The following is a 57,671-nucleotide window of genomic DNA, read 5'->3' as shown; positions in this document are numbered from 1 at the left end:
ATTTGCCGTATTTACCGCAGACATAATCTTTTATTTCATTTGGGACCATCTTATAGCGTTCGTTGGCTAAGACATTAAAGACAGCCTGCGTTCCAACCATTTGGCTGAGAGGTGTTACAAGAGGGGGATAGCCAAGATCTTCCCGTACCCGCGGAACCTCTTTAAGAACTTCCTCATAAAGATGCTCAGATTTAGCTTGCTTGAGCTGAGAATAGAGGTTGGACAGCATACCCCCAGGAACTTGATAGATCAAGGTCTGAGGTTCCAATCCCATCATCTTTGGAGCCAGAACCCCTTCCTTGATATATTTTTCCTTAATAGGTTTAAAATAGTCACTGATAGCCACCAGAGCATCATCATCCAAGTCCACTTTAAATCCTAGCTCTTTTAAAACAGTACTGAGACTTTCAGTAGCCGGCTGGCTTGTCCCACCAGCCAGAGGAGAAATAGCTGTATCGATAATATCTGCTCCAGCCTCGACAGCTGCTAAATAAGTCATCTCAGAAGTCCCGCTAGTTGCATGTGTGTGAACTTCTATCGGAAGATCCGTTACTTCCTTCAATGCAGGAATTAAGGTTCTCGCAGCAGCTGGTGTCAAAATACCTGCCATGTCTTTGACACAAATAGAATCAGCTCCCAAAACCGCCATCTCTTGAGCCAGCTGCTTATAATAGTCGATAGTATGAACAGGACTTGTTGTGTAGCAAATCGTCAGCTGAGCGTGCTTGCCGTTTTTCTTGACAGCTTTCACACTGGCTTCTAAATTGCGTACATCATTCAGAGCATCAAAGATACGGAAAATATCCATGCCATTTTGTGCAGCAGATGTGATGAACTGTTCGACTATATCATCAGCATAGTGGCGATAACCAAGGAGATTTTGGCCACGCAGCAACATTTGCAGTTTCGTATTTTTTGCTCTTTTTTTAATTGCCCGCAATCGCTCCCACGGATCTTCATTGAGGTAACGAACACAAGAATCAAAGGTGGCTCCTCCCCAGCACTCCAAAGCATGGTAGCCTGCCTTATCGAGCTGCTCCATAATCGGCAGCATCTCATCAGTCCGTAAACGAGTAGCCATCAAACTTTGATGAGCATCGCGCAACACTGTTTCTGTAAACATGATATGTTTCACAAAGTTATCCTCCTTTACGATGAGTATAGCCCACAATATATTTTTGGTAGGGCTTACAATCTTGTCTTACTTGTTTTGGTAGGGCTTACAAACTATTATACAACTTCAAAATTCAAAAAAAAGCCGAAAGACACCAAAAAAACACAAAAAACACTTGAAAAACATCTCGAAAAACACCTTTCCCATGATTGCTAAACAGGTACAAAACAGAAATCAGATTTCCACATCGCTTTTCAGTATACAAAAAAAGTGAAAGCAAACTCAGTCAGCCTGAATTTTCTCCCACCCTAATACAAGATACAAAGGCCGTATTAAGAAGCTCCGATATTTCTGCGGATTTTTAATGTCAGCATGCCTTCATTATGTTCAAGAGTCGCTTGGTCAATAGCCCTTCCCAGCAAACTGTAATCATGATCAGTCCCATGACCTCCCAGCAAGGCATTATAGTACTCATCAATCTCCACTTCACGCTCTGTATTAAGATCTCTCAGCAGGTGCTTAAAATGATCGGGAATATCGGGAGAAGGAGCCGTAATACTCAGTTCAAATTTATCCTTATCAAGTTGAAAAGAGACATCGAATTGATAGTATTTATGCTCTAAAAAATAACCAATCAATTCTTTCATAATACGTGTCGCCTTGTTTTTTTCACTAATCATAACTACCAAGCCTTACCTTTACGTTTATTCTTCTGAACTTCTGCGACGAGGCAGGCTTTCCAATATCGGAACCAAAAAGGCTGCTACAAAACCGCTGGAAAAACCATTATTATAAAGGCACAGTCCCAAATGGAGATCAATAACACTCTGTGTCATATTAAACTGGAGAAACCCTGCTATCATCCCTACTATTATACCATAATAACCAGCAAGCGGAGCCAGTGAAGTACCAAATAAGAGAGATAAGGCAAAGCCAATCGTCCCGAAGGATTCATTAGCAAACCAAGCGGCCAGAATGACCCCAAAAGCCACAGGCAGAGTATTGCGCAGGTGTTTCCCAAAACCAGCAAAACCGATGATAGACATGAGACCGCCTGCAATAGGGCCATTCAGTTGGATCCTAAGAACCAGTAATAAACTCAGATAAACCATTCCTAAAAGACCCATGTTAAAAAAGGCAGTTTTACGGCCGTACTTAATGACAAAATCATCCGGCAGACGCCCGACACGGTGATTCAGTTTGATGAATTTCGTTTTAAAGTCCTGAAAATCCAGCTGAATCAGAGCTTGTCCAAGCATCAGCAGACAAACAGACAGCATATAGATTAAAATATAGTCATGTGCTTCTGTACTCAGCACTTGAGCTGTCGGAATATCAAATTGAAAATAGCGTAGACAGGCATAAACAAACATACCGATAACTCCGGATGTAAAACCAATGTTGTAAAGAGTGTAGCCTTGATGGAACTTCAAAAACGCTTCGGCAAGAGGGGGAGTAACCAGCCCCAAAACTAAACCCAGGGCAATACCGCCTAACACTGAAATGAATGACAGGCCATGCGAAAACATGACATAAGAGACAGCAGGAGCCATACAAGTTGTAAATAAACTGATGGAGGTGTAAAGCTTAAAAGATTGATGTGACAGCTTGGCGTATAAGATAACTCCTAAAAGAATAGGCAGGATATTCAATAGATGTGTCCCAAAAAAGGAATGCCCTACAAAAATGCCTATCGCTGCCATCTGAAAACCAGTCAGATGGGTCAATTGGTTGCGAATGTTTAAATAATAAGCAATGGCAAGGTGCAAAGCAGCATTAACAAAGGTTGCAGCTATACCTGCCACAGCAAAAAAATCATGGATTAAATAGGTCTGCTGGAGTAATAAATGAGCATAATCCTCCCACCAAGTTGTCTTGGCAGGAGACAGCAGACCAAAAATAAAAGTTCCTATAGCCAATAAAAGAAGATTATCTTTTTCCCAATTCAGTTGCCGCAGCTGGCTTATCCGCATCTTTTCAGTCCTCCTTTACCAAACTTCCCTAATACTAAAGTAACCTAACTGATGATAAACAGCAAGGTTTTTTAGTGTGTTTTTTAAGCGCTTACATATCAGATCTGTCTGTTTCCTGTCCTCCGGCACTGATTTCACTGTATATGCCAGCGTTTGATCTTTTTTAGAGAGCTGGTTTAAATAAGATGAAAATGCAGATAGAGCAGCCCTTAAAATTAACTTCAGCTGTTCGATTTCGGCACCTTATCTTTTTTAAAATCAATTCGGACTGCCTGCTGAACTGTCTTTCTGTCTGAAATCTGTCCGCTTACCTAGTCAAAACAGCACCAACACTACATTTCGTGTTCAACAAAAATATCAAACACAATATATTGTGTTTTTTCGAGAAAAAGTTCTTGCTTTTTTTATTTATTTTGTATATCCTAGATACATATGACTTTTCCAGAAACGGAAAATTTTTAGGAGGAATTACTTATGTCACAAATCACGCTGTTTTCAAAAAACAACTGCATGCAGTGCAAAATGACCAAAAAATTCTTGGAGCAGCATCAGGCGGATTTTACAGAAATTAATATCGATGAACATCCGGAAAAGATCGACTATGTTAAAAGCCTCGGCTTCACTGCCGCTCCTGTAATTGAAGCAGGTGACCACGTTTTTTCAGGCTTTCAGCCTAATAAATTAAAAGAAATTATTTAATTTTAAGGCTTCATCTCAAAAAATAAATGGAATGAAGCCTTATTATATGTAAAAAGCAATATTATAAAAGGAATTTTAGATAAAATGAGTCTCAAAAATCTTGGCGATGTTTCCTATTTTCGTCTTAATAATGAAATTAACCGTCCTGTCAACGGACAAATTCCGCTTCATCGGGACAGAGAAGCCTTAAATGCTTTTTTTGCGGAGAATGTTGAACCTAATACAATGAGATTTGACAGCATTACCGACAAAGTCAATTACTTAATAGATAATGATTACATTGAGTCTGACTTTATTCATAACTATTCACCAGCTTTTATTGAAAAATTAGCAGCAGACATTCAGGCTCAGGGATTTCAGTTTAAGTCTTTTATGGCTGCTTATAAATTCTATCAGCAATATGCTTTGAAAACCGATGATGGTGATTTTTATCTCGAAAGTATGGAAGATCGGGTCATGTTTAATGCCCTCTATTTTGCTGATGGCAACGAGGAGCTGGCGCATGATTTGGCCATCGAAATGATTAATCAGCGCTATCAGCCGGCAACGCCTTCATTTTTGAACGCCGGCCGAAGCAGACGGGGTGAGCTGGTCTCCTGTTTTTTAATTCAGGTAACAGATGATATGAACGCTATTGGCCGATCCATCAATTCTGCTCTGCAGTTATCACGGATTGGCGGCGGAGTAGGCATTTCTTTGTCCAACCTTCGTGAAGCCGGAGCACCGATTAAGGGATTTGCAGGCGCAGCTTCCGGTGTTGTACCTGTTATGAAGCTGTTTGAAGACAGCTTCTCCTACTCGAACCAGCTCGGTCAGCGTCAGGGGGCCGGAGTGGTCTATCTCAATGTCTTTCATCCGGATATTATCGCCTTTCTTTCAACCAAGAAAGAAAATGCTGACGAAAAAGTTCGTGTAAAGACCTTATCCCTTGGAGTAGTTGTTCCCGATAAATTTTACGAGCTGGCGCGTCAAAATGAAGACATGTACCTGTTCAGCCCTTACAGTGTTGAAAGGGAATACGGTGTGCCTTTTAATTACATTGACATCACTGAAAAGTATGATGAACTGGTTGCCAATCCAAATATCACTAAGACCAAAATCAAGGCTCGGGATCTTGAAACTGAGATTTCTAAACTGCAGCAGGAATCCGGCTACCCTTATATTATTAATGTTGATACAGCCAACAGGAGCAACCCGATTGACGGAAAAATTGTAATGAGCAACCTCTGTTCGGAAATCCTGCAGGTTCAAAAACCTAGCCTGCTCAACGATGCTCAGGAGTTTGTTGAAATGGGAACCGATATTTCCTGCAACCTCGGTTCGACCAATGTTGTCAATATGATGGCTTCGCCTGATTTCGGCCGCTCAATCAAAGTTATGACACGGGCTTTAACCTTTGTGACCGATGCATCGCACATAGAAGCGGTACCGACAGTGAAACATGGCAACAGCCAAGCGCATACCTTTGGTTTGGGCGCAATGGGGCTGCATTCTTTTCTGGCTCAGAATCATATAGCCTACGGCAGTCCAGAATCGCTTGAATTTACCGATATTTATTTTATGCTGCTTAATTACTGGACACTGGTTGAATCCAACAATATTGCCCGTGAGCGTCAGAAGACATTTGTTGGTTTTGAACAATCTAAATATGCTGACGGAACTTATTTTGACAAGTATATAACCGGCCAGTATGTGCCAAAATCCAGACGTGTGCAAGAGCTGTTTGCCGGCCACTTTATTCCGCAGGCTGAGGATTGGCAGGCTCTCAAAGAACAAGTAATGCAGGTCGGTCTCTATCATCAAAACCGGCTTGCTGTGGCACCGAACGGATCGATTTCTTATATTAATGATGTATCAGCCTCTATCCATCCGATTACGCAGCGTATCGAAGAACGTCAGGAAAAGAAAATCGGCAAAATTTACTACCCTGCTGCCGGACTGTCAACTGATACGATTCCTTACTACACTTCTGCCTACGATATGGATATGCGGAAAGTCATTGATGTTTATGCTGCCGCAACAGAACATGTGGATCAAGGTCTGTCTTTGACCCTGTTTATGCGCAGTGACATTCCTAAAGGGCTCTATGAATGGAAAACTGAAAGCAAACAAACGACCCGCGATTTGTCCATTTTGCGCAACTATGCTTTCAATAAAGGGATTAAATCCATTTATTATGTCCGTACCTATACAGACGATGGAGAAGAGGTTGGCTCTAACCAATGTGAATCCTGTGTCATTTAATTGGCTGCATAGGGGTTCTTGGTCTGTGCATTAGCTGTTTACTATACGATGGAAAGGAAGAGACACTGTCTTTTGAAACAGTGTCCAAAAAGATAAAACCGGGACTGCAAAAGGGATTGACCCGGCTTTAGGTGATTTAATGATGACTACTTATTACGAAGCGATTAACTGGAATGAAATTGAAGACATTATTGATAAGTCAACTTGGGAAAAACTGACTGAACAATTTTGGCTCGATACACGTATTCCTTTATCAAACGACCTTGATGACTGGCGGAAACTCTCCAGCGAAGAAAAAGATTTGGTCGGTAAAGTTTTTGGCGGCTTAACCCTGCTGGACACCATGCAGTCCGAATCCGGAGTCGAAGCTATCCGCGGGGATGTTCGTACACCGCATGAAGAGGCCGTCCTTAACAATATTCAGTTTATGGAATCGGTCCACGCCAAATCTTATTCATCCATTTTTTCTACTCTCAATACGAAAGCTGAGATTGAAGACATTTTTGAGTGGACAAACAGCAATGAATACTTGCAGAAAAAAGCCAAAATCATTAATGATATTTATAAGCACGGCAATGCTCTGCAAAAAAAGGTGGCTTCCACTTATCTTGAAACTTTTCTCTTTTATTCAGGCTTCTTTACGCCGCTCTACTACCTTGGCAACAATAAGCTCGCTAATGTGGCAGAGATTATTAAATTGATTATCCGCGATGAGTCTGTGCACGGGACTTATATCGGTTATAAATTTCAGCTGGGCTTTAATGAACTATCTGAGGAAGAGCAGAGTGACTTTCGCGACTGGATGTACGACCTCCTTTATCAGCTTTATGAAAATGAAGAACGCTATACGCATACTCTTTATGAAACAGTGGGCTGGACCGAGGAAGTCATGACCTTTCTGCGCTATAATGCTAATAAGGCTCTAATGAATTTGGGGCAGGATCCGCTGTTTCCGGACACAGCCAACGACGTGAACCCGATCGTAATGAATGGTATTTCTACAGGAACATCCAATCATGATTTCTTCAGCCAGGTAGGCAACGGCTATCTGCTTGGCAGTGTTGAAGCCATGAGAGACGATGATTATAATTACGGACTGTCATAAAAACTATTCTCATACAAAAGGCAGCTGGGGCGAAAGTCTCAGCTGCCTTTGTTAGAGTCGGGAATAAAAATGGCATGATATCTGTAAACAAAATACCTCCAGCCTAAAAGAAGGAAGAAGAGTGAAGAAAAATCGATGATTTTGAATGCACGGTTTTCCTTCACTCTTTTTTAGATTGAGAGCATCTGATACTGTTACATTAACAGCTCCTGTGAACCTTTAAAAACTCATGTCTGCCTACCTTTTAGACAGACATGAATAATCAATCCAGTTCAAAACTGTCCTGCTTGTTTCAGATATTCTTCTTGAAATACTGCCTGTAAAACAGCTACAGCCTGCTCTCCTTCCTCTTCTGTCAGAGTCAAAGGAGGCAGGAGCCGCAGAACATTGCTGCCGGCCGTTAAAACAATCAGGCCTCTGGCCCGTGCACCAGCAACTAGATCAGCCAAGTCTGCTTTAGTTTCAATACCGATCATATAGCCCAATCCTCGAATATCGGTCACAAGCGGCAAATCGGCCAGAGCTGCTTTGAGTTTCTGCTGAAGGATGTCAGCATTTAAGCGCACCGTTTGTAAAAAATTATCGCCCTGCAGAACATCAAGCACAGCCGAGCTGACAGCCATAGCCAGTTTGTTGCCGCCAAAGGTTGAACCATGGCTGCCATAAGAAAAGGCTGACCCCAAGTCAGACTTGCCAAGCATGGCACCAACGGGAAAACCATTGCCCAAACCCTTAGCCAAGGTAAAAATATCAGGTTCAATCCCATAGTGCTCAAAGGAAAAAAGCCGGCCTGTCCGTCCCATACCTGTCTGCACTTCATCAACGATTAATAAAATTTCCTGCTGCTGGCAAAAGGCTGCTAAATCACTGACAAAAGTCCTATCTGCTACATGAATACCTGATTCACCCTGCACCAATTCCAGCATAACAGCTGCCGTATCCTCCGTAACCAGCCGTTTGACACTGTCCAAATCATTCAAAACAGCATAAGAAAAATGCGGCACACCATCACCAAATCCTTTTTTTATGGTCTCCTGGCCGCTGGCAGAAAGGGAACCGAAGGTTCTCCCGTGAAAAGAATTTTTAAAACTAATGATTTCCTGCTTGCCGCTGCTTTTTCTGGCCAGCTTAATAGCTGCTTCATTGGCTTCCGCCCCGCTGTTGCAAAAGTAGGCCAAATAATCATAGCCACCAATCAGCTTATCTGCTACTTCTTCTTGCAGACTGTTGCGATAAAGATTAGGGCTGTGCCAGATTTCTTCAGCTTGCTTTTTCAGAGCAGACTTGACATAAGGGTGGAAACCTAGATTAGTCACTCCGATTCCGCTGGCAAAATCAAGATAAGACTTACCTTTTTGATCCCATAAATAATTTCCCTCAGCTTTGATAAATTCGACATCAGCTCTTTTATAATTTTGAAAAAGTTTTCCCATAACTACCCCTTTTGAATGAGTGTTCCACGATTTAAACGGTCTCCGATTAAAACTTGTTCAACACCTGCAAACACTGTTTCTGCTGCACTTTCAACCTTGGGAATCATACCGCCTGTTATGGTTCCGTCAGCAATTTTTTTCTGTATAGCGCTGAGCGGCAGGTGCTCAAGTACTGTCCCCTTCTCTAAAACCCCTGGGACATCTGTCATTAAAATTAATTTTTCGGCCGACAGAGCCTGAGCCACAGCTCTAGCCAGATAATCAGCATTGATATTCAAAACTTCTCCTTGATGACTGTAGCCTAAAGAAGGCAGGAGCGGCACTAACCCCCTTTCCAAAAATTCTAACAGGGGCGCTTTAGCCACAGCACTTACTTGTCCGACATAACCGTAAAGGTCTTTTTGTAAAAAATCTGCCTGAACAATTTCCTGTAAATCTGCATCAACCGTTAAGGCATTTATTCCAGCTTGATTTAGCTGCTGCGCCAAAGATTTTCCGACTTTCTTGGTCAAAGCCGTTTTAATCAGCGGCATATCAAGCTCTGCTGTCACTCGCAGACCATTGACTTTTTGAATCGGCCGCTGATGATCTTTCATCATCTGATCAATGGCAAAGCCACCGCCATGTACAATGAGAACAGCTTTTCCTGCATCTGTCCATGTCTTGATTTGATTCAGAAAATCTGCAGTCAAAGACCGGCTGGCTACTCCGCCGATTTTGATAACAATCACATCTTTCATAACTTTTCATTCCTTTTTATAAGGCAATTAGCTTTTCACAGTTGGCCAAAAATCTGGGGATAAGGAGGATTAAGTCCGGTAAAGCGCATTGATTTTAACATAATCATAGGATAAATCACAGCCCCATGCAGTTCCCTTAGAATCTCCGTTATGCAAGTCAACCTTAATGACTAGTTCGTCATCCTGCATAATATCCTGCATTTCCTCATCATCAAAAGCAACAGGATTTGAACTGAGCAGGACCGGTATCGGGCCTAAATAAATATCAACCTTGTCTACTGTGATATCTGCTCCGGCATAGCCTATTGCGGCTAAAATCCGTCCCCAATTCGGATCTTCACCAAAAACAGCTGTTTTAACCAGACTGGATCCGACAACACTCTTAGCCAGCATACGGGCCGTTTTGCTGTCCGGGGCATTGGCGACTTGAACTTCAATTAACTTAGTCGCTCCTTCTCCGTCTTTTGCAATTTTTTTGGCTAGGTCAGTCATGACAGCAGAAAGCATTTGCGAAAACTTCTCAAATTCTGCTGTCTCAGGCAGAATTTCCTGATTGCCGCTGCAGCCGTTGGCAAGAACAAGAACCATATCGTTAGTTGAGGTGTCACCGTCTATAGTAATCTGATTAAAAGTGGTTTCGACATTTTGCCGCAGAGCCAATTTCAGGGTCTGGCTGGAAATGTTAGCGTCGCAGGTGATAAAAGCAAGCATAGTGGCCATATTAGGGTGAATCATGCCCGATCCCTTAGCTACTCCGGCCATAGTGACCTCATCAGACCCAAACATTTCCTTGGCAGCTACCGTCTTTGTTACAGTGTCCGTTGTTAAAATTGCTTGGGCAAAATCGTCCGCATTTCCGTTAATGACGATTTTTTCCAGTCCCTTCTCCAGTTTATCCATAGGCAGCAAATCGCCGATGACACCGGTAGAAGCCACTCCAACCAAGTGCGGTTCAATCTTCAATTTTTCAGCAGCCCGCCTTTGCATACTGTAGGCGTCCGCTAATCCTTGGCTGCCTGTACAGGAATTGGCAACACCGGAATTTACGACAACCGCCTGCATTTGGCCATGCTCTTCAATTGCTGAACGCGTTACAATCAAAGGCGCAGCAACAACTTTATTGGTCGTATAAACACCGGCAACACTGGCTGGCCTTTCAGATACCAGCCAGCCAAAATCCAATTTTCTCTTTTTAAAGCCCGCATGCAGACCATCTGCTGAAAATCCCAGCGGACTGGCAATATTTCCTTGAAAAATTTTCATCTTTTCCCTTTTCCTTTTTTATAAATAGCTTGGTACAGCCAGCAGTCCTGTTTTTTCATCAAAACCGAACATCAAATTAAAATTTTGAACAGCTTGGCCTGCCGCCCCTTTAATCAAATTGTCGATAACAGATACGACTGTCAGCACATTAGTCAGCGGATTATAAGCAAAACCAATATCCGCAAAATTAGAGCCGATGACATTATGCAGCTCTGGCAATTCCTGCTGAATTCGAACAAAGAATTTATCCGCATAGCAGTCTTGATACAGCGCTGTAATAGCCTCATGCGTCAGAGGCTGCTTTAATTTCACATAACAGGTCGCCATAATTCCGCGATTGACCGGCAAGAGAGAGGTCGAGAACTGAATATGCTGCAGCTGACTGTCAAAGAGCTGCAATTCTTGCACGATTTCCGGAATATGCTGATGACGGTTCAGCTTATAAGTCACATAATTGTCATGGACATTGACAAAATGGCTGGAAGCCGAAAGAGCTTTCCCAGCGCCAGTCAAGCCGCTTTTAGCGTCTACAATAATCGAAGTCAGATCAATCGCCTGCGCTTTAAGCAGGGGAATGAGGGCTAATTCTGCTGCAGTTGCATAACAGCCGGGATTGGCAATAAATTTTTTTCCTTTTAAATCTGTATATTCACTCAAAGCATAGGTAAACCGAGCCAGTACACTGTCTGTTTGAGCGGTTTTCTGATACCATCTTTCATAAAGCGAAGCGGGCAAACGGTGATCGCCTGATAAATCGATAACCGGAAAATCAGCTGCAACAAAATCGCCAGCTAAATCTTTAGCAACACCGCTAGGCGTCGCCAGAAAAACAAGATCAGCTTTTTCCATAATAGATTGACTGTCAACAGCATCAATTTTTAAATCACAAATTCCTTTTAAATAGGGATAAATATCAGAAAGAGAACTGCCAATATCTTTGCTGGCATGAATAGAAACAATCTCTGCATTTTTATGATTATTCAAAAGTCTAACCAGTTCCAAACCGCTGTAACCTGTAACACCAACAATCGATACTTTCATGCTATGACTCCTTTTTAAGATATTATTCATTTTAACGTATAATTATACATAAGTCAAGGAAAATTTCTGCTCGCATAGAAAAAAGCAGCCTCAATAAAGGCTGCTTAGGATAAAAGATTTAAAAGAGCTGGGACAAAAATCCTACCTCGTTTCACTTTTTTAGACATATGAATTTTGACTGGTAGTTATTATTCCTTCCTAATCAACTGCGTGGGAGGCGGGACAACAAAATCGAAATTGTTATTTTATGACGATTTACCGATTTTTGTCCCACTCTCTTATTTCAGCAATTCAAGCGCAAGTTATCACATCTCTCATAAAAAAAGCAAAAAAATCGCTGCAGGGAGATTGTTTAAAATATGGACCAAAATTGAATCCTTGATATTGCCCCGGCGCTGATAAGCCAGATATAAAAGTACCCCGATTCCGGCATAGGTTAGAAATTCAATGAGATTGGTCGAGTGCGGCAAGGCAAAGACAACGGTCGTCACAAAGCCGGCCAGGAGTCTGCTATGTCCTTTAAATAAGAAATGTTCAGGAAAAGCCCGGTAGGCCAGCTCTTCAATAATTGGACCGATAATGCCGATTAAAAGCACATAAAGCAGGGTAAAGAAAAAGAAGCCTCCACTAAAAAAAGAAGTCATACTCTGCAGAGCTGCATCGTTAGCTGTTGTTTCCTGACCGGAATAGAGTTGATTGATAACAGTTCCTACAATAGCCACTGCCCGCATTCCCAGCCAGAACAATAAAGCGAAGCCCAGATCGATTCCTTTTATTTTCTGCTGTTTAACCGTATCGCTTTCGTGTTTTTTGTGAAAGGTCCATAAAACATAGATGACACAAACAACAAAGGCAAGATAAAGCAGCCCCAGCAGCCACTGCATCAGGGGAGAAAGCTCTTTTTGTCCTCTTAATAAGAAGAGCGGTATGACATTGCAGACTAATGACAGAAGAATCAGACCGAGAGCTTTTAAACTATTTAAAACTATTTTCATTATTTATCCTCATAAAGCATTTCATTTTTGATAAACCTATCATAGCATTTTTACAAAATAAAAACCAGATTATTTAAAAAGGAATCAAACCTTCTTCTAATGATAAAGTTCCGGCCGTCTATCCGCAAAAACAGGGATCTGACTGCGAAGTGCATCGCTCTGAGAAATATCAAGCCTAGCCCTATATATCCCAGAGCTATTATCCGAAGCCTGCAGAACCGTCTGCCCAAGCGGATCAATAACCAGGGAATGCCCAGAAAAATGATGCTGAGGATCTTCGCCGACACGGTTAACCCCAACCACAAAAGCCTGATTTTCCACTGCTCGCGCTCTCAGCAGTATTTCCCATTGCTGAATACGTTCTTTAGGCCACTGAGCGACAACAAACAGAATCTGGCTACCTCCAGCCATCATCGTACGAATCCATTCAGGAAAGCGCAAATCATAGCAGATAACAGCAGAAGCCTTGATACCATCAAGATTAAACTGGCTCGTCTGATTACCGGGCTGTAAATAGAGATCTTCAGCCATCGGGCCAAATAAATGAACTTTGGCATACTCCCCGATTACATCACCCTTACGGTCAAAAATATAAGTGCTATTATAAAAACCATCGGTCTTTTGAACCGCTACCGAACCGGCCACAATATTAACAGCATGCCACTTGGCAAATTCTCCTAAAACAGCCTGTGTCTGCTGGCCATCTTTATCAGCAATTTCATCTAAATCGGCCAGTGCATAGCCAGTGTTCCACATCTCCGGCAGCACTATAACATCGGTCTCTTCCTTCACTGCTTTCTCCAGCAAGTCTGAAACAGCAGCAAAATTTCGCTCAGGATCATTATAAAAGACAGGCATTTGTACTAAAGCAATCCGCATCTTTTCACCTCACAAACTCAGGCAATTGCAACACAGCCCGCAATAATTTACCTTTATTATATCCATTATAAAGCTTGACTGCAAGGCCAAGAAAAACTAATCGTTCATTTAGCGCCATCAGACTTTGCATGGTAGCAGCACTCAAAACAAGAAGGTTTTATGCCCAATCTGAAAGACTAAAAATTCTGACAGTAAGGAAAAATCAGAAACGCCGAAAATCGATGTTCTCTATACAGCACTTCGCTCCATTCATTCTTATTTTAATACCATTTAAAAAACACCTGAAAGCTAAATTGCAATAGCGTTTTAGGTGTTTTTTTGTCACATCTGCTGGAACGACGGTAAGCCTAACAACAAGGAAAAACTGCTTTACCAAAACTTTTTGATTCTGCAGCTGCCTGACACAGACCCGCATTTCTAATCTTTTAGCGGCAGATTGTCTGCGACCGCTCCCAGTAAAGCAGAAATGGCTGATGGGTCTGTTCCTCCTGCCATAGCCATTGTTGGCTTACCACCTCCTCGTCCGGAGACAATAGGTGCCAATTGCTTAATCAGTTGGCCAGCAGGGACAGTGTCCTTCTTGCTGGCAACAAGGACGCTGACTTTTTCACCGATAGGAGCAGCCAGAACAAGAACATCTGAGTAATCTTTTTGTTTCCAATTATCTGCAAAAGTACGCAAAGCAGCGGCATCAGATGCTTGAACTTGAGCGGCAACATAAGTGATTCCTTTTGCTTCCTTAACATCTGTAAAGATTGATTCTGCCTGGACTGCAGCTGCTTTTTCCTTAAGTTCTGTATTTTCCTTTTGCAGCTGACGAAGTTCTTCTAACAGACCTGTTACTCTGTGCGGAACATCTTTAAGCTGCTGGGACTTAATATTGAAAGCCACTGTCTTAAGAATATCTTCAGTCTCACGGTAAGCTTCAAAGGCCTGCGGACCGGTAGCAGCTAAAATACGTCGGGTACCAGAGCCAATGCCTTCTTCTTTAAGAATCTTAAATAGACCAATTTCCGCCGTATTTTTAAGATGGGTACCGCCGCAAAGTTCGACAGAATAATCTCCAATTGTAACCACACGCACCTGCCGGCCATATTTTTCACCAAAGAGAGCCAAAGCTCCCATTGATTTAGCCGTATCAATGTCGGTTTCAATCGTTTTTACAGCAAGAGCCTTCCAAATTTGCTGATTCACTTCTTCTTCTATCTGACGAAGCTGACTTGGACTGACAGCTTCGAAGTGGGTGAAGTCAAAACGCAGAAAATCGGTTTCGTTGAGAGAGCCTGCCTGTCTTGCATGATCGCCTAAAACATTATGCAGAGCGGCATGCAGCAAATGGGTTGCTGTATGATTAGCCATGACACGATAGCGTCTGTCATGATCGATCGCGAGTGTATAGGTCTGACCAATCGAAAGTTCAGACAAAATCTGTGCTGTATGGAGAGGCTGACCGTTAGGGGCTTTTTGAACATCTGTAATACGAGCTACAAGGTCCCCATCTTTATTTTTAATCACACCATGATCGGCTACCTGACCGCCCATTTCTGCATAGAAAGGCGTTCGGTCAAAAACCAGAAAGGCCTGACCGTCTGCTGCAGTTTCCGCCCGTTCATTATGGACAATCAGAACTGACAAGTTGGCGCTTAATTCTTCTTTGTCATAGTCAAAAACAGATGATTCAACAATAGCGGATAATGTTTCATTCTGCATCCCCATCGACCCACCTTTAACTGCACCGGCACGCGCCCGTTCCTGCTGCTCTTTCATCGCTGTCTGAAAACCATGGTGATCAATCTTAAACCCTTGATCTTCGGCCAGTTCTTCTGTCAGTTCAACTGGAAAGCCATAGGTGTCATACAGTTTAAAGATTGCCTGACCGTCCAGACTATCCTTGCCTTGCTGTTTCAGCTGGCTCAGAACTTGTTCTAAGTGAACTGTACCTGCATCAATGGTTCTGGCAAATGTCTCTTCTTCACGCTTAATAATCTTTTCAATAAAAGCGTCTTTCTCAAGAACTTCGGGATAATATGAGGTCATAATCCGTCCGACAATGGAAACCAGCCGATAGAGGAAGGGCTCTTTAATCCCAAGCCGGCGTCCGTGCATAACGGCCCTGCGCAGCAAACGCCGCAGGACATAACCTCGGCCTTCATTTCCCGGCAAAGCACCGTCAGCAATCGCAAAGGTCAGAGACCGGATATGGTCGGCAATGACTTTAAAACTCATATTATCGCCATCTGGATCATAAACCTTGCCGGAAATCTTTTCCACTTCCCGGATTAAAGGAAGAAAAAGGTCCGTTTCAAAATTAGTTTTAGCCCCTTGGAGAATCGCTACCATACGCTCCAAACCCATACCAGTATCAATATTCTTGTTAGGGAGTTCCTTGTAGGCCGAACGCGGCAAGTCCGGATCCGCATTATATTGAGATAAAACAATATTCCAGATTTCAATATAACGATCATTTTCGATATCTTCTGCCAAGAGGCGGATACCCATATTGTCCGGATCAAAATCTTCCCCTCTGTCAAAAAAGATTTCTGTATCAGGGCCGGAAGGACCAGCTCCGATTTCCCAGAAATTTCCCTCAAGAGGAATCAAGTGGCTGGGATCAACTCCGCAGGACAGCCAGCAATTGTAGGATTCCTTATCATCCGGATAATAAGTCATATAAAGCTTATCCTTAGGTAAATCAAACCACTGAGGGCTGGTCAGCAGCTCGAATCCCCATTTGATTGCTTGATCGCGGAAATAATCACCGATTGAAAAATTCCCCAGCATCTCAAACATGGTGTGATGCCGTGCTGTCTTGCCGACGTTTTCAATATCATTGGTTCGAATCGCTTTTTGAGCGTTGGCAATACGAGGATTTTCCGGAACAACCGAACCATCAAAATATTTTTTTAGGGTTGCAACCCCTGAGTTAATCCACAGTAAAGTTGGATCATCCACTGGAATCAAATTAGCTGATGGTTCGATAGCATGCGCTTTTGATTGCCAAAAATCCAGCCACATTTGCCGCACTTGGGCACTTGTCATTTCTTTCATCAATATCCCTTTCTTTTACTAATGAGACTTTACAGCAGCCTGATCGGCCTTAATACAGTCAATAGCAATGACTAAAGACATTACTAAGTCTCTCACGCTGTCATCAAAGATCTCTATATGGTAAGCTGAAGGCACTGTCAGCCATTCTTGAGCTATTTGCGCCAACAGCGACTCCCCTTGATAAAGCCGAAAATTTTTATTCCAAAAATCACCTTCAACTGACAGCTCAAGGTTATCCACACGATAGCGCGGTCTAAGCCAGGTCAGCTCCTTGACAATCTGAAACTGACTGCCGTCAGCCAGTTCAATATCAAACCTAGGCAAAAAGGTCAGCAGCCTTTTGCTTATTTGACTGACGAAACGGCCTGAAGGCTCTTCCCTGATTGTATAGCTTTTGGGAACTTCCATAAAACTGCCTGTCACAATATAGCGGGAATTTCCTGAATCATCTTTAATAACAAACTGACCGCCTAAGGTCCAAAATTTTTGCTTTATATGAAAAATCTGTTCCATACTGCTGCTTTCAAAAAAACAAGTCCATTTCACGAAGGGCGAAAACCGCGGTACCACCTTCATTCAATGAACTTGTCATTCTCTTTGTTTTTTTAATTGTCTGTATTGAGCAGCAAGATAGACTTGTTTACGGCAGTTCTCACCTCCACTGCCTCTCTGAAGTAAACCTATAAGCGCTATCCATTCTCAATTACATTTTATTATACTTATTTTTACAACCGCAGTCAAGCTGTCTATTCCGATTCGGCTTCAGTGGTTGTCTCTGCCGCAGTTGTCGAATCAGCTGTAGTCGTTGCAGCATCAGAACTGCTTGTTGCATATTCTGAAAGAATATCGGCAAAAGCATCATCCTTGATTTTAACATTAGCTTTTTCAAGGGCAGCGGCAATCACCTGATTTTGGAAGCTTGTATCATTCTCATACTGCGCCATAATAATTTTTTTCAGTGATTTCTTATACGTTTTCCAATTAGAATCTTTCTCGGTCTTCTTGGTGGTCTTAACAATATAATAGTTAGTTGAATAAGTAGAGGCATCTACAACGGAAACAACATCTGAAATACCGCCTTCATCAAGTTCAAAAGCCGCATTCATAACCTCTGTAGGCAGATCTGTGCTTGCTGAATCGAATGTATATTCATATTTGCTGTCGTCAGCTGTCGTCTTTTCTTTAGCGATAGCTGCAAAATCAGCACCATCAGCCTTAACTTCAGAAAGAACAGAATTGGCTGTTTCTTCGTCAGTTAATTTAATGACTTGGGCAGTTGTTTCCGGATTATAATTTTCATAAGCTGATTTGTAATTTTCATCTGTCAGCTCTTTTTTAGCCGCCTGCTCCACTGCATACTCCACCAGCATTGTCGTGCGAATCTGCTGCTTGTAAGACTCTTCGGTCAAACCTGCTGCTGCTAGAGCGCTGGAGAATGAAGAACCATAACTGGCAGCCGTTTTATTGTAGCTTTCCGTCACTTTATCGTCTGATACTTTATCGCCGTACTGGTCCTCGAAAACTTTAGTCAAAACAAGAGACAGCATAGACTGTTTTGCTGAGCTCGTATTTTTGATCTCATTATAAAAATCAGCAACGGTGATTGTATCACCCTTCATTGTGATCAGGTCTGTGTCTTCATTCGTCGAAGAACAGGCAGCAAGAGTTGCAGCTGAAAGCAGTGTCACAAGACCTGTTAGAATTTTTCCACGTCTTTTCATCAATAGTAAACTCCTTTTTATATTTGGACTAATGGCTTTTCAATCTGGAAAAAAGTACGCATCAACTCATCTGATAAAGGCCGCACTCATCAGCATCAGTCACTAACCCAACCATTATAACATACTTTCCAAAATTTTACTTAATCTAAACCAGAAGGCAGGCAGATTTTTGCTGTATTTTTTCGAATAAGCAGCAGGCCGTCACTGAGGGGAAGCAGACTGGCCGTCAAATCCGGATGCCTGAGAACTGCTGCCAGCAAACGCTGCAGACCGCGGTGAATGGCCCGCTGTCCTCTAGCAATTTCTTCTATCGGTTTAAGGGTATCGCCCCCCTGAAAAATATCATCTATAATGACAGCCCCCCCCACTTCGAGCCGGTCAAAAACAGCAGGCAGCAGCTCAATATATTTTGATTTAGCAGAATCCATAAAGACAAAGTCAAAATCTTCCTCTAAAGCCGGCAGCACTTCAGCTGCATCTCCCTTGATAAGAGTAATCTGCTCTTTCTGATCATAAGCCGCAATATTTTTTTGAGCCAGCGCCAGCATTTCTTCATGGCGCTCAATGCTGATGATTTTGGCTTTGGGAGCATTGGCTGCCATCAGCAAAGCCGAATAACCAATTGCAGTCCCGATTTCAAGAATCTTTTGGGGCGCTGTCATCTGGAGAAAGAAACGAAAATAGGCAGCAACTTCCGGCTGGATAATCGGGATATTCTCCTGCCGGGCAAACTGCTCTAAATCAGCTAAGTAGCCCATATTAGGCTTTTGCTGAGTCCGTAAATAATCAACTATTTCTTCTTTGACAATAGGCCGCCGCATATTGGGGTTAGCCTTCTTACTATACAGTTTAACCATAATATCTTAATTATAACAAAAAGCACTTGGGTTTAAAATCAGCTGTTTCTAACTAACTTTTCCAATTCTTCCAAACGTTTTTCAAAGACAGCAAAGGCAGTGTTAAGATAAGCTTCATCGGTCATATCAAGTCCGGCTTTTCGGATAACATTGAGTGCATCATCCGAATTTCCAGCTTTTAGAAAAGTTAGGTAATTAGCCTTATCTTCCGGCTGCCCATGCATAATTTTATCAGCTAAGTAACTGGCTGCAGCAAAACCGGTCGCATATTGGTAAACATAATAATTATAATAAAAATGCGGAATCCGTGCCCACTCATAGCGAATCAGGCGATTATCTTCTTTGGCCAGACCATAGTATTTCTCATTCAGTTCAGCATAAAGGTTGCTAAGATAGTCGCTGGTTAGGACCTCACCGTTTTGATCGGCCTCATGAATCAGCTGTTCAAATTCAGCAAACTGAGTCTGGCGGAACACGGTCCCTTTAAAACCATCCAAGTAATGATTAAGAATGGCAAAACGCTCGCTGTCCGAAGTCGCTTCCTGCAGAAGGGCTTCGGTCAGTATATTTTCATTAGTTGTAGAAGCGATTTCTGCTAGAAAGATACTATAATCGCCGTAAACATATGGCTGATTTTCTCTGGTAAATGTTGAATGCATACTATGACCGGTTTCATGCACCAAAGTGAACAGATTATCTAAGGTGTCCTGCCAGTTAAGCAGCATAAAGGCATTGGTATCATAAGAACCGCCTGAGTAAGCACCGGAACGTTTCCCCTTATTTTCATAAACGTCAATCCACCCTTGGCTAAAAGCACGGCGGACGCGCTCCGAGTATTCTTTGCCAAAAACAGCAAGGACTTGTTCTGCTTTATCACGCGCAGCCGGATAGCTGAAAGACCGGTCTGTCTGTGACAGGGGTGTATAAAGATCATACATTTTCAGCTCATCAAGTCCAAGAATGGTCTGTCTCAGCTTCACATAGCGATGGAGCAGAGGCAGATGGTTATTGACAACCTTAACCAAAGTCTCATAAACACTTTCAGGGATAAAATCAGCAGACAGAGCTGCTTGGCGCGCATTGCTGTACCGACGAACCCGCGCCTGATAATTATGGCTCTTAACCGCTGTCTGCAGCGTTTTAGCATAGGTATGCTGATACTGCTCATAGACAGCGTACATGGCTTCATAAGCTTGTTTACGAACAGAGCGATCTTTTGACTCCATCAGACTGATAAAATTCCCATGAGTCAGCTGAATTTCCTGACCATCACTGTTGGTAACAAAAGGTAAAACGATGTCAGCATTATCAAGAATTTCAAAGGTCTCACCGGCAGCACCGAAAATTTCCTGAGCACCGGCCAGAAGTCCTTCTTCAGCCTGCGATAAAACATGAGGCTGCCGGCGGAAAAGATTGTCGAAAAAATGACTGTAGGCCGACAGAGCTGGCGTTTCAGCCATAAAAGCAGCAAAAGAATCCTGCGGCAAAGTCAGCAATTCCGGTTCATAAAAAGCAAAAGCCTCACTGAACTGTGCATAAAGCGCTGTCGCTTTAGCCTGAAACTCTTGATATTTCGCCACTGTCGTATCCTGATCATTTTTCATTGAAGCGTAAACATAGACCTTTTCCACACGTCGGGACAGAGCCAACTGCACTTCTGTAATTTCAAGAAGCTTTTGACCGGATTCCAGCAGATGGCCGGCATACTTACCAGCTGCCGCAATTTCAGCCGCCAGCTCCTCTACTTCTTTTTCCCAAGCACCGTCAGTCGGAAAAACAGTCGTTAAATCCCACTGATACTCTTTAGCCATATGACTTCGATTATCTGACATAAAAACTCCTTTTAACACCAAGATACAAAGGCCGTATAAAGCTCACAGCAAAAATAGGAAAACTGACGAAGAGTCACTAAAGACTCAAGGGAGGGCTGCGCTCACAGAGCAGCCACATTCGTACGTCAGCATACGCTTCCTACGGCTGCGTCTCTTTTTTGCAAAGAGCTTAGGCTGCGTTCAATTCACCAAGATACAAAGGCCGTTAAAAACGCAAAAGGAAAATAGGGGATGGCAAGTGACGCTTGCATCACGATGACAGCCATCTTTTTCCCGCAGCGTTTAGGCCGTGTTCAATTACACAAGATACAAAGGCCGTTAAAAACGCAAAAGGAAAATAGGGGATGGCAAGTGATGCTTGCATCACGATGACAGCCATCTTTTTCCCGCAGCGTTTAGGCCGCGTTCAATTACACAAGATACAAAGGCCGTTAAAAACGCAAAAAGAAAATAGGCGGTAAGTCCGAAATCTTTGATTTCGCAGACGCACCCCTGCCAGAACTGCTAGAAAAGTGCGGTCGACTGTTAAGGCGACAAAGCTTTCAATCGTTTACGGCTGGCGGTAAGTCCGAAATCTTTGATTTCGCAGACGCACCCCTGCCTGAACTGCTAGAAAGCTGTGGCTGGCAATCAGTAATACAGGACCTCAGCTTATAGGGGTTCCTTACTCCCCCATTACCAAATTCGGGCTGCTATACGGTAGCCCCGCAGCATTTAAACCCTATCCCGCTTATTAAGGTGGACTAATATCTCAGCTTTTTTCTTTTCAAATTTTAGAAACAGTTACTTGCACCTTGTCATTTACTGTTTTATTTTACCATAAAAATGACTCGGTCGGTTTAATCAAAAACTATTCGACAATAAAAATGCCATTCATAAATAGCCTGATTGTATGATATCTTTGATAGCTGACAGCTAAAAAGACTCTGACTTTTGTATGCAGAGTCTCCTTCTTAAATAATATTTCCAGTTTCTTTTGAAGGCAGTTCATTTCTAGTGAATTTTTGTTTTTTCACTGTCCACTGTAGGGGACTATATCAATTTAATCAGGGTTTAGATTTTTGATAATAGGCAGGCGGAAAGAGTTGTTGTTCTTTTTTAGCTCCTTGTTTGCGATAATAGGCAAAAAAAGCCTGCCGAAAGTCTGATAGGTCTTGATGTATCTGGCAAAATCGCTGGCTGCCCGCAAAAGGACGGACCTGCGGGTAAAAATCGTTCAGGTCTTTTGCCAATAAATTGGAACCCTGCAAATAAGCCTTCTCCTGCCTCTTCCTCCATCCAGAATGGCCAAAATAGAGCTGCTTTTGAATATAGAACAAAAGCTGGCTGTCCATTTTTACTTTATAAGAAACAAGCTGCTGAGCTTTGAAAGGGAGACGCAAAAAATCCAGAAGATGGTCTGTAAATGGACAGGTCTTTGTTAAATAATGCAGTTTGCCGTGTAAATCTTCGTAAATTAAGTACTTCAGGCGAAGTTCCTGCCTTTTTCGGTCTAATTCCCAGTAATGAAAACCCATATTTTGTGAAAAACATAGAAAATGTTTCTGCAGTTCAGTAATAGACTGTCCCAGCCACAAACGCCGGCCTGACAGCCACAAAACCTGATAACCTGCACCAAGGTAAGCCTGGGTCCGTTCTTTTAGGCGCTTAGATGATAAAGGACTGCACTGCACTTCTAAAGCCAGCCGATGGTTGACCATCAGATCAGCTATCAAATCTGAGTCCGGTAAAAACTGTTCTACACTGACTTTTTCTGTTCGAGAAAGACTCCTGTAAAGCTCTGCCTTTAAGCTCAGATGCTCTGCTGACTCATTTTCATGGTAAAAGCGGCAGATTTTACGGCTGATATGAGCAAAATAGGGTCGAATAATCTGACCTGAACGCAATTGCAGCGGAGCCTTGCAGGCCGGGCAAAAAAAGGCTTTGTCTTTAGTTGGAGAATCCCTTAATAAATTGACAGTTTTTCCCTTATCATCAATCGCAACTAACATGAACACCCTCCACCTTATTATTCGAAAAAATTTTATTTTTTAAAAAAGAGCTGTTTTGTGAACAGACCTTTTTGAGCAGCTTTATCAAAAAATCTCCCGAAAACTGCGGGAGATTTGGCTTTGATTAGTCACTATAATAAGGATGCGGCATCTTCATCTAGAATAACAACCGTATCACTATGTTTTTGTAAAACACTAGCTGGAAGCAACTCGCTTACAGGACCTTTTATCATCTGCGCTGCTGCTTCTGCTTTTTGCCGGCCGTAAGCCATCAGGACAATGGTTTCTGCGGCCATAATGGAGGCAATCCCCATAGAAAGGGCTTGCTTTGGAACGTCTGACGGCTTATCAAAAAAGCGGGCATTAGCCTGAATCGTTTCGTCAGTCAAATCCACCAAGTGAGTCTGCGAGTCAAAAGATGTCCCTGGTTCATTAAAACCGATATGGCCGTTTGAGCCCAGCCCCAAAATTTGAAAATCAATAGGGTACTGTTTAAGAAGCTGATTGTAGCGTCTTATTTCTGCATCACTGTCTGCGGCACTGCCGTCAGGCAAAAAATTGTCTTTGAAGGGTTTAAACTTAAATAAGACCTCATTCATAAAAAAGTGGTAAGATTGGGGATCATCAGCTGCCAGCCCCACATACTCGTCCAGATTAATACTTCTTATTTCTGAAAAATCAAGATCACTGGCAACTATTTTTTGATAGAAAGCCGAAGGTGTACTCCCGGTAGCTAAACCCAGTGTTTCGGCTCCGGCCGCCAGCTTTTCTTTCAAAAGATTAAAAGCCAGCTGAGCGCCTTCTTCCTGATTCTTTACCGTGAAAACTTTCATTATCCGTCCTCCTTTTGGTCTATACCGAAGTGCTATCTTCAGTATATGGTATAGACCGATTTTTGTCAAGAAAAAACAGAAAAGATCTTAATGTCCAATCATGTCCCCCAAGAATTGGCCGACATAATAAGCAAATAAGGCCGCAGCCAGACCAACAAACAATGTACGCAGGATTTCTTTGACCCTGCTCTCCTCAGTAATAGTCCCTTTAACTAGACCAAGCAGTATCAAAGCAACAGAGACTAAGAGGCAGGCCAGAGAAAAGGTGTGATTCTGAAAAATCAGCCATCGATCCAGTAATAAATAAGATAGCAAAGGAATCAGCCCGAAAAGATTAAAGGACAAAAAGGTGGCTAAGGCATTTTTTAGGGCACGGCTGCTATCAACACTTTTGTCAGTGGTTGAACTTAAATAATCCCCCACAGCCATTGAGAAACCATCTGCAAAAAGATTAGAAAATCCCAAAACGATAATCGCTGCCAAGCCTAAATTGCCCCCGACAGAGCCGGCTACAACCGCGAAGGTCGTAATGATGCCGTCCATACCGCCGTAGACAATCGATTTTGCATAATTTCTAACAAGCATAAAATCACCCTTTCATTCTAGTTTTATTATAACACTTATTTAGAATCATTACAAATAACCATTCTGTTATTCTGCTTTAAATTCATATGTCCTTATTTTCTTTCTTCGTGTTATAATAGAAAGGCTGACTATTATAAGACATAGGAGAAATGATGAAAACTGACAGCTTTGATTTTAATTTACCAGAAGAGCTGATTGCGCAGACGCCGCTGAAAAAACGGGATGCTTCCAAACTTCTGATAGTTGACCGTCAAACCCATAAAATGCTTGACAGTCAGTTTGACCATATTATAGATGAGCTAAATCCAGGAGATGCTCTTGTCATGAATGATACAAGAGTACTTCCGGCTCGTCTTCATGGTGAGAAAAAGGAAACACACGGCCATGTCGAACTCCTCCTGCTAAAAAATATTCAAGGAGATCAATGGGAAGTTTTAGCTAAACCAGCCAAACGGCTAAAAACAGGCAGTGAGATAAGTTTTGGGGACGGCCGGCTCACAGCCACGGTTGTCAAGGAACTGACAGCAGGCGGGCGTCTGGTAGAGTTCAGCTATAAAGGGATTTTTCTGGAAGTTTTGGAAAGCTTGGGAGAAATGCCGCTGCCTCCTTATATCCATGAAAAACTATCGGACCGTGAACGCTATCAAACCGTTTACGCTAAAGAAAACGGTTCGGCAGCCGCACCGACAGCTGGGCTGCATTTTACTCAGGAGCTCCTGCAGAAAATCAAAGATAAAGGAGTTAAGCTGGTTTATCTTACACTGCATGTGGGTTTGGGAACCTTCCGGCCTGTTGCGGCTGATGATATTAAGGACCACAAAATGCATTCTGAATTCTATACGCTCTCTGAAGAGGCTGCTCAGACCCTGCGGCAAGTCAAAGCTGAGGGCGGCCGTATTGTTGCTGTCGGAACCACCTCCATTCGTACCTTGGAGACAATTGGCCAGAAATATAAGGGGCAGATTCAAGCTGATTCAGGCTGGACGGATATCTTTATCAAGCCCGGCTATCAGTTTCAAATTGTCGATGCTTTCTCAACCAATTTTCATCTGCCTAAGTCAACCCTCATTATGCTGATCTCGGCCTTTGCCGGACAGGAATTTGTCCTAGAGGCTTACCAGCATGCCATTGAAGAAAATTACCGCTTCTTTAGCTTCGGGGATGCTATGTTTGTCAAATAATCTGCTGTGAATTGAAGACAGACCGCACCCTTCTAGTCGTCCTGGCAGGGGGGCGTCTGCGAAATCACAGATTTCGGACTTACCGCCTATTTGCTTTGCTCTTTTAAGGGGCTTTGTATCTTGATGAACTGAACACGCCCTAAACGCTGCGGGAAAAAGATGTCCTGACTTAGAATCTGGCGATTCGTCAGTCAGGCTCTATTTTCCTTTTGCGTTTTTAACGGGCTTTGTATCTTGATAAACTGTCTGACTCTATTTTCAATTAAAAAGAGGGCTCTTGCCCTCTTTTTAATTCGTAAAAATTACTGTAACTTCTAGGTCTTCATTACATTAATAGAGGAAAAGATATTCTTATAATAATCTCTTGCTGATTCCTCTATCATTTCTTTGTATTCTTTCAAATAAACTTGTTGACGTTTATTTGAAATCTCATTTGTCACTAACTCTCCTGTATCAATATTTTGAGTAGAAAAACTTAGCAGTTCACCATTACTGTCATATAACTCATAGGGATTTTCCCCATCCAGTTCGATTCCAATGACTTGCAATTTAGGAACCTTGACTGTATAACTGTTTTCACCTGTTTGCTTAATCGTAACATTATTTTTAATGCCAAACTTAGCTTTATAATGCACAATAATAAGGGCCGTTTTCTTTGAAAATGGGATGTCAATTCCAAAAAAACTGCTGACATTAGATTTTTTAATGACTTGGTGTATGCCCGCATTGAGAAAAACAACTTCATTGACTTTTTCCAGATAGTGGACCTGGCTGGCTGATTGAGTATTATTATCTGTTTGTTTAGCCGCAGAATTATAAGTTATCGAAAGGACAAGGACGACAAAACTAAGGCAAATGAGCAACCAAGCGTAGACTTTATAGCCTAATATCTTTTTTATAATCCCCATTTTTACATTTCCATTCCTTAATTTTTCCTTAAAACTATTATATATATTGTCAAGTCTGTAATAGCAAGCTTTATAAGATATTTTGTCAAGCTTCTTTTTTAGTTTTTAGCATTTAATTTATCATATCAAGTACATGATTTTATTATTTTAGACATATGCCAAACTGTTTCTATAAAAAAGTTTGAAGCAGCTGAATACTGTTGAAGATACAGGCTTTGGCTGGCCGATGAAATGACTATGCAGGACCTCTGTTTTACGCCAGTTATGCTTATTCTTTTGCAGCTTCAATCCTTGATTCACCCGAATTGATAACGCTTACATTTTATGTTATAATAAAGGTACTATCTCAGTGAGCAAAGGAGGGCTATATGAATCAGAAAGCTATTGAAAAAAGAGCGTTAATTGTTTCAGCATTTGGCAATGGTTTTATGGGGGCCGCTGGAGTGATTGTTTATGTCGTTACCGATTTGAACGCCCTCCTTTTAGATGCTGTTTTTTCAGTCATCACTTTTATTTCCTCTGTGATGGCTTTCTATATCTCCAAAAACAGCAAAAGGCGCACTGCTTCATTTCCAAACGGCATGTATTTTTTAGAACCGCTCTATGCGTTTATCAAATCCGTCGCGACACTGATGCTGCTGATTATTGCTCTTTTAGAATCTGCTGCAAATGCCTATGCTTATTTTATGGACCATATTGGCCATCCGATAAACTCCGGACCGGTCCTGCCTTACACTTCTTTGATGGTACTCATCAGCTTTTCCTTAGCAGCTTACAACCGCAGGCAAAATGAAAAAATCGGCAACATGAGTACTATCCTAGAGGCAGAGGCAAAAGGAAATTTTGCTGATGGTTTAATTTCTGCCGGAGTCGGCCTGGCTTTTTTCCTCTTATATTTTATTGATATTAAAGGGACTCTAGGTTTTCTTCACTACACAGGAGATTTCTTTGTCACTGCAGTTTTAGTAGCGGTTTCCATTAAGGAGCCTGTCCAGACGTTGATTACCTCTTTTAAGGAATTCGCCTATTCGACAACACAGGATCATTATGTGATTGAACGTGTCCATCACATCTTTGCCAAACATTTAGCCGATGAAAAAGAAAATCTTAATATTCTGATTTTCAAGCAAGGTATGAACATTAGTATCAAAGTCTATGTCTTGGCACTGGAAGAACCGGAGTTTATTGACCGCCTGCTGCAGAATAAGGATGATGTCAGTCAGGATTTGGAGAAAACTTTTGAGCACTTTAGTTTGGAATATTCCTTTTAGATTGAATATAAAAACGAACCTGCTGTTAGGCAGGTTCGTTTTTTTAGGAGATTTATGAAAAAGATGCAGCTGCTGTTTTTGCTCAAACAGCAGTGCACACAGCCAGACCAGCTGACTGTGAAAGTTTTAGGAGATAATGATAGTATACTGACAGAAGCTTAAAGGAAGCTTAAGGGAGGTCGATTTACTAAAAATAATTCACAGTCTCATCAGTTCTATCCAAAAAAATACTGAATAGGGCTTGTACTAAGAATTTCCGGCAGCTTTTGTATCTTGATAAACTGAACACGCCCTAAACGCTGCGGGAAAAAGATGTCCTGACTTAGAATCTGGCGATTCGTCAGTCAGGCCCCTATTTTCCTTTTGCGTTCTTAACGGGCTTTGTATCTTGTTGAACTGAACACGCCCTAAGAGCTGTGCAAAAAAGACAGCCCTCCCTTGAGTCTTTAATGACTCATCGGTCAGGCTCCTATTTTTGCTTTGCTCTTTAAACGGGCTTTGTATCTTAATGTTAGAAGTCTTTCCAGTCAAACTGTTTTATATTAAGGGCTGTTCTGCCAGAATCAAAAGTTGGTACCGGATTGCCTTCACTTATTTGAAATTCCTGTTCGATCAGTACATCATAGCCGCTATTATCAGCCCGCAGCTGATAAAGATAGGCAGTCCCTTCTCCGTTAAGAGAATGCCACTGAGCGTAAGCTACTGTTCCGTCATCATAAATAACCGCACTTTCGCGATGACCGCCGGCTGAGGGAACATAGGACTGAGCCAGATAAGCCGGAACTCCGTTTTGCAGATAGTAAATGGCTGCTAATGACACTGTCCCGCCGGAAGAATAACCGGTAATCAATTCATTAGTGCCATTATGATCAATGTCATAGAAAGCATAATGATCAGCAACAGTATCAGACTGATCTGCTGCTACTTTTTGCAGTGTTTCAGCATACAATTCTTCGTCAGATAAGCCCGCTTCTGCCTCAGTGCTCTCTGAAGAAGTGCTTGGGCTTGAACTTGACTGACTGCTAGCTGCTGTTTCTTCTGTCGCAGCTTGACTGAAACTTCCTTCAGGAGGAGCTGCTTTTTCCTGACAGGCCGTTAAGAGAAGACTTGCTGATAAAAGCAGCAAGACAGTGAAGGCAGGGGTTTTCATAGTCTATTCCTTTCATTTTAATGTAGACTGCTATTATATTTTTAAAAACGAGCTTGCTATAGTTTATAGTAATAAGGGCAGATATTTTCAAAATGGCCGTCTTTCATTCGAAAACCGCCCGGAATTGTTCCTAACTGAATAAAACCTAATTTTTCGTATAAACGGCGGGCAGAAATATTGCTTTCTACTACGGCATTAAATTGCAGAATCCGAAAACCTAAATCTTTGGCTGCAGTCAGACAGTGCTGGACCAGCACTTCTCCTACATGGCGCCCTCGAGCAGCAGAAGAAACAGCATAACTGGCATTACAAATATGACCACAGCGTCCAATATTGTTAGGATGTAAAATATATAATCCTACTATTTTTCCATCCATTTCTGCCACAGCCGTATAACTTTGACCAGCAAAGAACTCAGCTGCTACCGCTTTTGATAATACCTCTTCCTGTGGAAAGGCATTACCTTCTTCAACAATAGCATTCCATATCATTCTCACCGTCTCTAAATCGTCCTGCTCATATTTTCTAATTAACATACTTTGCCTCCGCAGCTGCTGTTCATCTTAGCTTTCTGAATGATTCGAAAAGATTCTGTTCTTTGAGACTGTTTAAGCTTCTACTGTTATGATTATTATAGCAAAAAATCCTTTAAATGAAGATGAGATTTCTCCATTTAATCATTTTTCGGACTGCTCTCAATAGATAAAATATTCAGACTTTTCCTATCTGTCAATTAACAGCAAAAGCAAAAAGCAGTACAGGCAACCGTGCTGTACTGCTTCTTGAATCAAAACGGAAACGCCTCTTTAGTCCAGACAGGCCGGCCTGTATAAGTTTTGACCTCTTCCTGTCTTGACAAAACTCGGCTGGCGCCATTGGCCATTGCCTGCATTTCAAACTCTCCCGGATAAGCATAAACAGGAGCTATCCAATGACAATAGTCAGTGATTTGATTCACTAAGTCTGCATTATTAACCAAACCGCCGCTCAACAATATAGCCTGAATATCGCCTTTTAGAATAGCGGCCATTTGACCGATTGTTTTAGCGATTTGATAAATCATGCTATCCCAAGCCAGCTGTTCGGCCTCAGCTCCTTTTTGCGCAGCCGCAAAAATGGCTTTGGCATCTGCACTTCCTAAAAGACTGACAAAACCGCCGTTCTTTGTACACAGTTTTCTGAGGTCAGAGGCTGAGACGCCATCATTGAGGAGCTCTGCTACTCCCGTTAAAGGCAGGCTGCCAGCACGTGTCGGTGCCATCGGTCCTTCGCCTCCGACAATATCTGTACCATCAATCATCTGACCTCTACGGTGAGCAGAAATCGAAATTCCCCCGCCAATATGACAAACGATATAATTAACCTTTTGATAGATTTCTTTTTGTTTCCTAGCGTGGTGCAAGGCTGTTTCCTTAAGATTCAAGGCATGAAGATGGCAGGTTCGGTAAACGCCTTTAACTCCTGTCATCCGGGCTAGATCCTGATATTCATCGGTATCAGGAGGGTTAACCACAAAAGCCGAACAAGAGGCCTTGCGGGCAAAATAGCGTGCCAACTGAGGGCCGAGATTGGCCGGATGCTCTACCCCATTAGCCCCATTTTTAGCGTCCCTGAACAACTGATCATTGACCTCGTAAACACCGCCTGCCAGCGGCATCAGACCTCCGCCTCGCCTACAACAGCATCCAAATCATTCAGTGTCAGCGAACTGTCTGCAAGACATTTTTCAATTAAAGTTTTGCGGTAATCTAATTGCTGTGAAAGCCTGTCAAATTGTGCTAATTCACTGCTGTCATGAGCAACATTTGCTGTAAAAACAGCTTCTTCACCCTTAAAATAAGCAATCTTTGTCGATGTTGAACCAGGGTTAATCGTTAAAATCTTATATTCAGCCATCTATCCTCCCTTCCAACAAGATACAAAGGCCGGTTAAAAATCCGTATGAAAATAGGGACTGACAAGTGATGCTTGCATCACGCTGGCAGGCATCTTTTTCACCAGGATTTAGGCCGTGTTCAATTCCAACAAGATACAAAGCCCGTTAAAAGAGCAAAGCAAAAATGACGGTAAGCCAGAAATCTTTGATTTCGTAGGCGCACCTCTGCCAGGACGACTAGAAGGGTGCGGTCGGCTGTCAAGACGACAAAGCCTTCAGACGTCTACGGCTAGCGGTAATTAGGTAACGATACAGATTCCAATCCCCTCACTCTCCCTTTTCTAGGTTCGGGCTGAAATCATCCACTGGATGATTTCACTGCACAGCTCTTAGGGCGTGTTCAATTCACAAGATACAAAGGCCGTGAAAAACGCAATAAGAAAATAGGCGGTAAGTCCGAAATCTCTGATTTCGCAGACGCACCTCTGCAAGACGACTAGAAAGCTGCTGTCAGCCACTAGGACGGCAAAGCTTTCAGACGGCTACGGCTTTTCTAATCAATTGCTATTACAAAGCATGGTTATACCATCTTTTTCACTAGGATTTTAGGCCGTGTTCAATTTATGAGCTCGCGTTAAAAAGACGACCGTGAACGATATCTGCAAGTACAAGGACGGGACAAACTCACAAAAGCGCCCGCACTCATAACCCATTGACAATTCTTTTGATTCTATCGCCTTTTTCTGGACACTCAAGCCTGTTCGACTTTTTAAAAGCCTAATTACCCGTCTGCCACTGCTATCATGATACCATAGAAAAAAAGAGCTTTTATTGTAAAACTAAACGATTATCCCTCTTAATCATCTCAAATCTTGTTAAAATACCACAAAAACCTTCAAATTCTTCAGCCCGTCACATAATGGCTCCTAGATAGACAGCTGACCTTTAGTAATGTAACGACAAACAGAATATTTCTAAAAAATGCGAAATCGCTTTTTGTGATGTCATCAACTGCAGTATCCTATTTTTCCTTTATACTAGCTTTAGGATTTCCTTAAGTCTTTCTGTGTAGACTGTATGGCTAGTAAGAAAGAAATGAGGTTACTTGATGAATAAGAACTATCTATTTAATCGCTCAGCCTTCTCACAGGCCAAGGGACATGGTATCAAGCGAAAAACAAAACAAGGATTGATAGCCGGTCTCACCCTTGCGGCGGCTTTTACTGTTCTAAGCCAAGGCCAGGAGGTAGCCGCAGAAGACTTAGCAAACTCAGGATTTCCGGCAGAAATGCTAACGAGTGATTACACCTCGTCGGACAGCTCAGATGAAGAGCCTTCCAATATTAATGCAGATGAAACTAACAGCAGTCTTTCAGATACAGACCAGCAGGAGAATTCAGAAGCTGCAGCAAATTCTAGCCAATCAACAATAAAAACCGACAGCACTGCTGCTGATGCAGACGCAGAAAAAACAGATGATTCAGTATCGGCTGCGACAGAAGAAACAGATAAAGGTCTGTCTGCAGATGGTGAAACAAGAAAGACAGATGAAATCGCAGACACTGACACAACTGAAGAAACAGTAGAAACAGCAGCTATTGTGATTTCAGAGGATGGAGCTGCAGCTGATTCTGATAATGTGACAATTGCAGCAAACACTATCACTATCACTCATGCAGGGACCTATACCATCAGTGGTACAGGAGACGGTTATACCATAACAATCGATTCAGCGGTTACTGAAGCCATAACCCTTCAATTAGACAATCTTGAACTGACCAATTCCAATATCTACTCAAACGGCGATCTCACTATTATTGTCTTATCTGACAGCTCTGTCTCTTCAGCATTGACCAATACGATCGAAGCAGCAGGCGCCCTGTACGTCACTTCCAAGGACAAGAGCAGCCTGACAGTAAGCAGCAGCGCCAAACATGCTGTCAAAGCAGCAAGTGTGACCATTGACGGTGCTGTACTCAGCCTAATCTCCACAGCCAAAGACGGTCTACATGCGACGACCGATGTTAAACTTATCAACTCGACAGTCCTTATCACTGCAGGTGATGATGGGATTCAGATTGAAGATGATACTGATGTCAATGCTGCAGACTTGACTGTTACTGATTCTGTATTGACCATTGAAGCAGCAGATAAGGGGATTACTGCTGGTGACACGGTCACTATCGAAGGGGATGCAGTTCTTTCCATTACATCAGGTGATGAAGGGATTGAAGGCCGCTATATCAATCTGACGGGCGGAACAATCACCATTAATGCCGGAGACGACGGTATTAATGCCACAGAATGGACAAGCAAAGACAGCGCCGATTTAAGCAATTTGACTAATTCTACTGCTGATATTGAACATGAAGTGGCTATCCGCATTGACGGTGCAATCCTTAGTATTACAGCCGGCGGCGATGCACTGGATTCTAATGGTAACCTCATCATATCCGGAGGCAGTGTTTATCTGACTCAGACATCTGTAGATAATTCGGCCCTTGACTATGATGGTACTGGTCTTATTTCCGGCGGAACAGTCTGGGCTATCGGCAGTAATGGTATGGCTCAGGCTTTTACAACAGGTTCCAATCAGGCCTATATAATGACTAATATTTCCGGCAGCCAAGGAGATACCATTACAATCACAGACAGCAATGGCAGCATTATTGCAGCCGCAACTGCCGAAACAGACTTTTCTAATATTGTTTTCTCTTCTGAAAATCTAACCGCAGGAGCAACTTATACTGTAACAACTTCAAGAGGAAGATCTGCCAGTGCAGCAGCCACAACTGAAAGCAGTGCAAATGGTTTCGGTATGGGGATGGGAGGTCCTGTGATGGGTGACGGTACGATGCCTGACAATCCGCCAAGTTTTGATGGAGTCAGAACAGCAGCTGATGGTTCTATCATCTTTCCTGACTTTTCTCAAATAGACAGAAGTGAAGATCCGACTGCAGCTCCTAGTGATGCAGTTTCTCCTCTCTTGCCCAGAGAAGAGGCTGATAGCTCTGAAAGAGACGGCAGTTCAGCAGGCGACTCTGCAATAGCTCCTCTTCCTTCTGAACTAGCAGCCTCTGATAGTGACACAGCTTCAGAAACAACTGCTCCTTCTGCCAGCGGCAGCCAGTCTCAGATAGAAGAGGAGGAGGATTCAGAGGGAAACACTGCTGAACAGACAGACAAAGCTGAAACCAAAAAGGATACAGAGACTGCAGCTAGCAGCCATGCTGACTTAAATTTAGAAACGAAGGCCAAGCAGAGAAAAGAACAAACAAAGGCTGAAGCAAACTTTTTAAAAGCGAAGCAGACTGAAACAGCTCCAGCACCTTATTCAAATGCAGGCAGCGTCTATAGGACTAACAGAGAAGATTTACAGCACAGTGGCAGATTCTTGGCATTTACAGCAGGAAACTATAGGGAAGCCTTATCAGCAAACTCAGTCCCCTATCCTGCTTTTGCTTATTCTGACCTCAGTTCAAACAGATATAGCCGGACAGACAAACAGCGCGGCTCTTTCCGCACTGCAGCACAAACACAGCCTGCTGTCAGTCAGAAGCTTGCTGTAAAGTTTAAAACTAAAACTTGGGATAAGTCCGGACAGTTTATATAAAAGATAAAAAAATAAAATCCCTCCTCACTGCATGTGAGAAGGGATTTATGCGATTATACCCTTTTTTACAGGAAGCGTTTGATACCTGACATCAGCCTATCAATAATATCAGCTACAGGCTCAATCTGGTGAATCATCGAAATGCCCAAACCAAAGGAAGCGAAGCCTTTGCTCAAATCACCAAAGAGCATACCATCACGCATTCCTTCATAAGCATGCTGGGCTTGGTAAATCTCCTCTTCAGATTTTCCGGCTTTACTGAGTTCAACCAAATGATTAGGAAGTTCACCGGGGAGTGAGCGGTAAAAAGCAGGAACCGTTCGATACATGAGCAAATCGCTGGCATTAGCTTTAAGTGCCATTTCCTTGATATTTTGTGCCAATACCGATTCTTCTGCCATCATAAGCGCTGTTCCGACAAACAGGCCTTCGGCGCCGAGCACAAAGGCTGCTTCAGCTGTCCGTTCATCCGCAATACCGCCGGCAGCCATAACCGGAACCCGTCCTTTAGCAGCATCAACAATCATGGGCACAATAGAAAAGGTCCCGATAACTTTTTCAGGTACAGTGCCTCCTTCATCAAAACCCGTTGCAACAATGATGTCTGCTCCTCCTTGAATAGCTTCCTCAGTGTTTTCAACTGTTGGTGTCAATGCGCGGAAAACAACTTTAATCCCTTTTTCATGAAAACGCTGAGTCCAATAAGAAGAGAAATTCCCTGCCATAACGGCAACACTGACCCCTTCTTCAACCATCAGATCTAGCATAGGCTGAGTAAAAAGGTCTGTATCAGGGTGGCCTGGTGAAATATCCATGCCCATCGGTTTATCAGTGATAGCCTTAGCTATTTTAATTTCACGGCGCATATTAGCCACTGTCTCTTCAACAGTATAAACAGCTTCTTTTTGTCCGGCATTGAAGCCAAAAACACCCAATCCTCCTGCCTTGCTGACTGCAGCAACATATTTTCCATCTGTCAGCCAATTTAAAGGGCCTTGAATAATAGGCTTTTCAATTCCTAAAATTTTAGTCACACGATTTTTCATTGTCCTACCTCTTTTCTTTTTATTAATATTATAGCGCTTTCACACTGAGAAGCAATGGATATTTCCAGTCTAATTGTCGCCTAACTAACAGTTATATGGTAGAATGTCCTATAAGAGGTAATGACGATGAATAAAAATGACTTACGTTATCAAAAGACCGAAGAAAACCTGCAGCTGGCTTACCTATCTCTGATGGGCGAAAAAGAATGCCGGACTATTACAGTCAAAGAGATTTGCCAGAGGGCAAAATGCAGCCGAAACACCTTTTATCTTCATTACACTACAAAGGATGGACTTTACCGTGAAATCATCACAAAGATTCTGGACAGTCTGGCAGCGGCATTTGAACCCCTAGCAGCCAATTTAAACCAGATCAGTCCATCTCATAACAAACTGTATACTGATGGGATTATTGACAGCATTATTAGACATAAAGAAGCCATAACTGTCCTTATTGCAAGGGACAACGGCCTCTTTCTCAAACTCTTTACTGATACCATTTTTGAGAAATGTCTGACAGGCACACAGCTTCTGGCTAAAGACAGCCTCAGTTCAGTTAATCACCTTTATATCTCTTATTTGGCCTCTGCTGTGACAGGTTTTATTTTCGAATGGCTGAAGCATCCCAATATTAGTGACAGTCAGGCAAAAAATTTGCTCTATGATATCCATAAAAAAACTATTGACAGCAGTCTTCGGATTTTACAGCAAAATAACAGTTAAAAAACTCCCGCTCCAAATATGGATGAGCGGGAGTTTTTTTAATTGCCAAGTACTGTTTGTTCTGTAGTGAGTGCCGGATTCATATTGACACGGTGCCACTCATTAATCACATAAGCCAAGGCCTCCAGCTGATAAAGGCCATAATTATTGACTTCCTCTGTCGTCTCATCTGAACCTCCTAAGCCGGCGGTATATATGGCAACAATATACGGTGTCTCTTCGTAGACAATAGCGTCAACATTAAGCGCTTCACGAACATAACCCGGCTTTTGTGCTACAACAACTCCGGATGGCATAAAGGTGCGATAATAATATTCAGGGAAGGACTGCTCCAGATAATAGAGAATATCGGCATATTTTTCCTGATGCTGCCACAAATAATCTAAAACCTGGATGTAGTAGTCAGTTGTCGTTTTATTACCTTCAGACTGGATAGTCTTTATATCAGCTTTAGATTCACCATAGCGGTTAAACATAGGATAAACTTTTTCCAGCCCCCCTAAGCGCTCAGCCAAAGCATAAGCGGGTGTATTTTCAGAATAGACCAGTGAGTATTCCTGCATGTCTGCAATTGTCATTGCACCGTCAAACTGGGCCACATAAGCATCGTGTTCTCCCAGATATTCATACTCTGTTCCGGTAATATCAAATCTTTCAGTCATGGAGAGCTCCCCTTCTGTCACGGCGTCCACAACCAGCATATTTAAGGGCAGTTTGTAGGTACTTCCGGCAGTCATGGGCTGGGTATCATTCATGGCATAAGTCTCGCCTGTCATCACATTCTTATAAGAAAAAGCAATCTGTGATGGTTCAATTCCCTGATCCGCCAGAAAGGCCTGCACCGTCTCAACTAGATTGCTATGAACATAATCATAGGTCAGACCATAAGCTTCCATAGTTGCTGCATCAGCATCGAAGGCAGCCTGCTTTTGCTCATCCGTTTTGACCGGTAGGTTCTCATTAGCCTGCGAAACAGAATCGGACCCTGATGAGGCTTGCGCACTGCTCGACTGGGACGGTTGTTTTTTCCGGCTGTGACTGATAGCCTGATTAGCCATAACCAAAAAAACAGCAGTAACTGCCAGCAGCAGCAAGCCACAGATGACAGTCCCCGTCATCATCTCTTTTTTTCTTTTATGCATTCTATTTCTCCTAACCCCTCTATTTTATAATAAAGATAAAAAAAAGCAAGACGATTTCAATCATTTTGGATTAATAGAACAAAAAAAGAACTTAACCCGGTTTCATTACAGAGTCAAGTTCTTTTATAAATCCTTTTTTGCCCAGTCCTGTTTGAAAACAGTCCAGTGCTCAGGTTTCTGCAGAGATTAGGAGTGCTGCTTGTTTCAGCTGATAAACCGGCAGCAGCTTACAAATCTTCTTTAGACAGATGTGGCTTGCTGATAAAGTTCAGCAACCTTAGGCCAGTTGATAACTTCAAAGAAAGCCTTAATATAATCTGGGCGAACATTGCGGTAGCTGAGGTAATAAGCATGTTCCCAGACATCAAGTCCCAAAATAGGAGACTTGCCTTGCATAATCGGGCTGTCTTGGTTAGCCGTTGAAATCACCTCAAGTTTGCCTCCAGCTCCAACAACAAGCCATGCCCAGCCGGAACCGAAACGTGTTGCAGCAGCAGTTGAGAAAGCTGCTTTAAATTCTTCAAATGACCCAAACGCTTCATCAATAGCTTGGGCAAGTTCAGCAGTCGGTTCAGACTTTTTGGGTGAAAGCAGCTCCCAAAAAAGAGCGTGGTTAAGATGGCCGCCGCCGTTATTAATGACAGCTTGACGGATATCAGCCGGAATTTGTTCAACATCTGCTAAGAGAACCTCCAAATTGTCTCCAATTTCAGGGTGTTTCTCCAAGGCAGCATTTACGTTAGCTACATATGTAGCATGGTGCTTATCATGGTGCAGTGTCATTGTTTCTGTATCAATATAAGGTTCAAGTGCGTCGTAAGCGTAGGGAAGATCTGGTAAAATAATTGCCATATCACGTTCCTCTTTTCTTTTTGATGATGCTATTGTATCGTAAAAAGTCAGGGCTTTCAAAAAATTTGATTATGAATTTTTTTCTGAGACTACAAAATCAATAAACTCAATCCGTCCTGCTAAACAGCACTTCCCCATTTGGCTTGCAGAAAACTCCTGCACTATAATAGACTCGGTCAATTTGCTGATAGTCTGTTTTTACTGCTGATTATTTTAAGCAGGGCAAGATCAAAGAGATAAGCTTTATCATAGACACCCTTTTTAATCATGTAATCCGTTTCTATCAAATCGGCTACTGCCTGTTTTAAAAAAGGAAGCGATAGCGTCCGCGAGTCCCGCAAAGCAAATTTAACCTGATAAGGATTAACCTTGCGTCCCAGATAATCTGATAAATCTGCCGTAATCTGCTGTTCATTTTTACCCTGGCCGGATAATATCTTGACCTGTGTAAACATCCGAAACTGCCCTATCATAACAGCAATCAGCTTAATGTCATCTTCCCCCTGCAAACGCAGATCTCCAAGCAATTCACGCGCCATGTCAATTTTACCACCCAAAATAAGCTGGGTCAGTTCAAAAATATTATCCTGCAGTGTTTTGGGAATCGCCTGAACAACATCAGATGCTGTGACCTGACCATCTTTTTTATAAGCTGTTAAAAATTGGAGATTTTTCACGATTTCACTAAAATCAAAATTGGATTTAAGCAGCAGATCGTCAAAAACCCCTTTTTCAAAAACCAGTCCTTCCTGATGGGCAATTTTTTGAAAATAAGTTCTGAGTTCCGCTTCTTTAATGGGACCGGCTTCAAAAACCTGAGCGTCTCGCTTCAGCAGCTTAACAATACGGCGTTTGCCGTCCAGCTTTCCTGGTGCCAAAATAAGCAGACGCGTGCTGGCAACAGGATTTTCCAAATAAGCTTCAAAGCGTTTAAGCGAAGCTTCATCCAGAAAAGTTTTTTTAGCGGTCGTCAGATCTAAAAAATTATCAAAAATAACTATCTTTTCATCTGAAAAAAAAGGCAGACTTTCCAAATCCATTTCCGCCTCTTGATAATCTGCTTCTGCCATATCGAAATACGAATAAGACAAATCAGAGATACTAAAAGCAATCCTTTCCATTAAAAGCTGCTTCATCTGACTGTACTGACCCCAGTCTTCACCAGATAAAACCGTAATCGGACGCAAACTTTCTTTCGTTAAGTGTTCTATTTTTTCAATTGCAAGCATTCTTTTTTCCTAATCCAAACTTCAAATAAAGCTAGACAGCAGTTAAACAGTGTAATGAAAGACCAAGCCTGTCCCGCCTTGATATGCATTACCTCAAAACCGTATTTTTAGAGAAAAAGCCTGCTGCCTGATAAAGTTCAACAGCGAAATCAGCCCGCTACATTAAACTTTATCAGCTACAACAGGCTGATTCACTGATTATTCCCCTTTTTCAGAGATGGCAGAATCAAAGCTTTCGGTCTCACTGTTTGGAGTAACAGCTGAATCCATAGCCGAGCTTACCGGTTCGGAGAGATGAGCAGCCGAGTCAGCTGAATCTGCAACTGTATGAGAAAGAGCAGACGGCGCTTCGTGAACTGCTGCAGAAGTTTCAGCAGTCTTCACAGCTCCATCAGGAGCCGCTGTAGGTGTTTGAGGGGCTGCTGCGTAACCTGCTGGTATACTGCCGGCTTGATCCTTGCTTGGGAAACAGAAAAATACGATAAGCGTAATCTGACAGCCAAGTGCAAAAAGCCAACCGATAAAAGGAATAGGGAGCAAGAGCTGTCCCAGATTGAAGAAAATGAAAGCCCAGTGGAAACCGGCATCACGCAGACGCCGAACTTGCAGTGCCAAAGTCGGGATAAAAATGGCAATATTCCATATAACACCAATGAGCATCAGAGGCAGTAAAGCACCGAGATTGCTTATGATAAGATAGCCAAGTTCTTCATCTGTCATTGTATAATAGCTGTCAGCATAAGAAGCCATTGTTGAAAAAATCTGACTCACAAAAATGACTGAAGCAATCAGCCCGAAAGGTAAGGCAATTAAAAAATTACAAAGAACAACCCACCAATAATCAGAACGGGTCGATTTACCAGTAAAATCTGCATACTGCAACCAGAATTTTTTATAAGCTTTAAACATAAAATATCTCCTGTCTATTTTATTTCTCCATCATACCACGTTTTTTCTAAAAAGACAAATTCAGCCGCAAAAAAGTATAGCATTCTGGCTCAGTACAGCAGCAGCTTTTCAAGAAATTTCTGAGGAAAAAACTCTAAAACGGGCTTTAGTATCTTTATTAACTGCACCATCAAAACTGCATCGGACTGCTGCAATTTCTTATCTTTTGACTGTTTAGCAGATCATTTTACGGTCTCTATCTGCCAGCTGTTCCAGCCCCGAAAACGGATGGCTCCCTGCAGGTCTGTTCGATAAACCTCAACAGCAGCAGCGCTCAGCCGATCCAATGTTTCCTGATGGGGATGCCGGTAGCGATTGTGAAAGCCGGCAGAGATTAAAGCATACTTAGGTTTAATAAAGTTTAAAAATTCTGAGCTGGTCGACCCCTTGCTCCCATGATGCCCTGCTTTTAATACATCAACAGGCAATTCCTTATAGATTTGCATCAGCTCTTGTTCACCTGTATTTTCTAAATCACCTGTAAATAGAAAGGTCTGATTTAGAAAACGCCCATACAGCACCAGAGAGTCGTTGTTGCCGCCATCGCCTTTTTTATAAGGATAAAGGACATATAAACGGCTCTGCATGATCGAAAGGCTGTCTCCTGCTTTAACGGTACGCACCTTAGCTCTCGTCGCCTTTAATCTTTGGACAAAATCGGTCTGTGTCAAACTGCCGGAACTGACTAAGATTTCTCCAATTTTAAAATATTTGGCAAGAACCTGTAAGTCTCCAACATGGTCAGTATCGGCATGCGTTAAGACCAGCTGGTCAATTTTACTGATTCCGCGGCTGCGCAGATACGGAATCAAAGTTCTTTCGGCATTACTTTTTCCTGTCCTTTCCTGCCAGCTTTCTTTACTGGTAAATACCGGCCGACCACCGACATCAATCAGGATTGTTTTCCCTTTCTGATCCCTCAAAAGAATACTGTCTCCCTGCCCAACATCAACCACTGTCAGCTCATTTCCCAAAGGAAATTTACTGCTAAAAAGCAAGAGGACAATCGATAAGCCCAGGACTATAGCTATCTTCTTTTGACGGAAAAAATCATAAAGCAGGCCCAGCAAAATCAGCAGTAAAATAAGGACTAATAAATGAGGTCGTCCCAAAACAAAGGGGTGGCGGAAAATATGACTAATCCAAGTGATAAATGTTTCCAGAAAAAGAAACAGGACATTAACAAAGGTCAGTTTAACAATAGGCGAAATTAGAAAAATGAAGACCAGCATAGGCAAAAGAAGAAACTCGAAAGCCAGGGAAAAGAAGGCTGTAAGCAGAACAGACAAGGGATGAAAAACAGAAAAAAAGTAGAGTAAAATGGGTAATATCCCAGCAGCAAGTGCTAAACTTTCCATTATTTTCTTTTTATAGCTGCTGAGATGAGAAAAATCTACCAAAGTTAATATAAAAGCATAGGCAAAAGACAGTATCCCAGCTCTTGTTAAGAGAAAATGCGGCATTAGCAGAAAAAAGGCAATCAGTGTTAATGCTAAATTGTCCATCTTTTTAAGTCCAAGCCTGGAGAAAACATTTTGGACTAAGCTGCGGACAACAGAAACAGAAAATCCTGTCAAAACAGCATACAGAAATGAAAAAGGAATCTGCAGATAATCAACATAATCACGCCTTATACCCAGTCGTAAAAAACAAAATCGGAAAAGCCGTATAAAAAAACTGACATGCATTCCTGATAAGGCAAACAGGTGGATAAGGCCAAGATTGGTGTATAAATCGGTCATCTCATCAAATGATTTATCCAAATAACCAAACAGAAGTCCTGTCATATAATGCCGCATCGGGGCAGGAAACTGACTTTGAATGAAGACAATGGCTTTGCGCCGCCATTCTCGAAAACAGGTGACAATATATTTTTTGAATGGCCGCCGGACTGTTTGAATTTTATTAAGATTAATCAGCCTGTAAATTCCCCGATTTTTTAGATAGCTGCGGTAATCGAAGCCATTAAAATTGCGTATGTTTTCTGCTTCTTCCGTATCGGCTTCTGCCTGCAGGATAACCGTCTCATCAAGGTGACTAAAAAAATCTTTTTCTGTTTTTGACCTGAGCCGGTAAAAAACTTGGTATTCTTCTTTAGAAGACCGCCCCTGAAAAGAAAGCAGGTCGCCATTAACTGCTATGCTGTCAGGGATGATTTCGATGTAACTGACAGATTCGGGAGCCGTCTGATATGCTCTTGACTGCTGTTTCTGCCAGACACAAAAATAAACAGCAAAAAAGACTAAAACCACTGCAGCAGTTAAAACTTTTTGCCAAGTGTACTGCTTAAGCAAACAAATCAAAGCAAGGGTCAGCAGAAACAGAACTAAAGGCTCTGCAGAAAACAGCCAAAAATAAAGTAAAAGCAGTAAAAAGGCTAAATGAATCGGCTTTACCAAATAAAAATTAATCAACAGTGACCTCTTCTTTGAGTTTTGCTAAAGTTTTCTCGCCAATACCGGAAATTTCAGCTAATTCCTCCACAGAGCTGAAACCGCCTTTACTATCGCGATAATCGATAATATCCTGAGCACGCTTTTCTCCAATGCCTGAGATTGTCTGAAGTTCGGCAAGCGTTGCTGTATTTAAATTAATTTTCTCATTGCTGTCATCTCCTGCACTGCTGTCTCCCAAATCGGCTGATGGCTGCACCGGAGCAATTACACTGATATTTTCCCCTTTCACAGCAACATAAATCACTGCTTCATCTTCTATTTTTTGTGCCAGATTGACTGAATTCCTGTCAGCTTCGGCAGTCAGACCGCCGGCAAGCTTGACAGCATCACTTACTCGGCTGCCAGCCGGCAAAGTATAAACGCCTTCTTTCTGAACAGCTCCTTTTATATCAACAGTAATTTCAGCTTTGCTGCTTTGTTTTTTTGAATCCTTATCAGACAGAGAAGGCTGGGCTTGCTCGCTGCTGCTGAAACTGGTTTGGTAGGCTGGGAATTCACCGCTGCCTGTTTGAGGCTGACGGGACAATCCATAAAAAATCAGTCCCAGCAGAACTATGAACAAGCAGAACAGAACTGATAGCCAAATCGCTTTATTTCCCTTAAACTTATCTAATATTTCTTCTATCATGCAGACCTCCTTTATATTACTATTCGAAAAAATAAAAAAGAAAATGATACGTTTTAGCCATTATAAAAGGCCTCAAACACGGTATTTTACCTGTTCGAAGCCTTAAAATAATCTTTATGAATACAGCTGCCAGTATTCTTCTATTTGCGATGCTTTTCAGGGTTCCAGACAAAGCTGGCAAGATAACTGAACAGCAAAGTCAGCAGAACCAGAATAAGAGCGAGAAGCCCTAAAGGAATACGGAAAATATAGGTCAGAGGGTTTAGCTTTTTTGTCCGGCCGCAGTCAGCATTCTCAGCATCTAGACTGGAAAAGCTGGTTTGAATACGCTCGGCAACCTCCTCAATACCAGTATCATTCATCCGTTTAATATCACTGATATCAATAGCCTGACCAAAATTAATATCAATCGGTTCTCCCCTAAGCAGGCCTTTAAAGGAGCGCGGACCGCCGTAGACAGCTGGTTGAATTTTGACTTTAGCCATTTTAGCAATCACTGCTACTCCTCCCTTGACATCGGTGGAGTGACGGCTCCCGCTGGGAAACATAATTAACGAACGGTCACTGTTTTTCAAAACTTTAACCGGATATTTAATCGCCTCCTGTCCCGGATTCTCACGGTCTATTGGAAAAGCTCCGCACATACGGATCCACCAGCCAAAAATCCGATTGGTAAAAAGCTCTTTCTTAGCCATAAAGATAAACTGTTTAGGCTTTGTTGCAAAAGCCAGATAAACAGGATCCCACCATGTGCGGTGAGGAGCAACTAGAATATAGTTTTCTTTTTGATCTAATATCCGCTCACGATGGTGATAACGAGCATTGCCATTAACCAACCAAAGCAAAAAAGCAACCAAACCACGTAAATAAGCGTAAAACACAACTCTCTCCTTTTATCAAGATACAAAGGGCGTTAAGAACGCAAAAGGAAAATAGGAGACTGACCGATGAATCCAGAAAGATTCGAGGTCAGGCTATCTTTTTCCCGCAGCGTTTAGCCCGTGTTCGATTCACAAGATACAAAGCCCGTTAAAAATCCGTATGAAAATGACGGTAAGTCCGAAATCTTCTATCTTCGCAGACGCACCCCTGCCAGAACGACTAGAAGGGGGGCGGTCGACTGTTAAGGCGACAAAGCTTTCAGACGTTTACGGCTGGCGGTAAGCCAGAAATCTCTGATTTCGTAGGCGCACCCCTGCCAGAACACTAGAAGGGGCGGCTAACATTTAAGCTTTCAAAAGTCGTCTCAAGGCTCTTCGGCAGGACGCTGGCCATCTAGCAGCACTTTTAAATCTTATAAATATTCCTTTTTATTGTACCATTTATTGGCTCGTTTAAGAAGACAGAAAAATGATTTTCCTGCCTATTTTTAAAATATCTCTGTTGCCCATCACAGACTGAGCTGCCAAAAGCAGCCTTGCCAAAAAGGGAGTCGTAGGAATGTGGAGACAGCTGTAAAGGTGCCGTTTCAGCAGTCAAAAGGGACAAGCCCAGTTTTCAGCTAAAAGAAATTTTGTTATAATAAAAACCATGACTAAGCCGATTTTAAAAAATAAAGAGCGGATTGATCAGCTTTTTTCCACTGATGTTAAAATTATTCAAAACAAAGATGTTTTCAGTTATTCCGTTGATTCTGTTTTACTCTCGCGTTTTCCCAAAATCCCCAGCAAAGGATTAGTTGTTGATTTGTGCTCAGGCAATGGGGCCGTTGGTCTTTTTGCTTCAACCCAAACCAAGGCAAAAATTGTTGAAATCGAACTGCAGGAACGTCTGGCAGATATGGGGCGGCGATCTATTGAACTCAACCAGCTGGAAGATCAAGTTACTATGGTCGAAGACAATCTCAGCAACCTATTAAACCATGTCCCGCGTTCAGGGGTTGACTTAATTCTCTGCAATCCGCCCTACTTTAAAACAAGCGAGCATTCCAAAAAAAATTTGTCTCCTCATTATTTATTGGCCAGACATGAAGTGGCTACCAACTTGGAAGACATTTGTGCGGTCAGTCAGCAGGCCTTAAAATCAAATGGCCGGCTAACTTTAGTGCACCGCCCTGAGCGTTTCATGGAAATTATCGACACCCTCAAAAAATATAAATTGGCTCCTAAACGCCTTCAGTTTGTCTATCCTAAACAAAATAAAGAGGCCAATATGCTCCTTGTCGAAGCCATTAAAGATGGCTCACTGGAAGGTCTGAAAATTCTGCCGCCTCTGATTGTTCATAAAGACAATGGTGAATATACCGATGAAGTGGCTGCAATTTATTTTGGCACAGATGCCCAGCCTCAGGCTTATATGTATGTCTTAGAGTGTGCGGACGGAAGTCTCTATACAGGCTATACTACTAATCTTAAAAAGCGGCTTAAAACCCACAATGCTGGCAAAGGAGCCAAATATACAAAAAGCCGCCTGCCGGTTAAACTCCTTTATTGGGAAACTTTTAATCATAAAAATGCTGCCATGAAAGCTGAAAAACGGTTTAAGCAAAAAAAGAGGACCGAAAAACTGGCTTATATCAAATCGCAGACTGACAAGAGCCACTAAAGAATAACAGTATGTGAAAGACACTAACCCCGCAGCACTGCCGCTCCTTTTGAAAAGAATAAGAATTCACAAATAGGTTGTCTTCATTCCTTCATAAGCTTATACTGCACCACCTAAGCACTTCACTGTTTGATAACTAAAAAACTCCTTGGACATTTCAATCTGTCCAAGGAGTTAAAATTTATCTGTCAGAAAGCCTTGTTTTGATGGCAAAAGACATACAGACTATCTTTCCCCTTTATTTCGGATAACAAAACCGCTCTTTTTTTCGCTTGAAGTGCGGTGAGGGCGCTTGTTATCTTTATTTTGGAAATCATTTTTACTTCTGTGGGATCCCCTCTTGAAGTCGTAACGACTGTCTCGGCGACGGCGGTCATAACGGCTGCGGTTTCTGTCGCGATTCCGGCCTCTGTCATTGGAGACCCTGCTGGATGGTTTAAAGGGAAGGGGTTTTTCTCTGGCAATTTCGACCTTAGGCAGAGCATCTGGATCTTGGACAGTAATACTCAAGATATAGAGAGCCAGCTCTTCAGGCGTAAATTCAGCCGCTAACTTAAGAGCATCCCCCTTAAATTTTTCAAAACGGCCGCGGACTGCTTCGTCTGCAAAATCACGCTCAATCCTTTGCAGAGCAACCTTTTTCTTAGCCTGAAAAGCTTCCAGAGCAGTCGGTGGTTTGAGGCCTTTCATGCGTTTTTTAGTCAACTGTTCAATGATTGAAAGGTAGCCCATCTCATTTGGCGCAACAAAAGTAATGGACTGGCCAAATTTGCCGGCACGGCCGGTTCGGCCGATACGGTGGACATAACTTTCCGGATCCTGCGGAATGTCATAGTTATAGACATGGGTAACCCCTGAAATATCTAAACCACGCGCAGCCACATCAGTAGCGACTAAAATATCAAGACCGTCATTTTTAAAATCACGCAGGACACGCAGTCTCTTGCCTTGATCAAGGTCGCCATGAATCCCTTCTGCCCGAAAACCACGCAGTTTAAGGCCTCGGGTCAGCTCGTCAACACGGCGTTTGGTCCGGCCGAAAACAATGGACAGTTCCGGCTGGTCAACATCCATGAGCTGGGTCATGATATCAAACTTTTCACTCTCTTTTACCCGAACATAATATTGGTCAACCAAGTCAGTAGTCAGCTCTTTTGCTGCCACTTTAACATGCTCAGGGTCTTTCATAAATTTAAGGCCGATGGCTTTAATAGCTTCCGGCATTGTCGCTGAAAAAAGCAGGGTCTGCCGCTCTTTAGGAACATAACTGATGATAGCTTCAATATCTTCCAAAAAGCCCATATTCAGCATCTCATCTGCTTCATCCAAAATCAACGTTTCGACATGAGACAGTTTCAGAGCCCTGCGTTTTATTAAATCAAGAAGGCGTCCGGGAGTGCCGACAACAACATGAGCACCCGACTTGAGTGCCTTAATCTGTTTTTCAATGCTTGAGCCGCCATAAACAGAGCGGACCTTAACCCCTTTTTCACGGCCAAAACGAAAAAGTTCCTCCTGACTCTGCACAGCCAGTTCACGTGTCGGAGCAACCACAAGGACTTGAATCACATTTCTGTCTGTATCGATTTTATCGAGAGCCGGAAGACCAAAAGCAGCCGTTTTCCCTGTTCCTGTCTGCGCCTGCCCTATCACATCCCTGCCGTCTAAAGCTAGAGGAATGGTCAGCTCTTGAATAGGTGAAGGTTGGGTAAATCCAGCCTTTTCTACTGCCGACAGCAGGCTTTTTGATAATTTTAATTCTGTAAATTTCAATTTCTTCTCTTTTCTAAAAGGCAGTGCGAAGCCGCCTTATAAAACTTAAATTTGTTGTTTGACAACTTAATTAGTGTAACACAATCCAGAAAAAAAAGATAGAGAATCAGCTTAATTTCATAAATAACACGCTTTCATAGGCCAGCAGCTTTAAGCCTAGATCAGCTAGGAGTAAAAGATGGCCTTCCACGAAATGCTCAGGACATCTTTTCTTCTAAAACAACATCAGGATATTTATCCGCAAACCAGCGAAGCGCAAAATCATTTTCAAAAAGAAAAACAGGCTGCTCAAAACGATCTTTAGCCAAAATATTGCGGCTGGACGACATTCTTTCGTCCAAATCCTCCGGCTTAAGCCAGCGGACGGTTTTCTTGCCCATCGGCGTCATAACCACTTCTGCCTTATATTCGTTCTCCATACGATGTTTGAAAACTTCAAACTGAAGCTGACCGACCGCACCAAGCATATATTCGCCAGTCTGATAATTGGTATAAAGCTGAATGGCGCCTTCCTGCACCAACTGTTCAATCCCCTTGTGAAATGACTTTTGCTTCATGACATTTTTGGCTGTCACCTTCATAAAAAGCTCAGGTGTAAAGGTCGGAAGCGGTTCAAAGGCAAAAGTCTGCTTGCCGGCAGTCAAAGTATCTCCTACTTGATAAGTTCCTGTATCGTAAACACCAATAACATCTCCTGCCACAGCTCTGCTGACACTTTCTCTGGATTCAGCCATAAACTGGGTCACATTGGCCAGTTTAAGAGTTTTACCAGTCCGTGTCAGTTTTACAGCCATCCCAGGTTCAAATTCACCGGATACAATACGGACAAAGGCAATACGGTCACGGTGGCGCGGATCCATGTTAGCCTGAATTTTAAAAACAAAACCAGAAAAGGTTTCATCATAAGGAGAAACAGCCCGCTCTTCTGTTGTTTTATGACTGTGCGGCTCCGGAGCATAGTCCAGAAAAGTATCTAAAAAGGTTTGGACCCCGAAATTAGTCAATGCCGATCCAAAAAAGACAGGTGTCAAATCTCCGGTTAAAACAGCCTCTTCTGAAAAAGCATTGCCGGCTTCCTCTAACAGTTCAACGTCCTCCAAAACCTGTTCATAGAAAGGATTGTCTGCAAAGAGTTCCTTCCCTTCAGCAAGTTCCGCAAAGCGCCGGTCTCCTTTGTAAAGTTCCAAACGCTGATGATGCAGGTCATACAGACCGGCGAAAGATTTTCCCATACCAATCGGCCAATTCATCGGATAACTGGCGATACCTAAAACTTCCTCCAGTTCTTCCAGCAAATCCAGCGGTTCACGACCGTCTCGGTCCAGTTTGTTAATAAAAGTAAAGACAGGGATATTGCGGTGTTTGACAACTTCAAAAAGCTTTTTGGTCTGTGCTTCAATCCCCTTAGCTGAATCCACAACCATGACGGCCGCATCTACTGCCATCAGCGTACGGTAAGTATCTTCCGAAAAGTCTTCATGCCCCGGTGTATCAAGAATATTGACACGCTTTCCGGCATAATCAAACTGCATAACAGAAGACGTTACAGAAATGCCGCGCTGCTTCTCAATATCCATCCAGTCGGATTTGGCAAACGTACCTGTCTTCTTTCCTTTAACCGTCCCAGCTTCACGAATCTCACCGCCAAAATACAAAAGCTGCTCAGTAATCGTCGTCTTTCCGGCATCCGGGTGACTGATGATAGCAAAAGTTCGGCGTTTTTTAATAGCATCTTGAACTGTCATTTATTCTCTTTACCTATTTCCTTGTATTTTTGAGCAGGAGTCAGGTCAAAAAGGCCCGGACTCTCATTTCAGTGCCAAGCACAGCCAATTTTTTGATAACTTATGGTGCTTAGAGCTTCTTTATTATAACGAAATCTAGTCGTGAGTGCAATGCAGGGAGCTGTCTGTAACTAATCATTTTATATCGGAAGTTACCTTTTCGGGACTTTTTTATGATTAAAATAAAGGGCAAACAGCACCAAACTCAGGCTTAAAACAAGAGATACCACCAAATAATTAAACCAAATGCGGCTGTTATCAATAATCGGGGTATTCCGAAGAATCCCATAGTTCCCGCCTGTCACATGATTAACACCTACTAAAAAAAGATTTAAGATAAAAGTATAGCCTGTAATTTTACCAAAAGACAGTTTCTTTACCCGGTAATGATTCAGCAGATAATTAAGACTGTTCACCAAAAGAGCATAATGGCCAACAATGAAAGAGACACCAGTAATATGTGGAAAATCGTAAGGATCCAGCACAGGATAAATCAAAGCAAAAATAGCTCCGCTAAAGCCCATCAAAGCAAAATACTGCTTAATTGATGAATTGTCCGGCAAAAACAAAATAGCCAGCATCGCCAAACGGCAGTGATAAAGCGGCAGGCTATTTGAAATAGGAATCAGGCAGATACTGTACCAAAGATAGAGGGAAAGGAGCTGCAGCAGCTGAATCCTTTTGAATAAACGGACAAAATGCGGCCTGTCATGCCACTTGACAGAAATATAAACTAAGGCCAGCAAAGCCCCCATCATGATAAGGTAAACAATCAGTGATATTAAGGGCGGCTCAGTTGCCTGAGTTGTCAAAAAATCCTTTAACATTGTCATCTCCTATTTTTTATCAGACTTGCATCTTATGAATTGAACACGCCCTAAACGCTGCGGGAAAAAGATGTCCTGACTTAGAATCTGGCGATTCGTCAGTCAGTCCCCTATTTTCCTTTTGCGTTTTATACGGCCTTTGTATCTTGTTAATTGAACACGCCCTAAACGCTGCGGGAAAAAGATGCGGCTAAGTTTAGAATTGATTTCAAGTTAGCTAGCCGTAGACGTCTGGGAGTGGGACAGAACCCAAATTATTGAGTTCGTCGTCCCACCCCCGCAAAACCTAGTAGGCCATTTAAAGCTTTGAAAAAGCGGATAAAGTGCCACTAGACGACTAGCGTTCTATTGAACAGACCTGAGACGACTTTGAAAGCTTAAATTTTTACTGCACCCTTCTAGCCGTTCTGGCACAGGGGCGTCTGCGAAATCAAAGATTTCGGACTTACCGTCATTTTTGCAGTTCTGTCACTGCTTTCTCTAGCTGCATGGAATTGCTGCCCTTAAATAAAATTTGATCGCAGGGCTGCAGGAGACTTTTGATAGCGGCTACCATTTCGTTAAACTGATCCTCTTGCTCGTTTTTCTTAAAATAATAAACCTTTCCGGGCGGAAACATCTGGCTGGCCAATTCAGCCAGCTCGGCAATATCTTCACCATAAAAAATGACAGTGTCTAAAATGTCCGGCAGCAGTCGGGTCACAATACTGGTATGCATTTGAACAGAATGCTCTCCCAGCTCTTTCATATCAGCTAAAACAGCTATTTTCTTACCGCCGGTGTTATTGGGGATAGCTGAAAAAGTTTCCAAAATTAATCGCATAGCTGTAGGATTAGCATTATAAACATCTGAAAGAATATCGGCACCGTTCTTAGCTTTTTTCCATTCTGTCCGATTGCCTGTCAGACTGATTTCACTTAAGGCTGAAAGGATATCGGCATCAGACACCGCTAATAACTTGCCGACATAGGCACTGATAACAGCATTAGTTGCATTGTATTTACCTGATAAAGGCAGAGTAACAGGATCGCTCAGGAGATTAGTTGTAAAAGTCAGCCTATCTTTTTGCTCGACAATATTCTCCACGCCGATTTCCTGCCCAGAACCAAAACGGATAACTGTCTGATTTTCCGGTAAAAAGGCATCAAGAATCGGGTCATCCGGAAGGATTAGTATCCCGTCGGAATCCATACCATCTGCGATCTGCATCTTCCCTTGAGCAATTTTTTCACGTGTGCCAAAAAATTCCAAATGCGCCTCACCAATAAGTGTCACCACAGCAATTCGAGGTTTAGCAATCTCTGACAAAAGATGAATATCTCCCAGATGATCCTGTCCCATTTCTAAAACAATTTTTTCTGTATCATCCGGCATATGCAAGACTGTATAGGGCAAGCCGATTTCGTTATTGTAGTTCCCTTGCGTTTTATAAGTTTTGTAGGTTGTGGACAGGATAGCAGCAATCATATCTTTTGTGGTTGTTTTACCGTTAGAACCTGTTACAGCAATCACATCGACCCGCTGTTTTTCAAGATAATATTTAGCCAGTCTCTGCAGGGCTACTAAGACATCATCGACCAAGATATAAGGGACATTGTCAACAGGCTTTTCTGACAGTGTTGCTGCCGCTCCCTTGGCAAAAGCAGCGTCAATAAAATCATGTCCGTCACGCTGACCTTTTAAGGGCAGAAACAAGTCACCCTTTGTTACTTTACGGCTGTCAAATTCAACATGATGAAGGGAAAGGTCAGCAAAATCGGAAACGGTGTTTTTGCCACCGACAACTCTGGCAAGCTCATGTAGACTTAATTTCATATTTCTCTCGCTTTCTGCTGCTAAAAACTTTATGCTCTCATTATACCATAAAGATAGTCCATTACGCTGAAGCAGTCTGCTGCTGACTTTCTTTGAGGAGCTGTCAAAATAAAGCAACAGCCTCAGTTTAAGAACAGAAAACAAGGAAAGGTTATAATCTTGGAAATCTGCCTCGCTCTTTTTAGCTTACCGTCAGCCGTAAACGTCTGAAGGCTTTGCAGTCTTTACAGCCTGCCGCACCCTTCTAGTCGTTCTGGCACAGGGGCGCAGACGAAATCGAAGATTTCGGGCTTACCGTCAGCCGTAAACGTCTGAAGGCTTTGCAGTCTTTACAGCCTGCCGCACCCTTCTAGTCGTTCTGGCACAGGGGCGCAGACGAAATCAAAGATTTCTGGCTTACCGTCAGCCGTAGCCGTCTGAAGGCTTTGTCGCCTTAACAGTCGACCGCACCCTTCTAGTCGTTCTGGCAGAGGTGCGCAGACGAAATCAAAGATTTCTGGCTTACCGCCATTTTTGCTGTGAGCTTGAACGCCCTTTGTATCTTGTGAATTGAACACGGGCTAAGCTCTATGCAAAAAAGATAGCCCTCCCTTGAGTCTTTGGTGACTCGGCGGTTAGGCTCCTATTTTTGCTGTGAGCTTGAACGCCCTTTGTATCTTAATAAAAAACCTTCAGGTATTCTTGAAGGTTTGGGATAAGGTATTCTTAAAACAGGTGATCTTCTCTTTTGTGGAACATTTCCTGTGCCAGACGGACAAGTTCACTGATTAAATCCGTATAACTCAAGCCCATATTTTCCCACAGCAAGGGATACATGGACCATTGGGTAAAGCCCGGCATTGTATTTAGTTCGTTGAGGTAAATCTGATTATTTTCTGTTAAAAAGAAATCACAGCGTGACAGCCCGCATCCTCCAAGCGCACGGAAGGCCTTGGCCGCATAATGCCGCATCTTCTCCGCAACCCTCCCGTCAATTTGAGCTGGAATAGCCATGCTGATTTTATTGTCAATATACTTGGCTTCATAATCGTAAAAAGCAACATCCTTGACCACTTCGCCGGGCAGAGTAGTTTTGATTTCCCTATTTCCTAAAAGTCCGACTTCAATCTCACGGGCAGTCACTCCCTGCTCAATTAAAATACGGCTGTCATATTTAAGAGCCAAGCCGATGGCCTGACGGAGCTCCTCTCTGTTTGCTGCACGGGAAATCCCCACACTTGAACCCATGTTGGCCGGTTTGACAAAAACAGGGTAGGAAAGCTTCTCTTCAGCCTGATTTATGGCTTTTTCCAGATCATCTCCTTCAAAATAAGCGATATAAGCAACCTGAGGAATGCCGAAACTTTCTAAAATTTGTTTCGTAACGATTTTATCCATTGCTCCTGCTGAAGTCAGAACATTTGTCCCCACATAAGGAAGACGCAGTACTTCAAGAAACCCCTGAACAGAACCGTCCTCACCCATAGGCCCGTGAAGAACAGGAAAAACAACTGCATCAGTTTGGTAAATAGCACTCGGTGCCACTTTTTGTGCCGGAATAACCGTCTCATTGGTCATTAGCTTTTCATCAGGTCCCGGCGCCTCAGAAAATATCTGTGTCTGAATAAAGTCACCAGCCTGAGTGATAAAGTAAGTTTTTACCAAAAATTGGTGATAATCAACTGCACGTATAATACTCTCAGCAGAAAGTACTGAGACCTCACGCTCTGCAGAACGGCCGCCGTAAAGCAGGATTAAAGTTTGCTTAGACATTATTTTTCCTGTCCTTTTCTTTGATTTATCAGTCTTAATCATATCATAATTGCTGTTTATTTACAAAAAATACAGGTATTCTGCTATTAAAAAGCTGCCCGTCATAAAACAGGGCAGCTTTCTTTAATAAAATTTTGACATTAACTGGTTTAAATATCAGTTATTTTAACAAATGGTCTGCCCAAACCGTTGACATCACCGGCTTGTGTGCTTTGTTCATTCCAGAGCGAAGCAATCGGATACCAGCCGTTATTAGCAGCATTATAGGGGTCAAATACATAAGTATTGCCGTTTGAATAGCCTTTTAAGACAAGCTCATGGCTGGTTCCCCAGCCCCATGGAGAAAATTTATTCAGCTGGACAGCCCCTACAACCTGATGACCTTCCTGCAGGGCAGCAGACAGGGCAGAGGATGAACTGAGAACAGTGGCAGTCATTCCCCATTGATTCGAAGCCAGCAGGATGCCTCGCCCGGTTGTTCCTTCGCCCCCTCGGTTAAATTCAACGGTTTGATTGTAGAGGTAATCTGCAACAGTTGTCGGCAGCACTTCTGTTCCTGTCAATGACGTGAAAACCATCGCTAAAGCTGTCGGAACACAGCCTGTCGATGCCATTGTATAATAGCCATAGCGTGTATTGCCCCAGCGGCCGTCTCTTTGGTTATAGTAAGGTGTTGTGTAAGTCGCTCGGCTTACTGTAAAATCGGTCGAGGTCAGGAAGTACATCTGACCGTTATCAGATTGGTAAACATGGAGATGATAGGTTCCTGTGCCAGAATGATTGGCGACATTAATGACACCGCCTGCATTGGTTCCGGAAACAGCAGCATCATACCAGACAAGATCGTCTTGACCGCCGGCATCTGACCAGACAGCATATTTGACTGCTCCGTTTGAATAAACACCTGAAATAGAAACAGCATAAACACCTGTCCCTTGATAACTTGTTGAAACGTTGGCTGAAGCTTCTTTATTTGCCAGTCTGTAAGTCCTTAAATCATAGCCTATGGTCTCGCCGTCCTTGGTTTTGACATAAGCATGGACTGTATAATCGCCTGAAATATTGTGATGGTATTTTTCGTCAACCGTAACTACTGCTCTGCCATTAATAACCTCTGCAGTATACCAGTAAATATTCTGCTGCCCCGACTGAGACCAAGCAGCTACTGCAAGACTGGCGATAGCTTTTGAATTTTCTGTTTCAGTTACCAGCACCTGCAAGGTTCCTTTTGCAGCATCATAATTTTGAACAGTGACAGCGGGATTGGAGAGTTCTCCTGAAAAACTTAAATCAATGCCATTTGTTGCTGTTAAGCCGACAAAAGACTGGGTCACCTGGCTTTGTCCATAAACATGGACATTATAATGCCCTGATTCAAACTGATGATCTTTGGCATAGAAGGTCAAACTGTAGGTTCCGTCACCCGTTTTAACAGCTTGGTACCATTTAAGATCATCTTGACCGTTTTTACTTGTCCAAGTAGGGAGGGTAATGTTGGTAAAATAAGCCGGAACATCACGAACTGTCACTCGGACTGATGTTTCGTTAACCTTATCCAACTGGACCGAAACATTAGGTCTGGCTACATCAACATTTATAGCACTCAAACCAACCATGCGCCCATTGATAATCCCGTAAGTATGGATATGGTAAGTGCCGTAATCACCTGTGTAGGCTGCCCTTGTTTGACCAGAGCTGCCAACCTTATACCAAACCATATCGTCCTGACCATTATGCGCAGACCAGACCGCATGGTAGACTGTCAGAGCTTTGCTCACATCACTAGGCATGGTAATATCGATACCATTTTGGCCTAGGCTGGCGCTGACAGCAATATCTCCATAAACGTAATCATTTTTGAAACTTGTTCCTGTCAAAGCTGATAGGCTATTTGTTACAGCACTTTCACCATATACATGAACATTATAGTCGCCGCTTTCGAGGTAATGTTCCGCTGTACTGACAGTAGCTGAATAGGTCCCGTCTGCAGCTTTAGCAGCCTTATACCAGATCAGGTCATCCTGACCGTTAGCGCTTGTCCAGGTAGGAAGCAGGATATCGGTGATATAAGCCGGAGCATCAGTCACCGTAATCTTATAGGCTGTTTTACTGACTTTGGTAACCGCCACACTGACATTAGGCTGTAAAAGATCAACAGTGGCAGCGTTCAAACCAATCATTTGACCATTTGCATTTTGATAAGTATGGATATGATAGTTTCCGTAAGTACCAGTGTATTTTGCCGTTGCCCTTCCATTTTTATCGGCAGTATACCAAATCAAATCATCCTGGCCATTGACATTAGACCAGACCGCAAACAGAATTTCGGTACCAGCTGCAATAGCCTGATTATACTGCAGATTAAACCCTCTGTCGCCAATAGTAATACTGGTTACTTCCGACGCAGCTGCTCCTGTCGCGGCTTTCTCCCGTGTTTCAGCAGCAAGAGCAGGCCCTTCTGCAGTTTCTCCCTGTCCGCTGTCGGCGGGTTCGGCATCTCCTTTGTCTAAAGACTCCCTTGATTCATCATAAACCGCTTCTTCTGACGGCAGGGACGGCTGAGAATCATCTTCAGATAATATAGGGCCGTCCAGATTTTCTGCAGCACCTATATCAACACTTTCTGAACTAACATTTTCACTAATGTCAGCTGCTGGTCCCGACTCAAGGGCATTGCTTCTAGTTTCCATATTTTCAGCACTGTCAGCAATGACAGCATCTGAAAGAGCCGTACTGCTATTGTCAGCAGGTACACTTGCAGTTGCGAGGACGCTTTCAGCAGTATCTGAATGACCGACCGTTTCATCAGCCTTTACAGTTCCGCCCCCTGCAGCAAATAACAGCACACCTGATAGAAGCAGCGTTCCAATAGCACCATAAGCTTTCGATTTTTTTATCGTCCCATGACCTTTAATCTCCATAAATACTCCTCACTAAAAAATATTCTCCCTCCATTATAACAAACCTTCCACAAGATACAAAGGGCGTATAAAAATCCGTATGAAAATAGGGGATGGCAAGTGATGCTTGCATCACGCTGACAGCCATCTTTTTCACTAGGATTTTAGCCCGTGTTCAATTCACAAGATACAAAGCCCGTGAAAAACGCAAAAGGAAAATAGGGGACTGACTGACGAATCACCAGATTCTAAGTCAGGACATCTTTTTCCCGCAGCGTTTAGGGCGTGTTCAGTTCCACAAGATACAAAGGGCGTATAAAAATCTGTATGAAAATAGGGGATGGCAAGTGATGCTGGCATCACGCTGACAGCCATCTTTTTCACTAGGATTTTAGCCCGTGTTCAGTTCCACAAGATACAAAGCCCGTTTAAAAAAACAGAGGCTGCCTTACATGGCAGCCCCTGCTTTACCTAAGTGTTTTCCTAGCCTTTTGAAATCAGCTGTAAAAAAGAAACATTATATTTCTGTCCGGTTCTCAATTGCTCGAAGCAAAGTCATTTCGTCTGCATACTCAATATCTGAACCTACAGCAAGACCTCTGGCCAATCGCGTGACTTTAATGCCAGCAGGTTTCAGCAGGCGGGACAGATACATTGAGGTTGCTTCACCATCAGCTGTCGCATTGGTAGCAATAATCACCTCAGAAATCTCATTATCCTCCTGCAGACGGGTAATAAGACCTTTTAAATTGATATCATCCGGACCGACACCATTCATGGGAGAAATCAGCCCATGAAGCACATGATAAAGACCATGATACTCCTGAATTTTCTCCATAGCAGAGACGTCTTTTGCATCTTCAACAACTAAAACCACTGTTTTATCCCGCGTTTCATCG

Annotated in this window: 45 protein-coding genes (2 of these 45 cut by a window edge); 8 read left to right on the top strand and 37 right to left on the bottom strand. The window is 42.7% G+C overall.

Going from position 1 to position 57,671, the window contains the following annotated elements:
• The 3 genes from AB3329_RS04100 to AB3329_RS04090 all read right to left on the bottom strand — a co-directional run.
• On the bottom strand, window positions 1–1,135 hold the 5' portion of the coding sequence (locus tag AB3329_RS04100; protein ID WP_438272848.1) for an oxaloacetate decarboxylase subunit alpha. It extends 263 nt beyond the left edge of the window; the window shows 1,135 of its 1,398 coding nt (coding positions 1–1,135); the start codon lies at window positions 1,133–1,135; the stop codon falls past the left edge of the window.
• A gap of 311 nt (window positions 1,136–1,446) precedes the next feature.
• On the bottom strand, window positions 1,447–1,794 hold the full coding sequence (locus tag AB3329_RS04095) for a hypothetical protein (RefSeq protein ID WP_368394471.1): 348 nt from the start codon (window positions 1,792–1,794) through the stop codon (window positions 1,447–1,449).
• Window positions 1,795–1,818: 24 nt separating this feature from the next.
• Window positions 1,819–3,087 carry a DUF1576 domain-containing protein gene (locus AB3329_RS04090; RefSeq protein ID WP_368394470.1) on the bottom strand — a complete coding sequence of 423 codons (1,269 nt, stop codon included), beginning with the start codon at window positions 3,085–3,087 and terminating at the stop codon, window positions 1,819–1,821.
• A 474-nt stretch (window positions 3,088–3,561) separates the two neighbouring features.
• On the opposite strand from AB3329_RS04090, the gene nrdH reads away from it, so the two are divergent.
• The 3 genes from nrdH (at window position 3,562) to nrdF (ending at window position 7,135) form a co-directional block, all read left to right on the top strand.
• On the top strand, window positions 3,562–3,786 hold the full coding sequence (nrdH, locus tag AB3329_RS04085) for a glutaredoxin-like protein NrdH (RefSeq protein ID WP_368394469.1): 225 nt from the start codon (window positions 3,562–3,564) through the stop codon (window positions 3,784–3,786).
• Between the two features lie 84 nt (window positions 3,787–3,870).
• Window positions 3,871–6,030 carry a class 1b ribonucleoside-diphosphate reductase subunit alpha gene (gene nrdE / locus AB3329_RS04080; protein ID WP_368394468.1) on the top strand — a complete coding sequence of 720 codons (2,160 nt, stop codon included), beginning with the start codon at window positions 3,871–3,873 and terminating at the stop codon, window positions 6,028–6,030.
• 142 nt (window positions 6,031–6,172) lie between these two features.
• Window positions 6,173–7,135, top strand: coding sequence for a class 1b ribonucleoside-diphosphate reductase subunit beta (nrdF, locus tag AB3329_RS04075; protein WP_368394534.1), 963 nt, complete (start codon window positions 6,173–6,175; stop codon window positions 7,133–7,135).
• 272 nt (window positions 7,136–7,407) lie between these two features.
• On the opposite strand, the gene AB3329_RS04070 is transcribed toward nrdF, so the two are convergent.
• The 14 genes from AB3329_RS04070 to AB3329_RS04005 form a co-directional block, all read right to left on the bottom strand.
• The gene (locus AB3329_RS04070) at window positions 7,408–8,568 is read right to left on the bottom strand and encodes an acetylornithine transaminase (RefSeq protein WP_368394467.1); all 1,161 of its coding nucleotides are present in this window, start codon (window positions 8,566–8,568) and stop codon (window positions 7,408–7,410) included.
• Window positions 8,569–8,570: 2 nt separating this feature from the next.
• Window positions 8,571–9,308 (bottom strand): acetylglutamate kinase, encoded by a 738-nt coding sequence (gene argB / locus AB3329_RS04065; protein WP_368394466.1) that lies wholly within the window; start codon window positions 9,306–9,308, stop codon window positions 8,571–8,573.
• Window positions 9,309–9,377: 69 nt separating this feature from the next.
• Complete coding sequence (argJ, locus tag AB3329_RS04060) at window positions 9,378–10,571, bottom strand: bifunctional glutamate N-acetyltransferase/amino-acid acetyltransferase ArgJ (protein WP_368394465.1); 1,194 nt, start codon at window positions 10,569–10,571, stop codon at window positions 9,378–9,380.
• Between the two features lie 18 nt (window positions 10,572–10,589).
• Window positions 10,590–11,612 carry an N-acetyl-gamma-glutamyl-phosphate reductase gene (gene argC / locus AB3329_RS04055; RefSeq protein ID WP_368394464.1) on the bottom strand — a complete coding sequence of 341 codons (1,023 nt, stop codon included), beginning with the start codon at window positions 11,610–11,612 and terminating at the stop codon, window positions 10,590–10,592.
• A 314-nt stretch (window positions 11,613–11,926) separates the two neighbouring features.
• Complete coding sequence (locus tag AB3329_RS04050; protein ID WP_368394463.1) at window positions 11,927–12,607, bottom strand: CPBP family intramembrane glutamic endopeptidase; 681 nt, start codon at window positions 12,605–12,607, stop codon at window positions 11,927–11,929.
• A 96-nt stretch (window positions 12,608–12,703) separates the two neighbouring features.
• Window positions 12,704–13,486, bottom strand: coding sequence for a carbon-nitrogen family hydrolase (locus tag AB3329_RS04045; protein WP_368394462.1), 783 nt, complete (start codon window positions 13,484–13,486; stop codon window positions 12,704–12,706).
• A gap of 417 nt (window positions 13,487–13,903) precedes the next feature.
• Window positions 13,904–16,534, bottom strand: coding sequence for an alanine--tRNA ligase (alaS, locus tag AB3329_RS04040; protein ID WP_368394461.1), 2,631 nt, complete (start codon window positions 16,532–16,534; stop codon window positions 13,904–13,906).
• 18 nt (window positions 16,535–16,552) lie between these two features.
• On the bottom strand, window positions 16,553–17,047 hold the full coding sequence (locus tag AB3329_RS04035) for an LURP-one-related/scramblase family protein (protein WP_368394460.1): 495 nt from the start codon (window positions 17,045–17,047) through the stop codon (window positions 16,553–16,555).
• Window positions 17,048–17,280: 233 nt separating this feature from the next.
• Window positions 17,281–18,255 (bottom strand): peptidylprolyl isomerase PrsA, encoded by a 975-nt coding sequence (gene prsA / locus AB3329_RS04030; RefSeq protein WP_368394459.1) that lies wholly within the window; start codon window positions 18,253–18,255, stop codon window positions 17,281–17,283.
• A 140-nt stretch (window positions 18,256–18,395) separates the two neighbouring features.
• Window positions 18,396–19,112: an O-methyltransferase gene (locus AB3329_RS04025; RefSeq protein WP_368394458.1), complete on the bottom strand. Its 717-nt coding sequence runs from the start codon at window positions 19,110–19,112 to the stop codon at window positions 18,396–18,398.
• Between the two features lie 38 nt (window positions 19,113–19,150).
• Window positions 19,151–20,944, bottom strand: a complete 1,794-nt coding sequence (gene pepF, locus AB3329_RS04020; protein ID WP_368394457.1) for an oligoendopeptidase F — start codon at window positions 20,942–20,944, stop codon at window positions 19,151–19,153.
• A 1,046-nt stretch (window positions 20,945–21,990) separates the two neighbouring features.
• Window positions 21,991–22,935, bottom strand: coding sequence for a competence protein CoiA (locus AB3329_RS04015; protein WP_368394456.1), 945 nt, complete (start codon window positions 22,933–22,935; stop codon window positions 21,991–21,993).
• Window positions 22,936–23,066: 131 nt separating this feature from the next.
• Window positions 23,067–23,768 (bottom strand): glucosamine-6-phosphate deaminase, encoded by a 702-nt coding sequence (gene nagB, locus AB3329_RS04010; RefSeq protein WP_368394455.1) that lies wholly within the window; start codon window positions 23,766–23,768, stop codon window positions 23,067–23,069.
• An 87-nt stretch (window positions 23,769–23,855) separates the two neighbouring features.
• A complete protein-coding gene (locus AB3329_RS04005; protein ID WP_368394454.1) occupies window positions 23,856–24,353 on the bottom strand; it encodes a VIT1/CCC1 transporter family protein in 498 nt (165 codons plus the stop codon).
• A gap of 152 nt (window positions 24,354–24,505) precedes the next feature.
• Here AB3329_RS04005 and queA point away from each other — a divergent pair, with 152 nt between their 5' ends.
• The gene (gene queA / locus AB3329_RS04000) at window positions 24,506–25,534 is read left to right on the top strand and encodes a tRNA preQ1(34) S-adenosylmethionine ribosyltransferase-isomerase QueA (RefSeq protein ID WP_368394533.1); all 1,029 of its coding nucleotides are present in this window, start codon (window positions 24,506–24,508) and stop codon (window positions 25,532–25,534) included.
• A gap of 314 nt (window positions 25,535–25,848) precedes the next feature.
• On the opposite strand, the gene AB3329_RS03995 is transcribed toward queA, so the two are convergent.
• Complete coding sequence (locus tag AB3329_RS03995) at window positions 25,849–26,442, bottom strand: DUF4230 domain-containing protein (protein ID WP_368394453.1); 594 nt, start codon at window positions 26,440–26,442, stop codon at window positions 25,849–25,851.
• Between the two features lie 368 nt (window positions 26,443–26,810).
• Between AB3329_RS03995 and AB3329_RS03990 the strand changes: the two genes are divergently transcribed.
• Window positions 26,811–27,713 carry a cation efflux transmembrane domain-containing protein gene (locus AB3329_RS03990; protein WP_368394452.1) on the top strand — a complete coding sequence of 301 codons (903 nt, stop codon included), beginning with the start codon at window positions 26,811–26,813 and terminating at the stop codon, window positions 27,711–27,713.
• Window positions 27,714–28,224: 511 nt separating this feature from the next.
• Here the strand turns inward: AB3329_RS03990 and AB3329_RS03985 are convergent.
• The 4 genes from AB3329_RS03985 to AB3329_RS03970 form a co-directional block, all read right to left on the bottom strand.
• Window positions 28,225–28,863 carry a hypothetical protein gene (locus tag AB3329_RS03985; protein ID WP_368394451.1) on the bottom strand — a complete coding sequence of 213 codons (639 nt, stop codon included), beginning with the start codon at window positions 28,861–28,863 and terminating at the stop codon, window positions 28,225–28,227.
• Window positions 28,864–28,919: 56 nt separating this feature from the next.
• Entirely contained in the window at window positions 28,920–29,399 is a 480-nt protein-coding gene (locus AB3329_RS03980) for a GNAT family N-acetyltransferase (protein ID WP_368394450.1), read from the bottom strand.
• A gap of 251 nt (window positions 29,400–29,650) precedes the next feature.
• Window positions 29,651–30,520, bottom strand: coding sequence for a butyrate kinase (locus AB3329_RS03975; RefSeq protein ID WP_368394449.1), 870 nt, complete (start codon window positions 30,518–30,520; stop codon window positions 29,651–29,653).
• Entirely contained in the window at window positions 30,520–30,759 is a 240-nt protein-coding gene (locus AB3329_RS03970) for a hypothetical protein (protein ID WP_368394448.1), read from the bottom strand. The genes AB3329_RS03975 and AB3329_RS03970 overlap by 1 nt, the downstream gene beginning before the upstream one ends.
• A 1,088-nt stretch (window positions 30,760–31,847) precedes the next feature.
• Here AB3329_RS03970 and AB3329_RS03965 point away from each other — a divergent pair.
• Window positions 31,848–34,352 carry a carbohydrate-binding domain-containing protein gene (locus tag AB3329_RS03965; RefSeq protein WP_368394447.1) on the top strand — a complete coding sequence of 835 codons (2,505 nt, stop codon included), beginning with the start codon at window positions 31,848–31,850 and terminating at the stop codon, window positions 34,350–34,352.
• Window positions 34,353–34,417: 65 nt separating this feature from the next.
• Here AB3329_RS03965 and AB3329_RS03960 read toward each other — a convergent pair whose 3' ends face one another.
• A complete protein-coding gene (locus tag AB3329_RS03960) occupies window positions 34,418–35,398 on the bottom strand; it encodes an NAD(P)H-dependent flavin oxidoreductase (protein ID WP_368394446.1) in 981 nt (326 codons plus the stop codon).
• Window positions 35,399–35,524: 126 nt separating this feature from the next.
• Here AB3329_RS03960 and AB3329_RS03955 point away from each other — a divergent pair, with 126 nt between their 5' ends.
• Window positions 35,525–36,121, top strand: a complete 597-nt coding sequence (locus AB3329_RS03955; RefSeq protein ID WP_368394445.1) for a TetR/AcrR family transcriptional regulator — start codon at window positions 35,525–35,527, stop codon at window positions 36,119–36,121.
• Between the two features lie 38 nt (window positions 36,122–36,159).
• Here the strand turns inward: AB3329_RS03955 and AB3329_RS03950 are convergent, their stop codons facing one another.
• The 7 genes from AB3329_RS03950 to AB3329_RS03920 all read right to left on the bottom strand — a co-directional run bounded on the left by AB3329_RS03950 (window position 36,160) and on the right by AB3329_RS03920 (window position 44,257).
• Window positions 36,160–37,263, bottom strand: a complete 1,104-nt coding sequence (locus AB3329_RS03950; RefSeq protein WP_368394444.1) for a serine hydrolase — start codon at window positions 37,261–37,263, stop codon at window positions 36,160–36,162.
• A 240-nt stretch (window positions 37,264–37,503) separates the two neighbouring features.
• Window positions 37,504–38,115, bottom strand: coding sequence for a superoxide dismutase SodA (sodA, locus tag AB3329_RS03945; RefSeq protein WP_368394443.1), 612 nt, complete (start codon window positions 38,113–38,115; stop codon window positions 37,504–37,506).
• Window positions 38,116–38,291: 176 nt separating this feature from the next.
• A complete protein-coding gene (holA, locus tag AB3329_RS03940) occupies window positions 38,292–39,344 on the bottom strand; it encodes a DNA polymerase III subunit delta (RefSeq protein ID WP_368394442.1) in 1,053 nt (350 codons plus the stop codon).
• Between the two features lie 198 nt (window positions 39,345–39,542).
• Window positions 39,543–40,253 carry a DUF805 domain-containing protein gene (locus AB3329_RS03935; protein ID WP_368394441.1) on the bottom strand — a complete coding sequence of 237 codons (711 nt, stop codon included), beginning with the start codon at window positions 40,251–40,253 and terminating at the stop codon, window positions 39,543–39,545.
• A 221-nt stretch (window positions 40,254–40,474) separates the two neighbouring features.
• Window positions 40,475–42,709, bottom strand: a complete 2,235-nt coding sequence (locus AB3329_RS03930) for a DNA internalization-related competence protein ComEC/Rec2 (protein ID WP_368394532.1) — start codon at window positions 42,707–42,709, stop codon at window positions 40,475–40,477.
• Window positions 42,699–43,376, bottom strand: coding sequence for a helix-hairpin-helix domain-containing protein (locus AB3329_RS03925; RefSeq protein WP_368394440.1), 678 nt, complete (start codon window positions 43,374–43,376; stop codon window positions 42,699–42,701). Before AB3329_RS03925 ends, AB3329_RS03930 begins: the two co-directional genes overlap by 11 nt.
• 140 nt (window positions 43,377–43,516) lie before the next feature.
• Window positions 43,517–44,257 carry a lysophospholipid acyltransferase family protein gene (locus AB3329_RS03920; protein WP_368394439.1) on the bottom strand — a complete coding sequence of 247 codons (741 nt, stop codon included), beginning with the start codon at window positions 44,255–44,257 and terminating at the stop codon, window positions 43,517–43,519.
• A 649-nt stretch (window positions 44,258–44,906) separates the two neighbouring features.
• Between AB3329_RS03920 and AB3329_RS03915 the strand changes: the two genes are divergently transcribed.
• Window positions 44,907–45,920 (top strand): GIY-YIG nuclease family protein, encoded by a 1,014-nt coding sequence (locus AB3329_RS03915; protein WP_368394438.1) that lies wholly within the window; start codon window positions 44,907–44,909, stop codon window positions 45,918–45,920.
• 225 nt (window positions 45,921–46,145) lie between these two features.
• Here AB3329_RS03915 and cshA read toward each other — a convergent pair whose 3' ends face one another.
• The 7 genes from cshA to recR form a co-directional block, all read right to left on the bottom strand.
• A complete protein-coding gene (gene cshA, locus AB3329_RS03910; RefSeq protein ID WP_368394437.1) occupies window positions 46,146–47,693 on the bottom strand; it encodes a degradosome RNA helicase CshA in 1,548 nt (515 codons plus the stop codon).
• Window positions 47,694–47,890: 197 nt separating this feature from the next.
• Complete coding sequence (locus AB3329_RS03905) at window positions 47,891–49,438, bottom strand: peptide chain release factor 3 (RefSeq protein ID WP_368394436.1); 1,548 nt, start codon at window positions 49,436–49,438, stop codon at window positions 47,891–47,893.
• Between the two features lie 191 nt (window positions 49,439–49,629).
• Entirely contained in the window at window positions 49,630–50,304 is a 675-nt protein-coding gene (locus AB3329_RS03900; protein WP_368394435.1) for a YwaF family protein, read from the bottom strand.
• 451 nt (window positions 50,305–50,755) lie between these two features.
• Window positions 50,756–52,120, bottom strand: coding sequence for a UDP-N-acetylmuramoyl-tripeptide--D-alanyl-D-alanine ligase (locus AB3329_RS03895; protein ID WP_368394434.1), 1,365 nt, complete (start codon window positions 52,118–52,120; stop codon window positions 50,756–50,758).
• Window positions 52,121–52,825: 705 nt separating this feature from the next.
• Window positions 52,826–53,872 carry a D-alanine--D-alanine ligase gene (locus AB3329_RS03890; RefSeq protein WP_368394433.1) on the bottom strand — a complete coding sequence of 349 codons (1,047 nt, stop codon included), beginning with the start codon at window positions 53,870–53,872 and terminating at the stop codon, window positions 52,826–52,828.
• A gap of 149 nt (window positions 53,873–54,021) precedes the next feature.
• Window positions 54,022–56,793, bottom strand: coding sequence for a GBS Bsp-like repeat-containing protein (locus tag AB3329_RS03885; RefSeq protein ID WP_368394432.1), 2,772 nt, complete (start codon window positions 56,791–56,793; stop codon window positions 54,022–54,024).
• A 496-nt stretch (window positions 56,794–57,289) separates the two neighbouring features.
• On the bottom strand, window positions 57,290–57,671 hold the 3' portion of the coding sequence (gene recR / locus AB3329_RS03880) for a recombination mediator RecR (protein WP_368394431.1). It continues 218 nt past the right edge of the window; 382 of the gene's 600 nt are visible here — the last part of the coding sequence; the start codon falls outside the window, past its right edge; its stop codon occupies window positions 57,290–57,292.

This window comes from Streptococcus huangxiaojuni (genome assembly GCF_040930515.1).
In the GTDB taxonomy this organism is placed as follows: Bacteria; Bacillota; Bacilli; order Lactobacillales; family Streptococcaceae; genus Streptococcus; species Streptococcus huangxiaojuni.
This window is presented reverse-complemented; position numbering and strand designations above follow the sequence as displayed.

Bases quoted from the DNA above. Each gene is read 5' to 3' on its own strand.
- AB3329_RS03995 (WP_368394453.1), bottom strand. From the start codon at position 26,442: ATGGGGATTATAAAAAAGATATTAGGCTATAAAGTCTACGCTTGGTTG.
- AB3329_RS03895 (WP_368394434.1), bottom strand. From the start codon at position 52,120: ATGAAATTAAGTCTACATGAGCTTGCCAGAGTTGTCGGTGGCAAAAAC.
- argJ (WP_368394465.1), bottom strand. From the start codon at position 10,571: ATGAAAATTTTTCAAGGAAATATTGCCAGTCCGCTGGGATTTTCAGCA.
- queA (WP_368394533.1), top strand. From the start codon at position 24,506: ATGAAAACTGACAGCTTTGATTTTAATTTACCAGAAGAGCTGATTGCG.
- AB3329_RS04070 (WP_368394467.1), bottom strand. From the start codon at position 8,568: ATGGGAAAACTTTTTCAAAATTATAAAAGAGCTGATGTCGAATTTATC.
- nrdF (WP_368394534.1), top strand. From the start codon at position 6,173: ATGACTACTTATTACGAAGCGATTAACTGGAATGAAATTGAAGACATT.
- AB3329_RS03965 (WP_368394447.1), top strand. From the start codon at position 31,848: ATGAATAAGAACTATCTATTTAATCGCTCAGCCTTCTCACAGGCCAAG.
- argC (WP_368394464.1), bottom strand. From the start codon at position 11,612: ATGAAAGTATCGATTGTTGGTGTTACAGGTTACAGCGGTTTGGAACTG.
- AB3329_RS03905 (WP_368394436.1), bottom strand. From the start codon at position 49,438: ATGACAGTTCAAGATGCTATTAAAAAACGCCGAACTTTTGCTATCATC.
- argB (WP_368394466.1), bottom strand. From the start codon at position 9,308: ATGAAAGATGTGATTGTTATCAAAATCGGCGGAGTAGCCAGCCGGTCT.
- AB3329_RS04025 (WP_368394458.1), bottom strand. From the start codon at position 19,112: ATGGTTAAACTGTATAGTAAGAAGGCTAACCCCAATATGCGGCGGCCT.
- AB3329_RS03885 (WP_368394432.1), bottom strand. From the start codon at position 56,793: ATGGAGATTAAAGGTCATGGGACGATAAAAAAATCGAAAGCTTATGGT.
- AB3329_RS04005 (WP_368394454.1), bottom strand. From the start codon at position 24,353: ATGCTTGTTAGAAATTATGCAAAATCGATTGTCTACGGCGGTATGGAC.
- AB3329_RS03970 (WP_368394448.1), bottom strand. From the start codon at position 30,759: ATGGCTGAATATAAGATTTTAACGATTAACCCTGGTTCAACATCGACA.
- AB3329_RS04035 (WP_368394460.1), bottom strand. From the start codon at position 17,047: ATGGAACAGATTTTTCATATAAAGCAAAAATTTTGGACCTTAGGCGGT.
- AB3329_RS03990 (WP_368394452.1), top strand. From the start codon at position 26,811: ATGAATCAGAAAGCTATTGAAAAAAGAGCGTTAATTGTTTCAGCATTT.
- AB3329_RS03950 (WP_368394444.1), bottom strand. From the start codon at position 37,263: ATGCATAAAAGAAAAAAAGAGATGATGACGGGGACTGTCATCTGTGGC.
- nrdH (WP_368394469.1), top strand. From the start codon at position 3,562: ATGTCACAAATCACGCTGTTTTCAAAAAACAACTGCATGCAGTGCAAA.
- AB3329_RS04090 (WP_368394470.1), bottom strand. From the start codon at position 3,087: ATGCGGATAAGCCAGCTGCGGCAACTGAATTGGGAAAAAGATAATCTT.
- AB3329_RS03960 (WP_368394446.1), bottom strand. From the start codon at position 35,398: ATGAAAAATCGTGTGACTAAAATTTTAGGAATTGAAAAGCCTATTATT.
- AB3329_RS03935 (WP_368394441.1), bottom strand. From the start codon at position 40,253: ATGTTTAAAGCTTATAAAAAATTCTGGTTGCAGTATGCAGATTTTACT.
- sodA (WP_368394443.1), bottom strand. From the start codon at position 38,115: ATGGCAATTATTTTACCAGATCTTCCCTACGCTTACGACGCACTTGAA.
- AB3329_RS03900 (WP_368394435.1), bottom strand. From the start codon at position 50,304: ATGTTAAAGGATTTTTTGACAACTCAGGCAACTGAGCCGCCCTTAATA.
- AB3329_RS03915 (WP_368394438.1), top strand. From the start codon at position 44,907: ATGACTAAGCCGATTTTAAAAAATAAAGAGCGGATTGATCAGCTTTTT.
- alaS (WP_368394461.1), bottom strand. From the start codon at position 16,534: ATGAAAGAAATGACAAGTGCCCAAGTGCGGCAAATGTGGCTGGATTTT.
- prsA (WP_368394459.1), bottom strand. From the start codon at position 18,255: ATGAAAAGACGTGGAAAAATTCTAACAGGTCTTGTGACACTGCTTTCA.
- AB3329_RS04015 (WP_368394456.1), bottom strand. From the start codon at position 22,935: ATGTTAGTTGCGATTGATGATAAGGGAAAAACTGTCAATTTATTAAGG.
- AB3329_RS03985 (WP_368394451.1), bottom strand. From the start codon at position 28,863: ATGAAAACCCCTGCCTTCACTGTCTTGCTGCTTTTATCAGCAAGTCTT.
- AB3329_RS03890 (WP_368394433.1), bottom strand. From the start codon at position 53,872: ATGTCTAAGCAAACTTTAATCCTGCTTTACGGCGGCCGTTCTGCAGAG.
- AB3329_RS04095 (WP_368394471.1), bottom strand. From the start codon at position 1,794: ATGATTAGTGAAAAAAACAAGGCGACACGTATTATGAAAGAATTGATT.
- AB3329_RS03980 (WP_368394450.1), bottom strand. From the start codon at position 29,399: ATGTTAATTAGAAAATATGAGCAGGACGATTTAGAGACGGTGAGAATG.
- nrdE (WP_368394468.1), top strand. From the start codon at position 3,871: ATGAGTCTCAAAAATCTTGGCGATGTTTCCTATTTTCGTCTTAATAAT.
- pepF (WP_368394457.1), bottom strand. From the start codon at position 20,944: ATGTCAGATAATCGAAGTCATATGGCTAAAGAGTATCAGTGGGATTTA.
- AB3329_RS04050 (WP_368394463.1), bottom strand. From the start codon at position 12,607: ATGAAAATAGTTTTAAATAGTTTAAAAGCTCTCGGTCTGATTCTTCTG.
- holA (WP_368394442.1), bottom strand. From the start codon at position 39,344: ATGCTTGCAATTGAAAAAATAGAACACTTAACGAAAGAAAGTTTGCGT.
- AB3329_RS03975 (WP_368394449.1), bottom strand. From the start codon at position 30,520: ATGCCGCTGGCAGGCGGTGTTTACGAGGTCAATGATCAGTTGTTCAGG.
- nagB (WP_368394455.1), bottom strand. From the start codon at position 23,768: ATGAAAGTTTTCACGGTAAAGAATCAGGAAGAAGGCGCTCAGCTGGCT.
- AB3329_RS03925 (WP_368394440.1), bottom strand. From the start codon at position 43,376: ATGATAGAAGAAATATTAGATAAGTTTAAGGGAAATAAAGCGATTTGG.
- AB3329_RS04045 (WP_368394462.1), bottom strand. From the start codon at position 13,486: ATGCGGATTGCTTTAGTACAAATGCCTGTCTTTTATAATGATCCTGAG.
- AB3329_RS03955 (WP_368394445.1), top strand. From the start codon at position 35,525: ATGAATAAAAATGACTTACGTTATCAAAAGACCGAAGAAAACCTGCAG.